This window comes from Microcoleus sp. B13-B6, assembly GCF_036705405.1.
In the GTDB taxonomy this organism is placed as follows: domain Bacteria; phylum Cyanobacteriota; class Cyanobacteriia; order Cyanobacteriales; family Microcoleaceae; genus Microcoleus.
Genome location: NZ_JAUBUJ010000022.1, coordinates 36906 through 94253, shown reverse-complemented (window position 1 = coordinate 94253; position 57348 = coordinate 36906). Strand labels below are relative to the sequence as shown.

The following is a 57348-nucleotide window of genomic DNA, read 5'->3' as shown; positions in this document are numbered from 1 at the left end:
CTACAAGCACTTATATTCTTGCCTTCAGCTTGGTTATCGCTTACAGCCCCACGCCAATCTGATTATTTGCTTTGATAGTGTAGAGGCAACTTATTTATATAGCGGTTGCGTACTACCAAGGTTTTTCACCTAAATCAGAGTGGCTAAATTCATTCTAAGCTGTCGCGCATTTAAATTGTATATTCAGGGCGGGCGTCCCGCCCAACCCCTACTCCCCACAAGACTTTAATTTTTTTTGACAGACAACTTAAATGCCGCAACAGCTTATATGATATAAATATCTCTGGCAAATGTAAGTGATTGTTAGCAAATGTCAGAAAAAGTCTTACTGTTAATCTACCTCATTTTAGAAATCTTGGGGTAACAAAGAACTTAAACGCTCCAACAAAGGATCGGAATCCCGAGGAGGAGCAACTTCAGCATCAGACACTACATTATCATCCGCCACAGATTCAGATTCAATCGGGCCAGGCTCTACTACTTTTGAAACTGGGGCAAAAGAAACTTGAGCAAACTTACTGTTAACACTCCCCTGCAATTGATCCAACTGCGCGCTGAGTTGATTCAGGTGATGTTCCAGTCCCTCCAAACGGCTTAATTCCTCTGCCGAAACATTGTGCTCAAACTCAGCAAATTTTACCACAAGTTCAGCAATACGCTGTTCCAACCGCTGAAAGCTCTGTGTAGAGCTAGCAGACTCAGATACAGACAAAAACTGCCACAAAGCTTGCTTGCAGAGATTGCTGAAAGTCTGATACTTCGTGAAAGCCAACTCTTTTTCAATAGCGGCCAGCAAAGTTTGATCCGCAGCATCTTCCGTAAACGCCACCGAGAAATTCGCCTTATTTTTTGCCCACAGTGCCATAGGGTTCAAGCCTTAATGCGTTACTTTATCGTGGCTAGCTGAGCCTCAGCATAAATAAACTGTCCCAAAGCATTAGCTTTCCGGGAAGGCTGAGCCAAGTGAGCCTTAAGATTGGCGTCTTTAAGCAAAGGTTGCAAAACCTCCCAGAAAAACTCGCCGCCACCGCCAGTCAGAACCACATCCGTCACACGTTCGGGCAGCCACTGCACCAAACGTTCGGACAGTTCGTTAGCGAAAGCCTCCCGCAAGTCCTTAATAATCGGATCCAAATTAGTCGGCTTAGTCGCTCCTCTGGGACGGTAAAAACGCTGGCCCTCGGGTTTATTCACCGCTTCCAGTAAAGACAGAGATTGAGGGTCAGCTCCCGGAATCTTTGAGGCAACTTGTTCGTAGAACTTGTTCATTGCGAAGGAATCGCTCTTTGAAGCCGCCCGGGCGAACCGGAAACGATCGACCATTAACAAATCGGTAGTTTGGTGTCCGATATCAACAACAGCCACCGACAGTTCGGGCAACTCCGGCGTAAACTCCTTGTTATCTTGAGCCTCGCACCAAATCAGGCTGCCGAACCCTTCCGGCATCACCCAAACGTGACTGATGTTAATATCCACACGCTCGCCCCGGTACACCACAACGTGGGGAGAGCGCAGTTGGCTGATAATCTCTTCCTTTTCCTTCTCAAACTGATCCTGCGAATAAAACGGCAAACCCAGCACAACTGCTATTTCGCCTTTCATCTGGAAATATCCAGCACAGGAAAAGACCTTAACCAAAGCATCTACTACTTTCGACTGGTCAGCGCCACCGAGATTAGCGCCAAAATCTGCCGCCAATTGACCGATCGCGTAGCCCTTGCCCTGGTACTCCAGCCACATATCCAACAGAGGGTCTGTTGCTTTGGACTCAAAGCTGCCACCCCGCACCTTTTCCACGGGCATAGTAGCCACGTTGGCAGGGATGAAAACAACGCTACTAGGGTTGCGACTCACGCAAGCTTTAGTTGCCGTCCGACCCAAATCAGCACTAATAATCGATTTGTTGTTAGAAGCGACTTTAGTCTGCTGGGTCAGCATAGCCGAATTAGGAACAAGCTGTCTAGTTGTCATTGAAATGTGTTACCTCACTGAGCCTCACCATTATCATGCCTTATCCCTTGACACTGCCACGCTTAAAGACAGTGGGTTTTGCGGCGATTCTTCTAACTCTACCTAGATCGGTATCGAAATCAGCACCAAACATTATATTCGGGACGATCGCCCTTAATAGATTTTAGATTTTAGATTTTAGATTTTAGATTTTAGATTTTAGAGGCGACAACAGGGGCCGCGGTCCGGGGGCTTGTACCCTGGATGGTTTCGGTCGAGGAGTATTCTCGATCGATCGCGGCAATACGGCCTGTTGCCTGAGAGTGCATTGTTAAGTTAAATTTAGTTAAGATTCTGAGTGTAAACTTTTGTCGCACTTCTCCGACACCGCGATCTTACCCGATCTGTCCCCAATTCAAGGCATCCGCATTTATGAAAATTTCTTGGCGAACTATACTACTTTGGACTTTACCCGCCTTAGTCATCGGCTTTTTCTTGTGGCAGGGGGCCTTTGCCCCATCTCCGGCAGAAATGAGCAAGAACACCGCCAGCACCCGCCTAAGCTACGGTCGATTCTTAGATTACTTAAACGCCGGTCGAGTGACCAGCGTTGACCTTTACGACGGAGGTCGGACGGCTATTGTCCTAGCAGTCGATCCCGAACTGGACAATCACGAGCAGCGGTGGCGGGTAGACTTGCCCTCAAATGCCCCGGAACTGGTTTCTAGGCTCAGAGACTCCAAAATCAGCTTCGACACTCACCCACTACGCAACGACGGCGCTGTCTGGGGACTTTTAGGCAATCTAGTATTTCCCCTCTTGTTAGTAGGAGGCCTGTTTTTCCTCTTCCGCCGCGGTGGCAACGTGCCAGGGGGCCCTGGCCAAGCCATGAACTTTGGCAAATCCAAAGCTCGCTTTCAAATGGAAGCTAAAACAGGCGTACTGTTCGACGACGTAGCAGGCGTTGAGGAAGCCAAAGAAGAACTACAAGAAGTAGTGACATTCCTCAAAAAACCCGAACGCTTCACCGCAGTCGGGGCAAAGATTCCCAAAGGCGTGCTGCTAGTGGGCCCTCCCGGAACCGGTAAAACCTTGCTGGCAAAAGCGATCGCAGGCGAAGCCGGCGTGCCTTTCTTCAGCATCTCCGGTTCGGAATTTGTGGAAATGTTCGTCGGTGTCGGCGCTTCCCGCGTTCGGGACTTGTTCAAGAAAGCTAAAGAAAATGCTCCTTGCATCATCTTTATTGATGAAATCGATGCAGTGGGTCGCCAGCGCGGCGCCGGTATCGGCGGCGGTAACGACGAACGCGAACAAACCCTGAACCAGTTGCTGACCGAAATGGACGGTTTTGAGGGCAATACTGGCATTATCATCATTGCTGCCACGAACCGCCCCGACGTGCTCGACTCAGCGCTGCTGCGTCCGGGACGTTTTGACCGCCAAGTTAGCGTAGATACGCCGGATATCAAAGGCCGCTTGGAAATTTTGGAAGTTCACGCGCGCAACAAGAAGCTGTCTGCGGAAATTTCTTTGGACGCCATCGCCCGCCGTACTCCTGGTTTTACCGGCGCTGATTTGGCTAACTTGCTCAACGAAGCTGCGATTTTAACCGCCCGCCGCCGCAAAGAAGCGATTACGATGCTCGAAGTTGACGATGCAGTCGATCGCGTGGTAGCAGGTATGGAAGGCACTCCCTTGGTGGACAGCAAGAGCAAGCGCTTGATTGCTTACCACGAAATCGGCCACGCGATCGTCGGTACAATCATTCAAGCCCACGATCCAGTTCAAAAAGTTACCTTAGTTCCTCGCGGACAGGCCCGCGGCTTGACTTGGTTCATGCCCAGCGAAGACCAAGGTTTGATTTCTCGATCGCAAATTTTAGCCCGCATTAGCGGTGCTTTGGGTGGCCGCGCAGCCGAAGAAGTAGTTTTCGGCGATGCCGAAGTAACCACCGGTGCCGGCAACGATTTGCAGCAAGTAAGCGGCATGGCGCGGCAAATGGTGACTCGCTATGGGATGTCTACCTTGGGCCCGATCGCCCTGGAAGCCCAGCAAAGCGAAATTTTCCTTGGCCGCGACTACACAGCGCGATCGGAATATTCCGAAGAAATAGCCTCTCGGATTGACGGACAAGTTCGATCGATTGTCGATCACTGCTACGACGACGCCCGCCGAATTATTCGCGAAAATCGCACCGTGATCGATCGCTTAGTCGATTTGTTGATCGAAAAAGAAACCATCGACGGCGAAGAGTTGCGCCTAATTGTCTCTGAATACACTTTTGTTCCTGAAAAAGAACAATACGTTCCTCAGCTTTAAAAAGAAGAGTGAATATTGAGGGCGAATAGAATTCGCTGCTACACAAACAAAGTCCGCCTGCGCGGACTGAAGAAATTCAACCCGCGCAGGCGGGTTTTGTCTGTGTAGCAGCGGTTTCAACCGCCCAGTCAAAAGAAACTTCTTCCTCCTGCTATATGATTAAGAGTTCATCGATTTGTTTGATAGTAATTTCAACATTAATTTTTGGCATTAATTTGAGCGCCCGCGCCGAAAAATTAAGATGTTTTGTAGATATTTGCATCGACTCCAGCAGCGTTGAATTAAGCAAATCCGATATTCCCGGTGCTCCCTCTTATCCAGTCAGAACTATTTTAGTAACTCAACAGTTTAGTAACGAGAAATTGTTGGCGCAAATGGAAGTTGACTGCAAGCAACGACAGTTGAGAACTGTCAGAGTTAGCCAAGATGGCGAAAATTGGTCGAATTTCGATCGGAGATGGACTTTAGTAGATCGCAACTCATCTTTGTCTGGGCTGGTTGACTATACTTGTCAATTGGCGATCGCAGAACCAGAGAATAAATAAGTATAGCCTTTCTCAGTAATATGAGGTGTACGCTTGATAAGCGGGCATAGGGCATAGGGCATAGGGCATAGGGCATACCTCACCAAGATTGAGAACTGCTGTAGACCCAGAAAAAAAACAGAGCACCTATATCTTCAACCCTTGCCTTGCGGGTGCAAGTCTGACAAGCAGCGCTTGAAACCGCTGAGTGTTAATATTACACTCAATCTAAAATCTAAAATCTAAAATCTAAAATCTAAAATCGGATGACCAACCCCACCGAATATCGGCAAAGACGCGAACAGTTAATGGCAAAAATTGGCAGCGGGACGGCGATATTTCGCAGCGCACCCGCAGCCGTCATGCACAACGATGTAGAATACGCCTACCGACAAGATAGCGATTTTTTCTACTTAACAGGTTTCAACGAAGCTGCGGCGGTAGCAGTGCTCGCGCCGCACCACGAAGAACACAAATTTGTCTTGTTTGTGCAGCCAAAAGACTTGGAAAAAGAAACTTGGCACGGTTATCGCGCCGGAGTAGAAGGCGCTAAAGAACTTTACGGCGCGGATGAAGCTTTTCCCATCGCCGAACTTGCGGAAAAACTGCCGAAATATTTAGAAAAGGCCGATCGCATATACTATCACTTCGGGCGCGATCGTACTTTCGACCAAACAGTCCTCAATCACTGGCAGCGCTTGATGGCAACCTACCCAAAACGCGGCACAGGCCCGACAGCGATCGAAGATTCCAACATCATTTTACACCCGATGCGGCTGGTGAAAAGCGAAACTGAATTAGCATTAATGCGAAAAGCCGCTAATATCTCAGTTGCAGCGCACAACCGCGCCCAAGAATTCGCTAAGCCGGGCAGATACGAATATGAAATTCAAGCTGAAATAGAACATACTTTTGGCTTAAATGGCTGCACTCCCGCTTACCCTTCAATTGTTGCATCCGGTTACAATTCCTGCGTCCTCCACTACATCGAAAACAACCGCCAAATGCAGGAAAACGATTTGTTGCTAATAGATGCTGGTTGTGCTTGCGGTTACTACAACGCCGATATTACTCGCACCTTTCCTGTTAGCGGCAAATTTACAACTGAACAACAGATAATTTATGACTTAGTTTTGCAAGCACAATTGCAGGCAATTAGTCAAGTATATCCGGGAAATCCTTACAGCAAAATTCACGAAACAGCAGTGCGCGTTTTGGTGGAAGGTTTAATGGATTTAAAACTTTTGGTGGGGGACATTGAAGAGATAATTAAAGAAGAGAAATACAAGCCATTTTATATGCACCGCACTGGTCATTGGCTGGGATTGGATGTGCACGATGTCGGCGTTTATCAGTACGGCGAAAATCCGCAAGTTTTGCAGGCAGGACAAGTGCTGACGGTGGAACCGGGGATTTATATTTCTCCTTATATTAAACCGGTTGAAGGACAGCCGGAGGTTCCTGAAAAATGGCGCGGTATTGGTGTGAGAATTGAAGATGATGTTTTGGTAACATTGGAAAGTCATGAAGTCTTGACGGCGGGAGTTCCTAAATAATTGTTGACTGTTGACTGTTGACTGTTGACTGTTTGAACAATACCGATGCAACCGGAAACGATTTATGTAGGGTGCGGATCTGTTCTATGGTTCAATGGAATTTGCTCCTTGACGGGTGGCGACGCACCTTAGTTACAACTTGATTGTGTGTACCGCATATAAATTGAATCTGCTGTAAGTTGGCAGTGCAGGCTTGAGCTTTGTTAGTATTAACTTGAAAAAGCTCAAGCCTTTACTGCTAAACCTAGAGCAATTATGTGTATTGATCCTACCAAGATCGATCGACCTCTGGAAACCTGCGAAGCATTGGTAGCAGAGCAAAAAGCAAAAATTCGGCAACTAGAAGAGGATTTGCAGCAGCAGAGAGAATTGTGCCAGAAATTAGAAGCACAACTCAAAGCAGTCGAGAATCCTGGCATTTCGGGCTCCGTAACTGAATCGGATATCACCGAGGACGATCGTATTCGGTTAATCACATCTCTGGAAAAAAGCCAGGAAATGTACCGAACTCTCATCAAACATTATCCGAATGGGTCGGTGTTTTTGTTCGATCGCGATTTGCGCTATACTCTGGTTGACGGCCAAGGTTTGGCAGTAGTTGGTTTGTCCAAAGAACAGTTGGAAGGCAAAACATTGTGGGAAGTATCCCCACCTGAAGATTGGCAACTTTTTGAGACTACATATCGCGCTGCTTTGGCAGGAAAAGAGAATACTTTTGAATATAAATACGGCGATCGCATTTATTCAACAACAATTGTTCCCGTCAAAAACGACCGGGAAGAAATTTTTGCAGGAATGGTCGTTACTCAAGATATTACCGAAAAAAAACAGGCAGAAATAGCGCTGGAAGAAATCAAAAATCAGCTACAAATTAAATATCAAAAGCGCACTGAGGACTTGAAAACAGCCAACGATCAATTGCAGGAAGAAGTTCTCTCTCGCTGGCGCGCCGAAAAAGCTCTGCGGAAAAGCCAGGAACAGCTAGAATTGTTTTTCTCTCAATCTTTAGATGGTTTTTTCTTTATGATGCTGGACGAACCCGTCCACTGGGACGATACAGTTGACAAAGAAAAAGTTTTGGATTACATATTTGCTAACGGGCGGGTAACGAAGGCAAATGATGCTTTGATAGCTCAATACGGAGGTACTAGGGAAGAGTTTATTGGCCGGACGCTTTACTCTTTCTTGTCGCACGACTTGACTGGTAGCAGAGAGATAATCAAGCAATTTTTTGATGCTGGCAGAATTCACATCGAAAATGAGAATCGCACGTTTGACGGAGTTCCAGTTTGGATAGAAGGCGACTATATTTGCATTTACGATTCCCACGGCAGAATCATCGGGTATTTTGGCGTACAGCGCGATATTAGCGATCGCAAAAAAGCAGAAGCAACCCTCAGAGATAGCGAAGAACGCTTTCGGGCAACCGTCGAACAAGCGGCAGTCGGTATTACCCACCCTGACGCAACAGGCCGCTATTTGCGAGTCAATCAAAAATTCTGCGATATAGTGGGATATACTGCGAGCGAACTGCTGTCGCGAACTTGGATGGACGTTACTTACCCAGAAGATATAGATGCAGATTTAGAACAAAACAAGCAATTATTTGCCGGCCAAATTGACAGTTTTAAAATGGAAAAACGCTTACTGCACAAAGACGGCACTGTAGTTTGGGTAAATATTACAGTATCGCTCATCCAAGAACCGCTGAGCGGGGCAGTTTACAATCTAGTAGTGACAGAAGATATTAGCGATCGCAAAAAAACCGAAGCAGCGCTGAAAGAAAGCGAAGAAAGGTTCCGAGAGCTAGCAGAAAACATTGAAAGCGTGTTTTGGATGGTAAACGTTCAACCCCAGGAAATTATTTATATCAGTCCGGCTTACGAAAAGATTTGGGGCCGAAGCTGCGCTGATTTGTATGCTAACAGGCGCTTTTTTGCAGATTCCCTCCATCCAGAAGATCGCGAGCGCGTTATTGCTAATTTAACTAGACAAATTGAGTCTGAAGACGAGATAGAATATCGAATTGTCAGGCTGGACGGCAAAATACGCTGGATTCGCGATCGGGCTTTTCCCATTAGAAATCAATCTGGTAAAGTTTACCGCATCGTGGGCATTGCGGTAGATATTACCGCAGGCAAACAGGCAGAAAAAACCATCCGCGAAAGTGAAGAACGCTTCCGCCAGTTAGCAGAAAATATCCAAGATTCCTTCTGGCTAATGTCTGCGGACTTCACCGATTTATTGTATCTGAGTCCAACTTACGAACAAATCTGGGGGCGCAGTCGCGAAGAATTGTATGCTGATCCATTAAAAATGATGGAGTGGGTGCATCCAGAAGATAAACTCCTGTTGGAAGAGGCAATGGGGCGAGTTTTGCAGGGCGAGTCCACCAATACCGAATATCGGATTTTTCTGCCAGACGGCACAATTCGCTGGGTGTGCGATCGAGCTTTTCCCATTTACGACGAATCGGGCAAAATTTACCGCATCGCGGGTATTGCCGAAGATATCAGCGATCGCAAATGTACCGAGGCCCGCATCCAAGCAGCACTCCGCGAAAAAGAAGTATTGCTCAAAGAAATTCACCACAGAGTCAAAAATAATATGCAGGTAATTTCCAGCTTGCTGCAACTTCAAGCTCAATATATTGAAGACGAACCGACGCTAGCTTTATTTGAAGAAAGCCAGACCCGTATCCATTCAATGGCTCTGATTCACGAGCAACTTTATCAATCCGAACATCTCGATCGCATCGCCCTTCCCCCCTACGTCGAAAACTTGGTTGCTAATTTGTATCAATCTTTTGGTTGCGGCAACACTGCCATCCAATTCAATCTCAACCTTGACCCAATTTATTTAAACATAGAAACAGCCATTCCTTGCGGTTTAATTATAAACGAAGTAGTTTCTAATTCCCTAAAATATGCTTTTAGCAAAAGTGCGAAAGGTGAAATTAACATAGAATTTAAGGAATTAAGTTTTCAGGAACTCCAATTAATTATTCAAGATAATGGTAGCGGATTCCCGGCGGGTTTCGACGTAGAAAATCCTGAAACATTAGGATTGCGATTAGTGAGAATGTTGTCTTGCCAATTAGATGCGAGTATTGCCATTGACAGTCAGTGTGGAACCTGCTACACTTTAATTTTTAAAGAGTTAAATTATCGGCGACGCATTTAAGGAAAAATGAACCCTATAAAAATTTTGGTTGTCGAAGACGAAGTTATTGTAGCGCAAGACATAGCAGGCCGATTAAAAAAACTGGGATATGCAGTAACCGCTACAGTTTCTTCAGGAGAAGAAGCAATTCAAAAAGCTCTAGAAACCCCGCCCGATTTAGTGTTGATGGACATCGTGCTTAAAGGTGAGATAGACGGGGTAACAGCAGCCGAAAAAATCAGAACTAATATGAATGTACCGACAGTATTTTTAACAGCTTATGCCGACGATAAAACGCTGCAAAGAGCGAAACTTACAGATCCATTCGGTTACATTATAAAACCATTTCAACAAAATGATTTACGGGTGGCGATCGAGATTGCCCTGCACAGACACGAAATCGAAACCAAGATGCGAGAATCTCTCAAAGCCGCGGAAGCAGCCACAGAGTCGGTGGAAGAAAAATCGCACCGCCAAAACCAGTATATTTCAATGGCCGCTCACGAATTGCGGAACCCGCTCAACGCGATTTTAATCTCTGCGGAACTTCTAGAGCTCGATCGAACTCGCAGCCGTGACGAATCCCAAGTTAGAACCCTGCGCCTGGTGCACTCAGCTACCCAAAAGATGAACCAGCTAATCGATGATATGCTGTTTATGGGGAGAGCAGAAGCAGGTCAACTCAAATGCAATCCATTACCGATAAATTTAGTCGAATTTTGTCAAGACTTGCTCGATCAATTGCAGTTAGGAAATGAAGCCAAGCACAAACTAACATTAATCCCATCAGATGTTACCAGTGCAATATTAGATCAACAATTGCTGCACGGCATTATTTCTAACTTAATCGTCAACGCCATGAAATATTCTCCAAACGGCGGGCAAGTCACCTTGGAATTGGAATACCGTCAAGCAGGCGAGGGAGACAAAGAAGCTATTTTCTGCTTATCTCCTCAGTGTTTGTTTGGCAATTCCCTATTTACAAATATTAACTCTCCCTTACTAATTATGCGTATCCGAGACGAAGGTATCGGCATCCCAGAAACCGAAGTAGGGAAAATATTTGAAATGTTCTACCGCTGCAAGAATACGGGAAAGATTAAAGGTAACGGTTTGGGATTAACCATTGTTAAAAAAGCTGTCGAATTGCAAGGAGGCGCGATCGCCTGCGAAAGCAAAATGGGCGTGGGTACAACCTTCACAGTCGCGCTTCCTTACGTAGCACTTTCCTGTTCGACTCAACGGCAAAAAACTTAAATGCCCCTACAAAAACTAATCAAAGTGTTGCAAAATCCAGTCCACCGCCACCGCTAAATTTGCTGCAATAAAATCCGGTTTAGTATGGTGCTGATACTCCCCACTCAACACGCTTTCCCCGTAACCAGTCTGCACCAAAATACCAGTACAGCCGGCATTGTGAGCCATATCAACATCAGTCGCTTTATCCCCCACCATAAAACTATTTCGCAAATCCAAATCGTATTCCCAAGCCGCCGCTACTAACATTCCTGTATTTGGTTTTCGCCAAGTCGAATACCGCGTAAATTCTGGGTTTTTTCCGCCTTCGGCTGCGCTTAAATAAGGACAGTAATAAAGAGCATCTAACTTTGCTCCGGCTTCATTTTCTAATAAGTGACACAGGCGTTTGTGCAAAGCTTCTATGTGGCTAATCGGATTATAATCCCTCGCTGGGCCCGATTGATTGGAAACCAAACAGCAAAATATTTGTTGGTCATTTAAGCGGCGTACAGCTTGGGCTATTCCGGGGATTAAATTCAAATCTTCTACTTTGTGGATGTAGCCGACTTCGATATTGAGAACGCCATCGCGATCGAGAAATACTGCTCGTTTCATTGTTGTATTGTTTTTGATATAATATAAAACTCGGTGGCATCGGAATTGATATTACTTAAACTTTTCCTCCGCTAGTCCTCCCGCCTACCCGCTAGTCCGCCAGGGAATGAATTCCCTGTCTAATAGCTAAAGTCCTCTAAAAGAGGACTGAATCATTCATTAGTCCTCTGAAGCGAGGACTTTCGCTTTGAGGCCGGGGTTTCAACCCCTGTCGGACTATCGGTTTAACGTGTTTGTTGACTCCAATGGACACGGCGCCGTGTCCTCATCATGATTCTAAAATAGATTGTTTGCCTAGCCATTCGCGGAAACTATTATGATACAAACTATAGCAAATTTCTCCTTCGATTTCTTGTTTATTTAAGAACTCTATCCAATTGTCTAATGTTTTTTCAACATCGTATTCATCCTGATCAATTATATTGGCGATCGCACTTACAGACAAACCTGTTGGGGATTTTACCAAAACATTCAGCACAGACAAGTCGATCGCCGATAAGCCCTCACCTCCCATCCGCAGCCAGTGGTTTTGATAATAGGCTGCTAAACCGGGAGGAAGTTCAGAGAGAAGTGAGGACTCTCCCAGATTAGCATCGGGGCGTGAATTCTCGGCGATCGCCCTTAACATTTGACTCAGATACATGAAATTGTTTTCGCTGACAGTGGCGAGTTGTTGGCAGAATTCGGGTTGAGTTAAATCCGGTGCGGTTGATAGGTATTGCTGAATGTAGTTAAGGACATCTTCCCGATTTTGGGCGGGATAATCTCTTAAATCGAGAGTTTGAGAGGGGGTTTCAATTAACAAACCGGATTTCTCTCTCAAAAACGGGCGGCGGGCGAGGATAAAATAAGTACGATCGCCCAAATATCTCGGCAGATAAAACAGATTTGTGCTGGGAGGCTGACTCGTGCGGGCGATCGCGTCTACAGAATCAATTACAATTATCAACCGTTGGCGATGACGTGCCGTCTCGCAAGCTACGTTTAATTTATCGCTAATTTGCTGAAGCAACAAAGACAGAAACCAACTCCCATCATGGGATTCGAGATTTTGAAGTTGAGATTTTAGCTTGAGGATTTCGGATGTTTCCCCATTGGCGGCAAGGTATTTGTCAATCAGTTGAGTGCAGACTGAAGCGAGAAAATCTTCAGCTCGATTTTTGCCCTCAACTGCAGCGTTGTAATAGATACTGCGAGGATGGGCGGTGACATATTGAGCGAGGATGGAACTTTTGCCGCAGCCGGGAGTGCCGACAATTGTGAAATAACCGTGGCTGTGGGAGTCCAGAAAGTCGGAAATGGCAGAAAAAACAAACTTGCGCCCTGTAAAATTCTCGGTTTTTTCTCGCAGGAGTTGCTGAAATTCTTTTGGGTAAGCGGCGGTAGAGATCGGAGTTGGCAGAGGTGAGGAATTCATGTTAGTTCCTCCATCCCTTCTAGCCGCAGGAAATATACTCGGCCGGATTGGTCGCCTGCCACAATTGTTACTCCATCGGGTGCAATGGCGCAACAGGCGATCGGATTTTCAAGCGTGAAACTAGCAATGAGATTTCCAGTCGATAAATCCCATAGTTTGATGGTGTTGTCATCTGAACCAGAAATCGCTCGCTTGCCATCAGTAGTGACGGCTACTACATTTACCGATTTGCTGTGATCGGTAAGAGTAAACAGTTCCTTTCGAGTCGTTAAATCCCAGATTTTAAGGGTGTTGTCTCTCGAAGCAGAAATTGCGTGCTTGCCATCAGCAGTGACAGCTACTGCATTTACACGGTCACTGTGACCAGCAAGAATAAACAGTTTCTCTCCTGCTTTTAAATCCCAGACTTTGATGTGGTACGAACCAGAAATCGCCAACTTTCCATCAGCAGTGACAGCTACTGATGTTACCAAGGAACCCTCATCAGCAAGAATCAACAGGTTATCTCCAGTTTTTAAATCCCAGACTCTGATACCCTTGAAACAATGAGAAAGCACCCGCTTGCCATCAGCAGTGAATGCTAGTACATTATCCAAGAATCCGCTATCTTTGCGAGTAAACAGTTCCTTTCTAGTTGTTAAATCCCATACTTTAATGGTGCTGTTTATATCAGAAATATCCAGCTTTTCACCAACAAAGAGGTTGCCCAACGAACCAGAAATCGCCCGCTTGCCATCAGCAGTGACGGCTACTGCTGTTACCGGGTATCTGTGACCCGTAAGAGTAAACTGTTCCTTTCCAGTGGTTAAATCCCACACTTTGAGGGTGTTGTCTCTCGAACCAGAAACCGCCCGCTTGCCATCAGCAGTAACGGCTACTGCTGTTACCGAGTAGGTGTGATCCGTAAGAGTAAATTGTTCCTCTCCTGTTGTTAAATCCCATACCTTGAGGGTTTTGTCATCAGAACCAGAAATCGCCCGCTTGCCATCAGTAGTGACGGCTATTGATTTTACCGATTGCCTGTGACCAGTAAGAGTAAACAGTTCCTTTCGAGTTGTTAAATCCCAGACTTTGAGGGTGTTGTCTCTCGAACCAGAAATCGCCCACTTGCCATCAGCAGTAACGGCTACTGCTGTTACCGATTTGCTGTGACCAGTAAGAGTAAACAGTTCCTTTCCAGTGGTTAAATCCCAGACGTTGAGGGTTTTGTCTCTCGAAGCAGAAATCGCCCACTTACCATCAGCAGTGACTGCTACTGCATTTATCCAGTCACTGTGACCAGTAAGAGAAAGCAGTTCCTCTCCAGTTGTTAAATCCCAAACTTTGAGGGTTTTGTCTCTCGAACCAGAAACCACCTGCTTACCATCCGCAGTAACGGCTATTGCATTTATCAATTTGCTGTGACCAGTAAGAGTAAAAAATCCTTCTCCTGTTTGTAAATCCCAGACTTTGAGAGTTTTATCATCTGAACCAGAAATCGCTCGCTTGCCATCAGCAGTGACGGCTACTGCATTTACCGATTTGCTGTGCCCAGTAAGAGTAAACTGTTCCTTTCCAGTTGTTAAATCCCAGACTTTAATAGTGTTGTCTCTCGAACCAGAAATCGCCCGCTTAGCATCAGTAATGACGGCTACTGCATTTACCAATTTTCTGTGACCAGTAAGAGTAACCAGTTCCTCTCCAGTTGTTAAATCCCAGATTTTAATGGTGTTGTCTCTGGAACCAGAAATCGCCTGCTTGCCATCACCAGTGACGGCTACTGCATTTACCCAGTGTCTGTGACCTTTGAGGGTGCGGATTACTTCCCTGCTAGGGGGAGTTAAACAAGGTGTCAAAGGACGCAACCACGGTGCTATTTTCTGTTGCTTTACTTTCTCCAGTATTGTATAAACTTGTGGTATTTTTAAGTGTACCAATCGCCCCCACAATTGCTCTGCTAGTTGCGTTTTGTCTCGCTCTAAAATATCCGATGATCTCCACAATACCGAGCGAATCAAGTTCAGAGCTTTTGCTTTTTCTGGGTTGTACTCTGGGTTACTTAATGCTTCTGAATCGTCAACTAAATGGAAATCATCAATCAGTGCCTGCACTCCAAACTCAGGATGTTGAATCTTTGCCATCAGGAAGTTAAAATCGGTTAGTGTTTGATAATACTTTTCTAAATTCCCTGAATTGACATAAATTAGCAGTAAGCTGCCCAGATAAGCACGTTGATAGAAAAGTGGTTTGGCCTCGAACTTGTTAGCAAATTCTCCCATCTCACGCCATCCCTTTTTCTAAATTCTCAGCAATCCGTTGATATACTTCCTGAAAAATTTTACGCTTTGAATCCATCTCTCGTTGGGCTTTCAGAAAGTCAAGGAAACTCGCATGATAGATGCTGTAGCAGATTTTTCCGTCTACATTCTGCTTTTTCAAATACTCAACCCACTCATCTTCTAAAACCTGTGCCACATCGCATTCATCCACCTCGGCAATTCCAGCCATCATCTCGCAGGGAATCGGCGTGGCAATCTCAAGTAAAATATACAAGACAATCTCCATCAATTGCCCTGGCTTAGCTTCCATCCCCATCCGTACCCAATGGTTTTGATAATACTCTTGCAGCCCGTCAGGCAATTGCTTTAAGCTCAAGTCATTATAATCGCCCTTAGCAATTGCGGGCAAAACATACCGCAAATACATAAAATTGTTTTCGCTTTTGTCTGCCACTTGCTCGACAAAAGTTGTCTCGGTAATGCTACGAATTTGAATCCACTTTCTCAGTTCATCTTTATACTGAGAATCGGTAGAGAGCAGATACCGAATATACTCTTTGATATCATCATGATTGAAATTAACATACTCGCTGTCTCTTAAATCTAACTCTTTTACCGGAACTCCCGGAGATACAGAAAGCCTCTTTTGACCGAGGTTATGCGGTCGCCTCGTCAGCAAGAAATAAACCCCATCTGGCAGAGTAGTCGGTAAATGTAAAAGATTTTCTCCCGCTTCTTGTGCGACTTCATCCAGTGCATCAATCGCAATTACCAAACGTTCGCCCAAAGTGAGTTTTCCCGCCACCTTTGCCAGTAAAGTGGGTAAATCGGCATTTTCTGAATTTGGCAATTGATAGCGGTCAATTAATTGCTGGCGAATGCTCTTCAAAAACAATTCTGGTCTGTTGCGGCCTTCGACGAGAATATTGAAATAGCAGGGAGATTGATGTTCCGAGACGTATTTGGCAACAATGGAACTTTTGCCCATTCCCGCATCCCCGATGATTGTAAAATAACCGTGAGGATTTGCGGTGATAAATTGCTGAAAATTATCAAAAACAAATCGGCGGCCGCAAAAGGTTTTAATTTTTTCTGTTATAAGTGATTCAAACTCTGGCGGCAGCGAATTGTCGGCATTCCAATCTTTTGGGTCAACTATGTCTGTTGGTTCTAGGCCTAATTTTTCAGCTATCTTGGTAACTTGCCATCTTTCTACGCCATTGGGGCAGTCTTTTGTACCGAGTAAGCGCTTAATCGTGTCGGTGGAAACTTTGGCGAGTTGGGCAAGTTTTTCTTGAGTAAAACCTTTTTCTTTAATTTGTTCTCGGAGATACTCTTTTCCCTTTGCACTCGATTGAACTTTATCGGAGTCGCGCATAGTAATTTGTTAGCTATTGTTATTGGTTTTTCAGTTAATTCGATAATCCTACAGTCCGACAGGGAATGAATTCCCTGTCTCATAGCTAAAGTCCTCTTAAGAGGACTGGAAATTAGTATTTTAGTCGGTTTTAACCGACTTCTGCTATTAGCCAGGGAATTCATTCCCTGGCGGGTTTCGGGAGAGTCCGACAGTCCGACAGGGAATGAATTCCCTGTCTCATAGCGAAAGTCCTCTTAAGAGGACTGAAAATTAGTATTTTAGTCGGTTTTAACCGACTTCTGCTATTAGCCAGGGAATTCATTTCCTGGCGGGTTTCAGGGGAATGAAACAGCATGGGGGCTAGCGGGAGCGAGATTTCATGATTATTCATCCGTAACTCCGATCGCACTCACATTCTATATTTAAATACTTCTGTCTGTCTAGGGCAAATAGGTTGTAATCTCCTGCCCTATCTGCCCCAAAAATGAGGGCAGATCACAAATTAAAACTCGCCCTACCTGCCCTAGACTCTCGCTGTTTGCTTCGGTAGAGTAATTGTAGAAACAAGAACTTATCAGTATTTAGGAGAGGAAACAGTTATGAATTTTAACTTATTCGGAAACTCGCAACCCGATGAAGATTATAGCGAAATTAAGAAAGAAATGCTGCGAGAATCATTGCGGCAAGTTCGCCAAAGCTACAATCTTGCCCTTTTTGTCACCGCCGCATCGGCAATGGTTACTTTCGGAGGGATCGGACTTCTATTTTGTGAGAAAATCTCAGAGGCTACTCTCACTGCTTCGGGCGGATTGTTGACAAGTTTGGGCAGCATTGAGTTTGCCAAGCAAAAGAAGAAGGAATTGCAGCAGATGATGGATGATTTGGAAGACTAACATCGAGTTTTAGCTTCCCGACTTCTTTCCTCGTCCCCCGGCCGGGCCTGGAAAGCAGCTAAATTGTAGGGGACACGGCACTGCCGTGTCCTGACTTAGATATCCTAGTTTTTAGCCGCCCCAAACCTTCTTCAAAACATCTTGAGGAGAGATGTCTGCCATTTTGCCAGTAGGAGATTTAATGCCCAAAAATCGATCGCTCTTTGGCAACAATTTCGCCGGTTCAGTCGGGCCGAACAAAGCTATTGTATAAGTTTGAACCGCCACAGCTAAGTGCATCGGCGCACTGTCAGTACATATCATCAAATTAGCAGCAGCAATAGTGGCAGCCAACTTGCCGACATCATCCGGCGAGATAACTTTTACATTCGGACATGACTCGACTAACTTTGTCACGAAGTCTGCATCTTCTGGACCTTTCACAACAACAACAGGCAAATTCGGCTGCCGCTGCTGACAATCTTCAATTATTTGCTTCCAGTTGTCTGTAGGGTAAATTTTGTCAATACCTTTAGACACAGCTAATTGACTCGAACCGCCGTGAATTAGAATGTAGCCGCTTTCTTTTACGCCCAACCGCTGCTGTTCGGCTTCCGCCCACTGAATGTCCTGTTTTGGTACATTAATTGCCAGTGGCGGACAAGGATTTGTAATGTTAAATCCTTGCAGCAAATCATGGTACATTGAAGCGGCGTACTGTTCAGTTTTCAGCGGTACAGCAGCAGTGAGAAATCGAGCGCCGTTGGTTCCCGAATAGCCAACTCTCTGCGGAATGCCGGTCAGCCACAGCAGCAGCCCTACAGTCCACCGCTGGCCGAGGGAAATAACTGCTTCGTATTCGCGATCGCGAATTACGCCCAGTAAATTGCCCAAATCTGCCATAGCGTTGCGGTCTTTGAAATTGTACGTCAAGACTTCTTTGACCGACTTGCAGACTCGGTAAGCACCCTTTGCCCTCGGTTCCACGATGACATCAATTTGCGCGTCGGGATAAGACTGCTTGAGGTCATCAAGAGTGGGGAAAAATAAAATTTGGTCGCCAATCCCGCCAGGGACAAGTGCTAGTATTCGCATCATAAACGATCGGGCTATTATTGATCGAGGTAGCTCTCAGAGATCGGCTCTCAACTATCAGCTTATAGTATTTCTAGACCTTAAAATCTACTGGCTGACAGCTAAACAACTGACTCAAAAGTACAGGACGCTCTTATTATATATATCTAGTTGGGTTAAAAACGGTTAGTAAATGCACTTATTAATTCCTGCAGCGGGTTCGGGGCGACGGATGGGGAGTCAGCGGAACAAACTGCTGCTGACTTTGCTCTCTAAACCTTTGCTGAGTTGGACTTTGGCTGCGGCTGAAGCTTCGCAGCACATTAGCTGGATTGGCATCATGGGCCAGCCAGACGATTTTCCTGATTTTCAAGCAATTCTGAGCGATTTATCTTTGGTTATGCCCGTGGAACTGATTCAAGGAGGCGCCACCAGGCAAGAGTCAGTTTACAACGGTTTGCAAGCTTTGCCGCCCAATGCCGATCGAGTGTTGATTCACGACGGCGCGAGGTGTTTGGCAACTGCTGAATTGTTCGATCGATCGGCAGAGGCCCTCTTGACCTGTCCGGGCTTGATTGTCGCCGTCCCGGTCAAGGATACGATTAAGGTCGTAGATGAGCGTCGGATCGTGCGAGACACCCCAGACAGAAGCAATTTGTGGGCTGCCCAGACTCCCCAAGGATTTGAAGTGAAATTGTTAAAGCAGTGTCACGAAGAAGGGCGACAAAAAGGTTGGGAAGTTACCGACGATGCGGCTTTGTTTGAAAAATGCGGTTTACCAGTGCAAATTGTGGAGGGAGAAGAGACGAATTTGAAAGTCACAACACCCGTTGACATGGCGTTAGCGGAATTTATTTTGCGGCAGAGATACGGGGAATAATTTTGAATTGTGTAAGGGGAATGCGACTCAGCTATGTTGTCGTCATTAGGAGAAAATCTGTAATACAAGTGGAGGATGAAAGCAATGGAATATAGCGGTACATGGCGGATCACAGAGATGGCAATGTGGGATAGTGATTATTTGGACATGGAAGTTGAAGCCTATATCGAGATTGATGAAGCAGGTTCAGGAGAATTTCAATTCGGTTTAGTATCAGGTGAAATTGACGGCGAAGTCGTAAAAGATGGAAAGGATCAGCGATTTGAGTTTACATGGGACGGTAATGACGAGAACGATGCTGCATCTGGTAGCGGTTGGCTCAAATTAAAGGATAAAAACTCGGTAGATGGTCGAATCAAATTCCACCAAGGCGACAGTTCTAGTCTTGTTGCAAAGCGCATGAAATAGGCAATCAGCGATCGTACTATTTTAGGCCATTTTTTTTACCGCAGATGAACTCAGATAAAATCCCATCTGTGTTCATCTGCTGATATCTGCGGTCACAAAATCCCAATCTGACCAATAACCAATAACAACTGACTTAAGTTTATCATGAAGGATTAATCGGAAACTCACCCTCACTATCAACGTCTGCGGCACTTTTAACTAAATCCAAAAACGCAAACACGGCCGGAATCAACAACCCATCCCTCAAAACAGCCACCCCAATTACCCTCTCAAAATCCGCAGGTAAACTGCAAACTTTCACCGAAAGAGGTATCGGTTCCGCAGCCAAACGCGGCAGAATTGCTGCACCCAAACCTTGCATCACCATACTGACAATAGTTGAATCTTCGCTGAGTTCGTAAGCGATATTTAAGGGAAACCCCGAAGTTGTCAAATATTTTCGCAGCGGTACAGAACAAGCATTTTCCACCGGCTGCAAAATCAACGGATAAGCCGCTAATTCTTTCCAGGTAATCTTAGCACTTGACAATTTGGCAGTTGGTGGCAGCAACACAACATATTTATCCCGCAAAATTTCTCTAGTTTCAAATTCATCCGAGATGGGAAGAGAGACAAAACCGATGTCTGCTTTGCCCGATCGCAAAGCCTCTTCCACAGCTTGGGTATAATAAACTTCGGCAATGCTGACCGTAATTTTGGGAAAGCAACTGCGAAATTTAGCAATAATACCCGGTAGGATATGAGTTGCGACACTCCGAAAAGTAACTATCCGTACCTGGCCTCCCTGCAAACCTTTTTCTAAATCCGCTTCTTTGACCATCATTTCTAAGGCGCAGGCTATTTGACGCCCGTGACTCACTACCCTTTCCCCCACCGGCGTCAGTTGAGCACCGTGTCGCCCCCGGTGGAACAGTTGCACTCCTAATTCTGTTTCTAAAGAGGCGATGGCGTGGCTGACGGCGGATTGGGACAGTTCCAATTGCAAAGCCGCCTCGCTAAAGTTTTCACAGTCTGCTACAGCTATCAAAGCTTGAATCTGAGAGAGTTTCATCCGCCGCGTATTGATTTCGTTCATAGCGTTTGTGCCAGTAGTACCCAAATTGTCACAAGGGCTTCGATATATCGATTTTATTCATACAACCTATGCAAGCAATGCTTTGATTGTCAATTGCCCTAGAGTTAAGGTTAATTTATCAGGTAACAGATAGACTTTTACAGGACTTGCACGATAACCATATTGTGCTGTAATTGCGATGACGTTATTGCAGCTAAAAGCTATTTTTTGTAATTTTTTTGGTGCAATCTTTGTAGGAGTTATCACTTTAAGGTGTTGGCTATGTCTACTTACAACAGTCGGATAAACCCCCGAATAATGATGTTTTTTTTGATAGCCGATCGAGCTAAACCATCCGAAAAACATAAAGGGCTATCTCTCTTTTCAGCTATAAAAAAAATTGGGCAGTTTTTGCTCTACCTCATTTCTAGTGAGGACGAACTGAGAATTTGGCAGACGTGCGATCGCTATGGTAACACTTGGTGGCACGGTTGCGATCGGGCAACTGGTCGTTCTACCTGCGTGGCGACGGATGATGAAATGCGCGCTTGGCTCGATCGGCGTTATTGCCAATAGTAGTGTGTGGGTTGCGTGGAAATGAAGTGAAATACAGTCCTCGATTAGCAATTACCAATTAGCAATTACCAATTAGCAATTACCAATTACCAAGTAGGAGATGCTATGCTTCAAATATCTTCCGAATGTGCAGCGCCAGATCGCATTATTCTGATGGAAAACGAGGTATACAGATTGCCTCAAACTCATCGAGAAATTCAAGTTTTGTCAGGAATTGCTTGGATCACGGTTGACCAACAGGACATCATCTTGCAAAGCCCTGAAAAAGCATCGCTTCCACCCAGCAAAAACTTTGCTGTCATATCCGCTCTCAACAATATGCCGCTGATTATGGCAGTCTGGCAAGACAAAAACCCAGTCATGGGATTTTAGATTTTAGATTTTAGATTTTGGATTGAAGAATTGGGAATGACTGATTGTGTATGGGTTTGAAGCACGGGTCTACAGTTGCCTTCTTTTTTGAAACAGGCATCTGAACCTAGAGATTGAGAAAAAATTTGGCAGGAACACCCCAAAAAGCTCTATCTTAATAGTTATCACTTAGCTATTGGAGGACTCGATCGGTGCACTGCCGCTCTTATCACTTCAGCTATCTCGCAGCTATAAGTATGGTGTTATCGCCCGCACTCAGCTTGCTGGCAATTTCAGACGCCCGGGCTTATGCCCCAATTATAACTGCGAGGCTCGCCCAAGCGATCGATCTCGCTCAGGCAACTGACCCCAAAACGCAAGCAGACGAACTCTTTGAAACAGGAGTAAAACAGCACCGCGAGGGTTTGTTTCGAGAAGCAATTCAGAGTTTTGAGCAAGTTTTGGCAATTCGCAAGCAACTAGGCGACCAAGCGGGAATCGGAGAAACCCTCAACAATATGGGGGAAGTTTATGGCGAAATGGGTTTGAGGCCCAAAGCTTTGGAAGTTCTGCAGCAAGCTTTAGTCATTCACCGAGAAATCAGCGGAGGGCGTCGTACCGCGCGCACTCTCAATCTCATAGGTTTCGTCAACCGGATTGGGGACAATTTTTCCGAAGCGATGAAACTGCACCAACAAGCTTTGGAACTTGCCAAAACTACCGACGACCAAATTGAAATTGGAGAATCCCTCCACAACATCGCGGCCGTGTACGCAGAACAGGTCAATTACGCCAAGGCGATCGAATTTTACCAGCAAGCGCGGACGATTCGCACGGCCGCCGGCGATCGGCGCGATTTAGGCCGTACCCTCAATAACATGGGCGGCGTCTACTACAACATCGGCGACTTTAATAGAGCGATGGAATTTTATCACCAAGCTTTAGCAATTCGCCGGGAAATCGGAGACCGGGCTGGCGTCGGCCGCCTCCTCAACAACATGGCACTTACCTCCCGCAAACTAGGCAAAGATACTCAAGCGCTGATCTATTTTCAGCAAGCAATACCGATGTTAGAATCTATCGGTGACAAGACAAGCATCGGACGCTTGCTCAACAATATGGGCGCAATTCATGAAAGTCTTGGTCAATATCCTAAAGCTCTCGAATCCTACGAGGGAGCTTTAAAAATTGCCCGCGAGGGCGGCGACAAAGCCGGAGAAACTACAGCGATGGAGGGCATTAAGCGATTGTCTTCCGGTCAGCTTGTACCGCAATAAGAGTAGTTAGTAAGTCGGGTCGAAGGAAGTAAAACCAGATATTTAAGGAATTGAAAATGATAGATTTTTGAACAATAACTTGCTATGATTGCCTGGATGTAACATTAATCAGCCAGTGCCTCGCAACGATATTGACCGTATCAGAGAGAAAATTCGCCTCCGCCAGTACGATATGTCAGCCCACGCAATGGAAGAAATGGCTGAGGACTTGCTGACTATCCTGGATGTAGAAGAGGCGGTTCTGAGCGGTCAAGCGATTTTAGATTTTAGATTTTAGATTTTAGATTAAAGAATTGAAGCATTGACCCCACGGATAAATTCGGGGGGCAAGTTTCATCGGATACAGGTTTTTTATTTCTGGGTTCTGAGTCTGCTTTCGGAATGAATCACGTGGCGGGTATCCTGGATGCTTTGGGTCAGATTATCCGGGTTGAAAAAGACGACCCCAGAGGTACAAAATATGTAGTAGTGGGGACTGCACTGGATCGACAAACACCTGTTGGAGTGGTTGGACGTTTCGCTAGTAACGGACGTTATCTAATCATCACGGTTTATGAAGTCACTCAACTTAATGGCTAATCGTATGTATAAATACAGATGTGAGTATTGCGAAGGAACCGTTCAACCCCGCACTGTCAAGCGCGAGGCATTCAAACATAAAAATGGATTTGTCATTCTTGAAGATGTGACCATCGGTGTTTGCGATAACTGCGGCAATCGATACTATTCAGCCGATATTCTTCATGCGGTTCATGCCGTTGCAACTGGAGCGAGATTGCCTGAAAGAACCGAACAAATTCCGGTTACTCATTTAGAATCAGCATAACCAGTGGAGCGCTTTAATTGCATTAAAACGCTGTGACGATAAAGGAGACTGTCCGGGGGTTAAGATTGGAAGCGATCGATCGACTTTGGCGACGATTTGGCATTTATCTGCAAGTCGTTGTATAATGGGTTGCCAAAAATATATAACTCAAAAAGAGGAAAAAGGCTTCAGGGGCGCTATAATTTGATTGAGATCGCTATCGAAAGATAGAAACAATTTCTGTAGTAATTTGTCCGCCAGAGCGGCCGCACAACCATTAATCTAAGCTATGGATATCCGTACCGAAAAGCCAGAAGAGGTAGAAGCTGTTCGCAACATTAATATTGCGGCATTCGGGCGAGAAAATGAGGCTAACTTAGTCGCTCGATTGCGGGGAATTGCATCTACATTTTCCTTCGTTGCGGTAGAATCCGATCGCATTGTCGGACACATTTTCTTCAGTCCGGTTGTCGTCGAAGGAAAATGTTCTAGGAATGTGTTGATTCAGGGGTTAGCGCCAGTCGCAGTTCTACCCAACTATCAGCGGCAAGGTATCGGAACGCTGCTGATTCGGGAAGGTTTAAAAGAGTGCGGACGATCGGGATTTCAAGCAGTAGTTGTGCTTGGTCATCCAGATTTTTATCCGCGTTTTGGGTTCATTCCTGCTAGTAGAAAGACCTTAAAATGTGAATATGATGTGCCCGATGAAGCGTTTATGGTATTGGAGTTAGAAAGTGGAGCTTTGCAGGATTGCAGCGGAACGGTGAAGTATCGATCGGAGTTTAGTCTCTGCGAGTGATAAGCTGCTACGCATTTAAATTGAATCCCGATACGGGCAGGATGCCCGTTCCACAATAATTGTAGAAAAATTGACTATCAAATTAGATGCACAACAGCTTATTAATTCCGCCCCTCATCGGAATTATTCATCTCTCTCTGATCTCCCTCTGCGTTCTCTGCGTTCTCTGCGGTTAAATCATTCCGATGCAACCGGAACTGATCTGACGAACTGGCGGTTTTTATTGTGAAGTATCGTAAAAAATTATAAAAATAACATTTAGTAGTCACAGTGGAAAATGGTTGTGCTGTACTTGCCTTTGTGAACCATAAAACCTGTACAACTATTGCCCAGCAAAGTTATTTAAACGCCCCCTTTTCCCTTCTCCCCTTTTGCACCTTGCAAAGCAAAAATCGGAGTTTGAGCAGATTTCCCCTTCAGAGAAACAGCTCCCAAAGCCTCGCAAATGAAGTTTAGCTCGATCGACTCAAACACCCTTTCAGCAATCAAAATTTGGTTTTCCCCCGCCTTGCTCATCAACCGAGCCGCCGTATTCACCGTATCGCCGAGGATATTAAACTCCCTGCGCCCTCGCGGTTCCCCAACCTCAGCAGCAAATACCGGCCCCAGGGATAGCCCAATTTGACAGCTTACTCCCACCTCTTCACCGCCGATAATTACTGGTGGCAAACCTGAAATGATATCTCGGATGGCAATCGCCGCACTAGCCGCGCGGCTGGCGTCATCCGTGTGAGCGTCGGGCACGCCAAAATAAATCAGCATATCCGAACCATCTAAGTGCGCCGTTACTTTTTGCAACACGCCTCCTTTAGCTGAGACTACAGCATCGATCGACGCAAACACCCGAGAAAAACTCACTACCAGATTGACTTCTTCCTCCGGCGAAGCTTTCTCCACAGACTCCGGTAAACCTATCAAGTTGACAAACATCACCGTCGGTTCAGGAAAATCCGGCGGAATTTTGCGCCTGTCTGCATTTTCCACCAGCAGTCTCAGGATAGTTTTGGGAATATAACTAGCAAGGGGTTCAAGCCGATTCACAGCTTGCCCGATTTCTTTTACCAAGCCCGCAACGCTGCGATCGAGCAATACCGAACTCGGCATCCGCCGCCGAGTCAAAGTGATATCATACTCTCCGAGTCGATCGTCCGTGAAATCGTCCGCCACCAAAAAATAACCCGGTTTGCCCGGTTCAAAACGAAATTGCTCTCCCACAGACTCTCTAGCAGTTTCAGTCACACACACCCGCCCCACAGTCCCACAACCCTCAGCTTGCTTGGCTTGCTGGACAGAATGCCCCAGCAGTACGTGAGCCATCCGCAGCGGCGTACCGATGTCAGCACTAATATAGCGGCCGCAGTGGATGCCCACCCGCATCCTCAAAGACAAAACACCCCGCGCCGTTTCAATATTGGCAAATTCAGCCATCGCCCGCTGCATCCGCAAACCAGCCCGCACCGCCCTGGCTGTATCCTCTTGGTAAACCCCTGACGGAAACTGCACCAGCATCGCATCTCCGGTAAACTCCAGCAAATCCCCGCCCGATTTGCTGACAATTTCAATCATCGAGGCAAAATAGTCGTTAATCACGCCCAGCAGGCTTTCAGCTCCCTTGCGCCCCTGGGTCGCGTTCGCTTCCAACAGCGAGGTAAACCCTGCCAAATCCGTGAACAGCAAAGTGCCTGTTTGCCACTGGTAGCGCACCTCGCCTGGGTTGGGCGGAGATTCGGACACGGGCCTGGGCACGTAGTCGTGGAGGATGTAGCGCAGAGTTCGCAGGTGATCGAAAACCCCCATTAGCGTTGCGGGGGACGGATCTACCCACGCAGCAGCGTACAGTTGAGCGGAAAGGAGCGATCGCAGCCGCAGTTCGATCGCAGCCAAGGGAGGATTGTAGGTTAATCTATTAATAATTTCCACCTAAGTTTATTCTTAAAAAATAGGGTAAGTTCTATCAATGTAGAGGCAACACCAATAGCTCGACTTTATACCATTATGATAAGTTTCCAGTGACTCCATACCAGCCAAACCCAGAACCCACGATAGAAACTTCCGAAAGTCACCGGTTGCTAGCTCCCGATTTGATCCGAGCTGCTCGATCGGCCTATGGTATGTATCTGAAAGTGCATTCCGAGCAGATGCAGCGTCCGGCGGGTGTAGTTGTCAGTCAAGGAAGCGATCGAGGTCAGTTAATTTTTGCTTCGCAGCCGATTTTATTGCCCGGTGAACGTTTTGTTACTTTTGACGAAATTGAATCTCAAATGTATTAATTAGTAATTGGGCATTGGGCATGGGGCATGGGGCATGGGGCATTGGGCATGGGGCATGGGGCATTGACAACTAATATTTATGTTGGCTCGATCGAGTGTCAAAAAATAGGTTTGTAGTGAGAACTTTAGTCCTAAGAATTTGACTTTTGACTAAAGTCCTTACTACAAACCTTATGGGTAATTGACCGAACACAATCTAACAATTAATAAATAACCACAGTCAATCGATTTTAGATTTTAGATTTTAGATTTTAGATTAAAGAATTGAAGATTGACCCCACGGATAAATTCGGGGGCTCCTTTATCGGATACAGGTTTTTTATTTCTGGACGGACGAATCCGGGGGCTTGTATCCTGGATGCTTTCGGTCAACAGTGAACAGTCAACAGTGAACAGTCAACAGTCAACAGTGAACAGTCAACTTAATGGAAATAATCTTTAATTCCCTTGTCATGGCGATCGTCTTTATTTTCGGAGCGGCTATTGGCAGCTTTCTAAATGTGGTAGTCTATCGGTTGCCTGCGGGTTTGTCGGTGATCCACCCTCCTTCTCGCTGTCCCAAATGTTTAAATCAACTCAGAAATTACGAAAATATACCCGTTTTCGGTTGGCTGTGGCTGCGGGGACGCTGCAATCACTGCCACAGTCGGATTTCGGCCCGCTATCCACTGGTGGAAGCAGCTACGGGTTTGCTGTTTTTGCTAATCTTCTGGCGGTTTGGCGTAACAGTCCAAACTCTTGGTTTTTGGGCTTTGTTTAGCTGGCTGTTGGCTTTGTCTTTGATTGATTGCGATACAATGACTTTGCCTAATTCTTTAACTCGATCGGGTTTGGTGCTCGGATTGGTTTTCCAAATGGCGAAAGGTTTGTGGCCGACATTTAGTTTGATCGACTCGGTAAACTATCTGGTACTCGATGGGATCGCCGGATCAGTTGTCGGGTTGTGGCTGTTTGACGCGATCGGACTTGCCGGGACGATCGGGCTGGGGCAGAATGCTATGGGCGCCGGAGATACCAAATTAGCCGCCTTGATGGGAGCTTGGCTGGGCTGGAAATACTTGCTGCTAGCGGGATTTATTGCTTGTGTCGCCGGGGCTTTTGTTGGTGGTGGGGCGATCGCTATCGGGTTGCTCGATCGGCGTCAACCCATGCCTTTCGGCCCGTTTCTGGCTCTAGGTACAGCAATTACTGCTCTGTGGGGCGAAGCGATCTTATCTAGTTACTGGCAGTTGTTTTTCCCGAATTTTAGTTTCTGATGTGCCCGTAGTCAGGCGCGATCGAACATAATATTGTCTCAAAAATTGGTAAAATTGTTCCGTGTCTTGGATTACACTTACAACTACTAGCTTTCGTTGGGAAGCGGAATTAATGCAGCAGCTCCTAGCTGCTCATGAAATCCCGGCCCGGATTGTAGACTTGGGCATAGCATCTTATTTCGGGGCTGGGAGTGCTACAGCCCTGCAAGTTCTTCCACAACACCAGCGAACAGCATGGCTCCTCATCAGTCCAGTTGAAGAGGACAATAGTCAGTAGTCAAGTCTGTTGTTATGGGTTATTGGTTATTAGTTATTAGTTATTAGTTATTGGTAGCAGCTAACAACTCACAAATAACAACAGCCAACAGTCAACAGTCAACAGTCAACAGTCAACAGTCAACAGTCAACAGTCAACAGTCAACAGTCAACAGTTAACAAATACCAAGTTTTAATGTCTCTATTTGATTGGTTTGCAAATCGACGAAAATCAGTACCGAACTCCCAAGAACGGCCGGAACGAGAAATTGCGGACGGACTTTGGAATAAATGCGAAGCTTGCGATGCCCTGAGTTATACCAAAGACCTGCGAGCAAATCAAATGGTTTGCTTGGAATGCGGGCATCATATCAGAGTTTACAGTGACGATCGCATCGAGCAATTGATCGATCCCAATACCTGGATGCCCCTTAACGAAGGACTGCACGCCACCGATCCCCTGAAATTTCGCGATCGAAAAAAATATAGCGATCGACTCCGAGAATTTCAAGAAAAAACAGGCCACCTAGACGCCGTAGAAACAGGCATCGGCAAACTAGAAAATTTGCCAGTCGCCCTCGGAGTCATGGAATTTCAGTTCATCGGCGGCAGCATGGGCTCAGTAGTCGGAGAAAAGCTAACTCGCCTCATCGAACACGCCACGCGGGAACGCTTGTCCGCGATCATTGTCTGCGCTTCCGGTGGTGCAAGAATGCAAGAAGGAATGCTCAGCTTGATGCAAATGGCTAAAATTTCCGGGGCTCTGGAACGCCACCGGGAAGCGAGACTGCTTTACATCCCGATTTTGACCCACCCGACCACCGGTGGCGTCACCGCCAGTTTTGCCATGCTGGGAGACATTATAATTGCAGAGCCAAAAGCTACTGTGGCCTTTACGGGCGGCCGGGTAATCGAACAAACTCTGCGGGAAAAGCTGCCGGAAAATTATCAAACTTCCGAATACTCCTTCGCCCACGGTTTTGTAGACTTGATTGTACCCCGGACTCAATTAAAGAAAACTCTCGGTCAGCTCATCAGCCTCCACCAGCAACAGCCTTTCTTGGCAGACTCGGAATTTCCCGCCCTCAATGGCAGCGATAGCCACGCTGTGTCCCCGCAGACTCACGCTTTCAAACTTTCTCCCTAAGCTGCTGCGCCGGAGGATTGTCTGTTGGTGAGTCCGGGGGAGAGACGAAAAATTTCTGAGGAATGGCTCAAAACCCGGTTTCGAGGAAAAATATTGAGTTTGGTAGCCAGATATTGACCCAGACACCGGGTTTTGAGTCCCGCCCGCGCAACTCCTATTGGTAATAACGACCCAGCAGTGGGATGATATTGATCGGAAGTTGATTGGCCCTGAAGTTAGGCTGGGCAAAAATGCCTAGTCGCAGTTAGCGGTTAGTTAGCTTGCGATCGAACAAACTAACAGAACAAACTAACAGAACAAGCTAACAGCGCTTTCTAAAATTGTCCGGTTTTCAGTTAATAGCCGTCAACTCAATTTTGACCTGTCAGCGACCTAAAAATTATGGGTTTTGCAGACCTGTCCATCGCAGAAATAGCAGAGGACTTCAACGTCCCTGTTGAAGAAGTGATCCGCTTGTGCGACGAGTTGGAAATTGCCTACAAGCACCCTCAAACCCGTTTGGCTTTGGAGGATGTTAAGGCAATTATGTCCACTCTCGAAAAAAGGCGCGACTCAAAACTTCTTGCAGATTAGATCGCAAAATTCCTCTACCTTTAAAGGTATGGCTGCACAAACTTTCGCCAGTTGTTGCAGACTCAGGGAATTTTGAACACAAATCTGTTTGCCAGGTATGATCTCTTAGCGTTCAATAATTTGCCGGATTTTTTTAAGGAGAACCATGCTTAAAAGATATTTCATTGCTCTGACCGCTGTATTCTTGAGCTTTCAGTTATTTGTCAGCAGTGCGATGGCTATCGAACTGAGTCCTGAACTTCGCACTCTGCCTTTGAATGACAAGGGTACTCCAGTGGTGCTGAGCCTCAAACAAGTTGAGCAAGGCAAACGCCTGTTCAATTCGGCTTGCGCTCAATGTCACGCTGCGGGCATGACCAAAACTGACCCGAACGTGAATTTGAGCCCGGAAACTCTGGCTTTGGCCAACCCGCCCCGGAATAATATTGAGTCGCTGGTGGACTTTATGAAAAATCCCACCACTTATGACGGGTTTGAGGAAATTTCGGAACTGCATCCGAGCATGAAGAGTGCGGATATTTTCGCTGAGATGAGAAATCTCTCGGATGACGATTTGTACGCGATTGCCGGTCACATTCTGTTGCAGCCAAAAATTGTCTCCAAGCAGTGGGCTGGTGGCAAAGGCGCTCGCTAATCGATTTTAGATTTTAGATTTTAGATTTTGGATTTTGGATTGGGAGAGGGCTGAAGTTCGGCAAGGATTGCTGGCTGGTCGTTTTTCGCTCTAAAATCTGAAATCTAAAATTTACCTCCTGCTCATTGATTATCGCAAAAGGTTGTAGTCCCTCATGCTGCGTCGTGGTGCTTTTGTCTGCTTTCTGTTGGGGATGTTAATTATTTTGCCACTCGTGCTGTTGGCTCCTCAACCTGTTTTGGCTGCTGCCGATTCTTATGTGAATAGGTATTTACAAGCCAGCGAACCTGTGGCTCTGGAGTTGGACTCTGAGGGACATACTCGCTTGTTTTCGGCGTTTGATTTGTCTGCGGGCAAGGTATTGTTCGAGCAAAATTGCCTGAATTGTCACGTCGGAGGAGCTAATTTGCCCGATCCGACGATATCTCTGTCTTTGGCTGACCTCAAGGGGGCAACCCCTCCCCGCAACAATATCAATAGTCTGGTGGCGTATCTGAGAGAACCGATGACTTATGACGGTACTGAGGAGACTTTTTGGTGCCGCCAAGTGCCGGAAAGCTGGATGCCACAGGCTGAGATTGAAAATTTAGCGGCTTTTGTGATCCGGGCTGCTCAGAAAGCTCCGGGCTGGGGCGTGGAGAATTTTGAGAGTTGAACTGCTACTGCCAAAAAGTGGTAAATTACTCGAAAGAAGGCGATACGACTGCGCGATCGCGCCTGTTTTAACTAATTTGGCGTAAGTCCCACGCTGTAATTGTACTCAATTGGGCGTCGGGATATAAGCAAAGCAACGTCTATGAAAAAGAGCGACAATTTACTGTTTCTCTAGCAAAAAAATGTGTAAGATATAAGTGGTTGCGACCCACCCACTCGACTGCAAACAACAGGCTACAGTAGCAGTAATATGCTTGGCCAAGGACAACTGCGAGAGAAAGGGGGAAAGAACAGACCGCTGGTTGGTAAGGCACGTCCCACCATAAAATACAATCCAAGTTTGTTGTACGAAAATAGTTTTTGCCTTGGGAAACAGGGCTTCTGCGTGGGTTCCCTACGAAGGGATAAAGGGTGTAAAAGCCCAGAAATGCTGTGTAAGACTCGGATCGTCTTCAGTGACGAATCTCTGTAATGAGATACCCAACAGAGCAACGGCAAACGAGACACGAAGCCTACACTGTAAAAAAGGTCAGTGCTAGGTATTTCACCAGGTAAAATATCTAAAGAATCACCCCTTGCGTGTCCATTAGAGGAGAACTGCGTTGAAAAGACTCTTATCGATCGCCCTATTAGCGTTCGCAATTTTTACCGTCGGCTTTGGTCGCCCTGCTTTGGCAGGTGATGCGGTTAAAGGAGCTAAAATCTTTAGCTCGAACTGTGCTGCTTGTCACATCGGTGGCGGCAACGTGGTTATGGCCATGAAAACCTTGAAAAAGACTGCTCTTGAGAAGTACGGTATGAATTCTCTCGAAGCTATTACCACTCAGGTAACTAAGGGCAAAAATGCTATGCCTGCTTTCGCCGGCCGCTTGAAGCCCGAACAAATCGAGGATGTAGCAACCTACGTGCTCGAGCAATCTGAGAAAGACTGGAAAGGCTAAACTGCCTCTTTGAAGTCGGGCAGCCTGGGCGGGTTTGATTTAATTTAAAACTTGTCCTCCCGATCGCACCCTCTCTCACCCTTTGGCGAATAAACATCGGTTTGCAGCGATCTTAACCTATTTGGGAAAGCGCGCCAGAAATCCGATTTTTATTAGCTCAAGGGCGAGGGAGGGTAATTCGATTTTAGATTTTAGATTGAAGATTGAAGATTGAAGATTGAAGATTGGAGATTGGAGATTGGAGATTGAAGATTGAAGATTGAAGATTGGAGATTGAAGATTGAAGATTGAAGATTGGAGATTGAAGATTGGAGATTGAAGATTGGAGATTGAAGATTCCTAAATGCTGATTTTGTAGAAATGGTCAAGCACTTTATATTAAGATTTATTGTGGCTGCGCTTCCTAAATTAAAAGTGTGTGCTAGGATATAACCCCTTATTAGCAAAGCTTTGAAATCAAAATTAAAATCAATCAGGAAAGTGGAGTCTACACCTGCCATGAACGTAAAAACATCAGCAAAAGTTAAAACTCCAGTTAAAACACTCGGAGACGCTGCATCTGGGGCGATTGAGAAATATTTCCGCAAAAGTGTAGCGCACGAGGCTGAAGTTATCAAAGACAAAGACGCGGAAGAACTTCATCAAATGCGCGTGGGATTGAGACGTTTGCGATCGGCTGTGACTGGTTTTGCTCCGGTTATAGATTGGCCAAAAGAGGCTTCTGAACGTAAAATTGGTAAGGTGGGGCGGATTCTGGGAACGCTCAGGGATTTGGATGTGATGCTCGAAAGTCTCCAAAACCGCTATTACCCGAATTTGCCGGCCCAGGAACAGGAAGTTTTGGATAAGGCTTTGTCGAATTTGCTCAAACAGCGCCACCGGGCTTTGAAAGGGGTGAGGGAGATTTTAGAGCACAAAAGCTACGAATCGCTGAAGCAGTCGATCGAGGATTGGCTGGAAAAACCGAAGTTTCGGGCGATCGAACATTTGCCAATTGCTGAGGTTTTGCCCGATTTACTGTTACCTCAAGTCAGCGAGTTTTTCCTACATCCGGCTTGGTTGCTGGGTACAAAATATGAAGATGGCAAAGTTAAAGTTGCTGATGATTTAAATGCTGAGGCTGTCGAAGAGAAGTTAGCAGCGGAGGGAACTATTCTGCACGATTTGCGGAAGCAAGCTAAGCGGGTTCGCTATTTGATGAATCTGTTTGGGAATTTTTACAGCGAGACTTACGAAGTTTATGTCGAAGATGTGAAAGCTATTCAGGAATGTTTGGGCGATATTCAAGACAGTGAAGTTTTAGGCGAGTTTTTGACAGATTTTGTCGATCGCGATCTGAAAAAAGAGTTGCCGAAGTTGGCTGGTTTGTTGGCCGAAAATCGCTACGCAGCTTGGCAAAAATGGCAGGTTTTGCAGCGCAGGTATTTGAGTTCGGAAATTCGGCAAGGTTTCCGATCTGCTTTAATTCATCCTGTGGTTGAAGATGCGACTAAGGGAAAGTTGCCCCAGGAAAGTTAGGTTTTTCGCGAGGAGAGAATGCGATAGACTGGCGGGAGGGACTCAAAGAGGGATATTTGTAGGGACATGGCATTGCAGTGTCCTTGATTGTATAACTCAATAAAGGGCGATCGCTCTTGGGGAGAGGTTCAAGAAAAAACCTTAACAATTATTCTTTCCAGTAACGAGTTAAAATCCGAATTACTTCACCAGTGTCAAGTAAAAGAAAGGGCGATCGCGTTTTTTACCATAGAAAATCACGACTGTAACCACTTCATAAACTTATTCGTCGCAGTACCAATCGACTCTCCCACCTGTTTCTTCAAACGCCACCGCTGAAATGCTTGTTCGTAATCTTCCCCTTCAGTTTGATAAACATTCCAAGCATTCAGCGACAATCCCAATCCCCAGGTTAGTAAAATGAAAAGTGACCAAGAAAGCTCGTGCGAACCTGCTAGATTAAACAAAACTAAAAAAGTATTGATAATACCGTACTTGGTCACATTTTTCTGCAAGTTGCGACGACGGTAAGAGTTAAAAACCAGCTTTTCTTGAACTTCTCCTCTAGTTGCTAACCATTGCTGTTCCGCAGCTACAATATCCTGTTCGGAAATGCCCAATTCCGCTGCAATCTCGAAAAGCTGCACTCTCGATAATTCCCCTTCATCCTGTCGCCGCGCGATCGCAAGCTGTAAAATACCCTGAGCATCCTCTGAACCGTAAACTTGACTTATTTGACTTTCATTTGTCGGCATAACAAGTTTCCTATAATTCCTGACATCCTTTTTATGATAGATATAGACGGCGTTAAACGACAGGTAGTGACATTGGCGGATTTCAACACCCGGACATTTGAGTAAGACTCCTGACTATGGGAGGGGAAATCGAAGAACCGATATATTACCTCAAATTGCAACTAATTAATTTCCCGAACTTTGACTAAGTTGGCTATCTCGTTTCAACATAAATTGATAAAATATCCCAAACAAAATCACTGCAATCATTCCCACGACTAAAGAACCTTCACCCTCATGCCAATATTTAAACAAATCTAGGCGATTAGATGCAACTAACAATGCCATTCCCGCCACTCGAAAAACATTAATAATAAAACCAAAAAGGACAGCGACACCTATTACCAAAGCCTTATTTTGTTTAGTAGGAAACATCACCAAACAAACTACAGCTAAACCTAATAAGTAATTCATTGCCTCTATACCCGAACAACCCCCATTTACCAACACCCTTCCTGTCGGTAAAGCAACATAATTACCCTCACGTGTTGCATTAAAACCGACATACCACAAAGAATAATAAGCAAATTTAGCAGTAAGCGAGGTAACAAAATCCACTAAAGGTAACGTAATGACACTGGGGGTGCCATGAAAAAATAGTATTACCAATTCACGCCAATATAGTTTTAAGTTCTGAAAGCCTACCGCAATTAAGCTCAAACCTAAACCAGACAAAAAAGGTGCCAGTCTTAAAAAAGGATCGAATTTACTGGAAACCAGAGCACTTTTAAATAAAATAAAAGCTATTAATATTGTCCCAGCGACAATCGATAATACGTCATTTTTTCCCTCACTCTGTTTGAGAATATCCTGCTTGTCCCACAGTAGGGAACCCACAGCGGACCAAAAAACTATACTCATCCAAAAATGAGCAACATCGTCCATTTTCCACAGGAGTGTCATATTCAGAGTTACTAAAGCTGTGGCGATAATGATGAGCCAAAAAAGTTTTCTCTTGAACATTTTAGATATTAGTTATTAGTTGATTGATTAGAGCCATACTGCGGACTGTTTTTGATTGTCAACCGTAGAATAAGGGTGGCAAGGCGATTTGGCCATCAAAGTACCCACGGAAAATCGAGGGTTTCAGACTACGAACTAAAAACAGTCCAGACTAATTTTTAGATCATATCATAAAAATAGTACGGGATTTAGACAACTTAGTAGCTTGAATCCCTCCTACGGAAAGGACTTGGGGGATTTTAAGGGCTGTAAATCTTTGAGATGAGGTTAGTAGACACTCTGGAATTTGATGAATGATGAGACTTAGAGGCAACGCATAGCTCAGGATTAGGACACCTGGTGAAAAGACTGGTACTCGAAATGATTGGTTGGATGCCTAGCGCTTGCTTACTTAGCCCCTGTAAGCAAAGACTAAAAAGGGAGTTAATCAACAAAAATTAAAAATAAGTAGCCTGAATGAGGTTTGGATTTCTTGAGAGTAGGCGCAATTGGCTCCGTGCATGGTGTGACACTGAGGTTCGAGTAAATACGGCTGAGCGAGTTAGAGTTCGAGCCATGCTCAATGGTGATTATTTGCTTTTCAAGAATCGAGGGTGTCTTTATAGCAATCCTAAATCATTTGTGAATTTCTTCCTCAGAGCGGCTTCGGGGCAGGGCTGTTTCATTTTCTTGTAGGGGCCAACCCTCGTGAAGAGCCCCGATGCCTGAAATGCCCATGAAATCATCTGTGGGTGGGGGCGGGCACTCTTGGCACCGCCCCTACAAAACCCTGGTTTTCCGTAGGGGCAATCCGACCCCTACTCCCCGTGGTTGCCCCGAAACAGCCCTGGGGTTTGGGGAGGGTTTGGGTGGGGTAAAAAATTTACGACTCCTGCAAGGATTGCTATATATCGGAAATGCTTCAGAAACAGCCTTACGGTAGTTCTTAAATGCGCTGTCTAGGGGCGATTTGACGGCAGCCTCTCAATGAAAGCAGCCAACCTAGCAATTTGAGGCAGCAGCCAGGAGGAAAGAGGAAGAAGGAAGGAGCCAGAAGAAGTGTTTTTACAAATATAAGATGCTCTGATTTCGGCTTCAAAGTCTGGGGTTGTCACGGTGGCGCGCTATCAGATACTAAGAAACCTGGTTTCACCAAGAAACCAGGTTTTTAGCCCGAACATAAAATAATCAGTTTGGCATCAAGCCAGAATCGAAAACCAGTTCAAACGATCGCCTATTCACCTTTTTGAGCTTGAGCGCGTTGCTTTTTGAACATAGCACCAAAGCCAACAGCGGCTCCAGCAGCAAGCATTGTTAAAGGTTCAGGAGTAGCTTCAGTGTTGCTAGTGCTGCTGATGTAAGAATCGCTTGCACCACCTGGTAAGGCTTGAACGTGCAAACCTAATTTTAAGGAACCGTTAGTCAACGCGGAAACTACGTTAGCATAATTTCCAGTAAAGCTCAATCCCAACATTTCGCCACCTTGGATACCCCATCTATTACCAGCACCAGTGTTACGTGAGAAGGCATAGTCTGTGGTGAAGCCATTACCACCTTGAGGCAACTGATCGTTACTAGCACCCCCAGTAAAAGCTACGTTACTATTGTTATAAATGTTAGCCACACCCGACAGAAAGTTATTATCATCAAAGAAAACTTTACTGATAAACATCTCAGAGGCTGCGGCATTTCCAGAGTTGAAGATATTAAAAAGAACTGATGAACCCTGGTCAATTACGTCAAATGAAAAGCTATTTGCATAGGCATCTCCTGGCGTATCCCCACCCACGATATTAGCAAAGCTGAAGGCAGAGGCAGGTGCCAAGCCGATGGCGGAAGCCGGTGCTGCAGAGACTGCACTAACAGCGGCGATACCGGCAACAGCTAAAATAGATTTGACTAAGTTTAATTGGGATTTCATGGTTAACACCTTTATTTTTAAGTTGACTGCAAGTAGGTTTTTTCCCTTCACATATTCAATCTAAAGCAAAGCACAAGTTAATGCAAGTAGTTTTGATAAAGATTCGATGAAGATTGAGAATAAGCTGATTTGATTTAGGCAAAATGCCTAAATTGATGGCTTCTAGCTCGCTATTTCCTATGGCGTGCATCAAATAATAGGGGTGCTGCTACCCGGATTTGAGTCCTGAATGTTCTGTCTTTCAAAAAGCTATAACTCAGATTCCTAAACTGGGGTGTAACACAGCATAATTACTGATAAAACTATTTTCAAGCTGTAAATTATGCCCTTAAAAAGTTTTTTATCCGTGAATGTACGGTAGAGAAGTTTAAGTGAGAGCTTGATTGGTGGGTAAAAATAGGTAAAAAGCGATGGTGACAGTGGAAGCTGCGGAATGTGGGCTATAACTCAGGACAAAATCTTGGATCATATTCGGTGCGTCGATTCTCGCTTTCGGATTCAGCAACCAGCGCCTTTTAGACTTATATGTTGCACCATTACCAAGAACCGGCTCTGGGGCCCGTTCCACAAAGAATGAGTTTTCTTGTGGGGAGTGGGGGTTGGGCAGGAGATTCCGCCCAAAACAGGCTTATCGATCATGGTGCAACATCTCAATTTAGAGACCAATGGTTTCGGTGCTCGTTATTATCTGTGACGCCGGAACTTTGGCCGACTAAAGGGACGACTCGACTTTCAGGGACATAGTTTTCGGAACGCCTCTACCGTCAGGGCTGTTTCGGGGCAACCACGGGGAGTAGGGGTCGGATTGCCCCTAGGGAAAACCAGCTTTTTGTACGGGTTGTGCCAAGAATGCCTACCCCACCCATCCAGGATTTGTTAGGCATTTGGTGGGATTGGGGCAGCCACGGGATTGGGGCAACCACAGGATTGGGGCAGCCACGGGATTGGGGCAGTCACGGGATTGGGGCAACCACGGGGGGATTGCCCCTACAAGAGAATGAAACGGCCCTGCCCCCTACCGTCTCACTCTTTTAAGATACAAGGGGCGGGTTTTTGAGGTTGTCAATTATTGGCAGGTATGGTTTGTGAACCCGCCCCTACGGTATTAGGGGTAATCGATCGGACATAATATGACAAGCTTAGCCAGCAAAAGCGAAAACACGCCGAAAATTCGATCGACTGGTGGGCCTGGTGCGACGAAGCCTGAGAGAGGGCCCGGAGGGAAAATAAACCGATTTTTTTTCAATTCGCTACTCTAGCTGCCGCTGGTGTAGGGTGAGGGAAGGGGAAACATTTTGCGATCGGGCGATCGTCCAATACATGAATTCGCACTTTATACCGATAAAAAGCGCTTTTCACTGTCTCACCTGTTTCTTGAACCGCCGCCCAAACGCTTGTTCGTAGTCTTCTCCTTCAGTTCGATCGACATTCTCAGCATTCAGCGACAATCCCAAGCCCACCGCGGATTTCAACACCCTTTTAGGAACAGGCAAGATGCCTGTTCCACAAAAGAGTCTACTTATTGTGGAACAGGCATCTTGCCTGTTCCCGATAGAGGTACAAAATACCAATAACTAACCCAAAGTATACATCCAGCCATCTCTCGCGCAAATCCTCACAATTCCGTCCCAAACTACAGGTGTCGCCTCAAATGACAAACCCGGCTTAAATCTCCCCGATTCTATTACTTTCAAACGGTAAAACTCCCCTTTGGCATTTTTCAAAGCATTTTGATCCCCCGACTTCGCTCGTTCCCAATTCAAATTGAACAAATAAACACCGTTGTATCCCGCACTGATCAGTTTATTGCCATCGGTAAAAATCGGAGTCGAAATTGAAGAACCAATCGCTTTTTTAAATACTATTACCGGAGTATCGTAAGACTGGTTTCGCCAAGGCACAAAAATTTTTTTACCTGTCATCATATCTTGGGAACCGATGTACAAATTGCCGTCGATCGCATTTGTGGCAAACAGCGCCGGAAACTCCCCTGAATTGTACTCGTCATTCAACGCCACCGAGCCAATTATCCCGCCTTCCCAGCTAGAAAGTCGGCGATTCCCAGTAGGCAAAAACCATTCGACGCTGGCATTCGGTTCCTTGTTTGGATTCAGCTTCAGCACTCCGCCGTTGCCCTGAATGTATTGTTTTTCAATGGCACAAAACAGTTTCCCTGATTTAGAAATTACAGCACTTCCGTCCAAATCTGAACCAGTATAGAAATCCCAAACTATCTTTTTCGTTTCAATGCTAATACCGTAAATATGACCGGAACCAGCAGCTATAAATATTCTATCTTTGAGCCTCGATGGCGATGATTCGGCTACCAAGTTGCCGCGGTGCTTGCTGATATCTGCTGCTGCATAAAGCTGTACTTCCGACAAGATATTTGGCTGCTTGATGCCTTGTTTGATTTTTGCATTGCTTGTGGAACTATCGAGAAAATAGCCGATCGCATTTTCCCCCGCATTGAACAAAACGCCACCGCCGATGTCCAAAGCGCTGCTGTCATTATCCCGGCTGTAGCTGGGCGTTCTCCTGATGTCCAATTTCCAAAGTTCCTTGCCAGTTCTAAAAGATATTGCCCTAAAACTCGGCACTACTTTTTGGCCACCACCGCCACTGCGGCTGCCTTGCAAAATTACAATTCTGTTTTCAGCGCTAGCTTTTTCATCGATATAAATCGTTGATGAACCTTTGATTATATCATCAAATTTATAGCGCCAAACTTCTTTATTGGTAGCAATATCTATTTTTCGCAAATTGTGGTCATAAGCACCTATAATTAAATAAGTTTTTCCCCCGTCTCTGGTAATTGTCGGCTGTCCTGTCCAACCGGCACCGCTCCAAACTACAGACCGCCTTCCCAGAAAAGTCCGGCCGCTGCCGAGTGGAAATTTGTCGATTAACTTCAAGCTTTTCGGAACACCTCTGCCGTAGAACCGACGCTTGTCGTTACCTAAAAAGGTCGGGACTAATAATTCTATTTCTGGGTCTGCTTGAGCCAGCAAATTGTTAAGATTAGTTTCTAATAAAGCTGGCTCCGAGGATTCAGTTTGGCTCAGTTTGAGAACAGCAGGAGGAACAGCAGCGCTCAGCAAAAATTGTCCTAGCTGTTGATTGAAGGTTCTCCGAGATGATAAGCTCATATTAGATCGAGATAATCAGTCTTAATATTAAAACATAATTATCAGCCACAACTCAACTAAAACATCTCGCGCTAAACTGCTAGAGGACTGACAAGCTTACCCAGCACGAGTAAAAGTATATTTGATTATGGTCAACCGTCTTGCTCAATCCCAAAGCCTTTACCTGCGGAAACACGCCGAAAATCCGATCGACTGGTGGCCCTGGTGCGACGAAGCTTTGGAAGCGGCCCGAAGCGAAAATAAACCGATTTTTCTGTCAATTGGCTACTCTAGCTGCCACTGGTGCACGGTGATGGAAGGGGAAGCATTTTCCGATCGCGCGATCGCCCAATACATGAATTCGCATTTTCTACCGATAAAAGTCGATCGTGAAGAACGCCCGGATATCGACAGCATTTATATGCAAACCTTGCAAATGATGACCGGTCAAGGCGGTTGGCCGCTCAACGTTTTTCTCACTCCAGACGAGCGAGTTCCCTTCTACGGAGGCACTTATTTCCCCGTAGAACCGCGCTACGGACGGCCGGGATTTTTAGAAGTTTTGCAAGCAATTCGCCGCTTTTACGACACAGAAAAAGGCAAAGTAGAAGCCTTCAAAGCAGAGATTTTAGGCAACCTCCAACAGTCGGCTGCGCTGTCAGGAGTGACCGCCGAATTAAATCGCGAACTCTTCCAAAAAGGCTTAGAACTCAACACCGGAATTGTCGCGGGCAGCAACCCCGGCCCCAGTTTTCCGATGATACCTTATGCTGAGCTAGCACTGCGGGGAACGCGATTTAATTTTGAATCAAAATACGACAGCAAACAAGTCTGCACTCAGCGCGGATTAGACTTAGCATTGGGCGGCATTTACGACCACGTAGGAGGCGGATTTCACCGCTATACGGTTGATGCGACTTGGACTGTGCCACACTTTGAAAAAATGCTCTACGACAACGGTCAAATTGTTGAGTATTTAGCAAATTTGTGGAGCGCGGGAATACAAGAACCCGCTTTTGAAACTGCGATCGCGGGGACAGTAGAATGGTTGAAGCGAGAAATGATTGCGCCGACAGGTTATTTTTATGCTGCACAGGATGCGGACAGCTTTACCCCCCCAACCCCCCCTTACCAAGGGGGGGCAAAAAATTCAACCCCCCCTTACCAAGGGGGGGCAACGGGGGGGTCAGAACCGGAAGAAGGAGCATTTTATGTCTGGACTTATGCCGAACTGGAACAACTATTAACTGCTGAGGAATTGGCGGAAATTAAAGCACAGTTTACTGTTAGTCGCAACGGCAATTTTGAAGGCAAGAATGTATTGCAGCGCCGCCATCCGGGAAAACTAAGCCACACGGTAGAAACGGCTTTGGCTAAACTCTTTCAAGTGCGCTACGGCGGCAATCGCGATACTGTAAAAACCTTTCCGCCAGCCCGCAACAATCAAGAAGCTAAAAACGACAGTTGGCCGGGTAGAATTCCCGCAGTTACTGACACGAAAATGATTGCTGCTTGGAATAGCTTAATGATTTCGGGTTTAGCCCGTGCTGCGGCTGTTTTTGGAAATTTGGAATATCTGGAATTAGCTGTGAAAGCGGCTAATTTTATTTTAGACAATCAGTGGACGGATGGGCGGTTTCAGCGGTTGAATTATGACGGCCACTCGGCTGTAACCGCGCAGTCGGAAGATTATGCTTTGTTTGTGAAAGCTTTGTTGGATTTGCATCAAGCGAGTTTGACTTTAGGCAACGGGGAAGAGGCAAAACAGTTGCCGAATTCTCAGTTTTGGTTGGAGAAAGCTGTGCAGGTGCAAGAAGAGTTTGATGAGTTTTTGTGGAGCGTGGAATTGGGAGGATATTACAATACTGCTAAGGATGCTAGCGGAGATTTGTTGGTGCGGGAACGCAGCTATATAGACAATGCAACTCCGGCGGCGAATGGAATTGCGATCGCCTCTTTGGTTCGCCTCGCGCTGTTGGGCCCTAATTTAGAATATCTCGATCGCGCGCAGCAAGGTTTGCAAGCTTTCAGCAGTATTGTACAAGATGCTCCGCAAGCTTGTCCGAGTCTACTTTCGGCGATCGACTGGTATCAGCATTCTACCCTGATTCGCACGTCACCTGACCAGATTTCGGGGTTGATTTCGCAATATTATCCGACTGCTGTCTGTCAGATTGAAGCTGATTTGCCTGAAGGTATTATCGGGTTAGTTTGCGAGTGTTTGACTTGCAAGGAACCTGCTAAAAGTCAAGAGCGGCTGTTGGAGGAAATTTTGCAAAGTCAAACGCGAGTTTAGTACCAATACGGTCTATATTATTGAACCGCGAAGACGCCCAGAAAGAAGGAGGAAGCAGAAGGAAGAAGTAGATTATCTTCTACCGGGAAGGAATCGCATCTTCAGTCTGCCCCTCAATCTTCCAAAGAATCTCAGTGGCTTCAGCCCGCTTGAGTGTCAACAAATGCAGATACTTTCCGGCGGCACTGCCACTCGAACGCTGTCGCCGACTTGGTGTCGCTGCAAGTCATCTCTGTGCAAGTTTTGTCGGCGAAGGGCGATCGAACTTTTATCAGTCAACCGCACCGTATAGCGCGTATCAGTGCCAATATAAATAGCCTCTTCTACTATTGCGGGCCAGCTATTTTCAGCATCATAATTAGCCGGATAAATAGCAGCTTTTTCTGGCCGCAACACCAGGGTAACAACTTTCCCAGGGGGGATATCTTCGGTTGTTGCAACTAACACGGGCAACTCCTGGTCAACCAACACGATTATTTTACCGTTTTGCTTTTCTACTACTCGACCACTTAAAAAATTGCTGTCGCCAATAAAATCAGCAACAAACCGCGTTTTAGGATATTCATAAATATCAACTGGCGTGCCGACTTGTTGCAGTTTTCCTCCATCCATCACTGCAATTCTGTCCGACATCGTTAGTGCTTCTTCCTGATCGTGAGTCACATAAATAAACGTAATTCCTAATTTACGCTGCATTTTTTTTAATTCTAATTGCATCTCTTTACGCAATTTTAAATCCAGCGCTCCTAAAGGTTCATCCAACAGCAAAACAGACGGCTGTTTGACTAATGCTCTTGCTAGTGCTACTCGCTGCTGCTGTCCTCCTGACAGTTGGCGGGGATAGCGTTTTCCTACCTCGGTTAACTGTACTAATGCTAAGGCTTCAGCAACGCGATCGCGAATTGTTTTCTGAGGCAAATTCTCCATTTCTAACCCAAAAGCGGCATTTTGTGCTACTGTCATGTGCGGAAATAAAGCATAATTTTGAAATACCGTATTTACTGGGCGGTGAAACGGTGGGCGATTTTGCATCGGTTGGCCGTGAATGTAAATTTCGCCCGCTGTGGGAATTTCAAAACCCGCTATCATTCGCAAAGTTGTAGTTTTGCCGCAGCCGGAAGGGCCGAGTAAAGAAAAGAATTCTCGATCGTAAATTTGCAGGTTGATGTTATCTACAGCCAGGAAATCTTGACTGCGGACACTTTTAAATACTTTGGAAACTTCTAAAACCTCGACAGAGTGCATTGTGTTAGTATGTGTGAGTAATAAAAATCTGAGATCGAGTCCTGATATCTTGCACCATTCTCAATTAATTGTTTAGGAACGGGCAAGATGCCCGTTCCACAATAAAATTAAGTTTTGTGGAACGGGCATCTTGCCCGTTCTTGACGATGGTGCAACTCCAATGCAAACTTAAAATTTAAGTAAACCCGCCCCGGCACAAACCTGTGTTATATCTACTTTCCGGCCCCGGCTTTAACTTCCGTCCAAGCTCGATCGTACAATGCAGTTGCTTTCCCGACATCCTGTAATAATTTCATTTTGGCAAACACCTCAGCCGACGGGTAAATTTGAGGATTTTTAAAATCTTTCGGGTCGATTAAACCTTGATCAATTGCTGCTTTGTTGGGCGATCCGAAGTGGGTAAAATTGGAAATTTGGGCGCCGACTTCTGGGTGCAAAATAAAGTTAATAAATTTTTCCGCTAACTCTTTCTGGGGCGCACCTTTGGGAATTGCCATGTTGTCAGAAAAAATGATTGTTCCTTCTTTGGGAATAGCGTAACGGATATTAGGATTCTCTGTCATCACTTGGAAAATATCGCCACTCCATTCCATTGTCAAATTTACTTCTCCTTGATCTAGCATATTTTGCCCGGTGTCGGGGACAAAAGCTGCAATGATATTTTTACTTTTAATCAGCAAATCGCGGGCTTTGTTAATTTCTTCGGGATTGGTGGTATTTGGATCAAATCCTAAATACATTAAAACTCCTGCAAATGTGTATCGGGCATCGTCTTGCCACGCGACTTTTCCGGTATATTTTGGGTCGAACATCGCCGCCCAACTGTTAATTTCTCCCTGGATTATTTTCGCGTTGTAGCCAATTCCCATCGTTCCCCACTGGTAGGGCAAGGAATATTTATTACCAGGGTCAAAAGCTTGATTGATAAACTTAGGTTCTAGGTTCTTTTGGTTGGGAATATTGTTTAAATTCAGCGGCTCAATTAGATTTTCTGCGATCATGATTTTCACCATGTAATCGGCGGGAAATATTAAGTCGTAACCGGGGTTTCCCTGTTTGAGTTTGGCATAGAGTGCGTCGCTGTTCTCGAAAGTGTCGTATTGAATTTTAACATTGTTCTCTTTCTCGAATTGGGCGATCGCTTCTGGGGCTATATAACTGGCATAATTGTAAATGCTGAGCACTTGTTGGTTGCCACCTGTGGGGCTACAGCCGAAAGCCACCGTTGCGCTCATCACAAACAAAAGTAGGAAAGTCAGCAGGCGTTTCATAGGTTGTGTTAGTTGCAGACGACAATAATTATGACACAGAAAGCAATTTTTTTAACTTTTCTGAACTTTTAACGATGATACAACCAGCAACAAGGAAGCCAACAACATCAAAGTTGAAATGGCATTAATCGCTGGCGTAACTGCAAATTTTATCATGCCATAAACAAATAATGGCAGCGTCATCGAACCGACACCTGTGGTAAAAAATGTCACGACAAAATCGTCCAGGGACAGAGTAAAAGCCAGCAGTGCAGCGCTGAAAATTGCGGGCCAAATCAGAGGGAGAGTGATGCGCCAAAACGCCCGCCATTCGTTAGCGCCTAAGTCAAAAGCTGCTTGTTCTAATTGAGGATCTAGTTCCGCCAAACGCGCCCTGACAGTAATAGTCACAAAGGAAATATTAAAGACAATGTGACCGATAATTACGGTAGGTAAGCCGAGATTGAGGCGAATTCCCGTGAGATTTTCTACGATCCGAAATACTAGGGTAAAGAAAACTAGCAGCGAAATGCCGATCGTAATTTCGGGCATAATAATAGGCAAAAACAGTAAAGCTTCTACTGCTTTGCGCCCTGGGAAATGAAAGCGTTCCAGTGCTAGCGCGAGCATTGTACCAAAAATTGTCGCTAACACAGTCGAAATAGCTGCAATTAGCAAGCTGTTGTTGAGTGCAGTCAAGATTCCGGCGCTGCTACTCGTAGCAATCGTCGCGCCTGCATTGCTAAACAAACTGCGGTACCAGTCAAGGGTAAAGCCACGCCAAACGGCATTGAATCTAGAGGCGTTAAAGGAGTAAATAATTAAGATGAGAATTGGCAAGTAAAGAAAGGCAAATGCTAGTGCAGCTTGTACCCAAAGCCACTTTTTGCCGATCGCCCGCACGAGTAAATCTAGTTTTGTTTTAGTCATTAGTCATTAGTCATTAGTCATTAGCGCATCTTACCCTAAATTTAGATCTGTCAAGGTGATAAGATCGAATTAGACCTTACTCGAGGGAAGACCCATGAGCAGTCAAGAAAAAGCGGCTGGTTGGCTCCATAGCTTGGATCGCCTTGTCAGAGTTCGCAACGAGATAGCAGCTTTGTTGGAGGATCTCGCCCAAAATCTCACCCTAGCTGAATCACAAGCAGAAAATACATCGGGAAAACTAGGACTCTCTAAAGAGATTGAACGTCTCATCCAGCAAAGTGAAAATTTGCGCCAAGGAGTCTTTCGGTTTTTAGTATTAGGGGATATGAAGCGGGGAAAAAGTACATTTCTCAATGCTTTGCTAGGGCAGAATTTACTGCCCAGTGATGTCACTCCCTGTACTGCTTTGTTAACAGTGCTGAAATACGGTACAGCAGAGAAAGCGACGATTTACTATAACGATAGCAAACAACCAGAGGAAATAGATTTTCAGCAGTTTAAGCAGCGCTATACAATTGATCCAGAAGAAGCAAAAATTCTAGAGCGGGGCAAAGAGCTAGCTTTTCCAGATATCAGTCATGCGGTGGTAGAACATCCGCTACCGCTGCTAGCCAAAGGTATCGAATTTGTGGACAGCCCGGGACTGAATGATACGGAAGCGCGAAACCAGCTTACTCTCGACTATATCTACAACTGTCACGCCATACTTTTTGTGTTGAGTGCGTCTCAACCTTGCACATTGGAGGAACGTCGCTATCTCCAGAATTACCTGAAAGACCGAGGTTTAACTATCTTCTTCATAGTCAATTCTTGGGATAGAATTCGAGAGGGACTTGTCGATCCAGAAGACACTGAGGCACTGCAAGTAGCCGAGGACAAACTGCGTCGAGTTTTCCAGACTAATCTGAGTGAATATTGTCAGGATCGGGGCCGGGATATTTATCAGGATCGAGTTTTTGAGATTTCTGCTCTCAATGCCTTGCGTAGTCGTTTGAAAAACTCAGAAGCTACTTTAGAAGGCACTGGCTTTGTCGAGTTTCTGGCGGCTCTCAATCATTTTCTGACTGGGGAACGAGCTGCTGCTGAACGGGAACAAGCAAGAGCGATCGCCCTTCAAGCTTGCAATCGCTTTCAAGCAGCAATCTCCCGCCGCATTCCTTTGTTAGATGAAACTGTCGATCAATTGAAACAGAAAATTGATTCGATTCAGTCGGACTTCGCAATTTTGTCTGAAATTGGTAATAAATTCCAGCAAGAAATTAGAACTGTTCGCGAGCGAACTTCCCAAGAAATAGGCGATTCTTTCCGTACCTATATCCTGGATTTAGAGAACACCTTTGAAAAGGATTTTTTAAGCACTCAGCCCGATTTAGATTTCATGCAATTTCTCGACAAAAACAACCGGGCAATGTTCTATACCTCATTCAAACGTGCTTTCGAGCGATATATGAACGATCGCCTCGCTGCTTGGGAATTCATTGCCAAACAGAAGATAGCCTCTGCTTTCTCTGAACTCGAGGAAAAAGCAGCCGATTCTCGAATTGAATATGAACGAGTAGTAGAGGCTATGAATAAGAAGCTGTTAGGCTATCGATTCTACGCCGTCGGGCATAGCTACAAGCATGAAGAAAACTCGACTTGGGCTGAGGTGGCAATAGATATGTTTTCCTCGATTCCCGACAACCTCAACAGAGGTATCCATTCTTTCAATATGTTTTGGCAGAGTGTCTTGGCTTGTGTCATGGTGACGCTGGTGCTAAATATTATCGGTGTAGTTTTTGCCTCTTTAACTCTTTCTGTTTTGGGTGGAATTCTGGTAGTTACAGGTGTTGTAGCATTGCAAGCGGAGTATGTTCGCCAACAGTTCATTTCTGCGACTAAGACAGAGTTTGTCAAATATCTGCCACAAATTGCTGAAGAACAGTCGCAATATATTTATGAAGCAGTCAGGAAATGTTTTGAGACTTACGAAGAACAGGTGTGCGATCGCGTGAATGCTGATATCAATTCTCGCAAAGCCGAGTTAGATAGTTTGCTCGCTCAAAAACAATCGCGAGAAATTGACATCCAAGCTGAAACTAAACGTCTGAAAGACTTGGAAGCCGATATTTTGTCTCAATTGCAGCAAATTGAGTTGGTAGGTGGATTTCTTTAGCTAAAATCCAAGTAAGCTGAAGTGCATTTAAATTGTAGAGTCAAATTTAAGAAAAGTCTTGTGGGGAGTAGGGGTTGGGCGTCTCGCCCGCCCAAAAAATACAATTTAGATGCCCAACAGCTTAAGATGCCCATTTCGCACCTTACTATTGAGTTTCGTCAGACACGCGGAAGTAAATTAACACCGGAATCAATATGATTACCGTCAACAGCATAGAAAGCGCCGATCCAAAAGGCCAGTCGCGGGCTTTCATAAACTGATTTTGAATCAAATTTCCCACCATAACTGTTTTAGATCCGCCCAATATATCCGGTGTGATGAAAGCGCCGACTGCGGGAACAAAAACTAAAATCGATCCTGCAACAATACCGCGAGTTGTTAATGGTAAAAATACGCGCCAGAAAGTGCGAATATCATTTGCCCCTAAATCTTGAGCGGCTTCTACCAATGAAAAATTGAAGCGTTCTATGCTAGAATATAAAGGCAGAACCATGAAAGGTAAATAGCCGTAAATAAGACCGATCGCCACAGCGAAAGGCGTAAAAAGCAAATTTAACGGTTCGCTAATAATTTGCAAGCTTTGCAGGGCTGTGTTAACTACTCCTTCGCTACGCAGGAGTATGATCCAGGCGTAGGTTCTCACTAAAAAGTTAGTCCAAAATGGAATAATTACCAGCAAAAGCAAAGCATTTCGCCAGCGAGGAGAACGGGTGGCGATGAAGAATGCCAGGGGATAGCCAACTAACAAGCAAGCGGCAGTTGTTAGAAAAGCCAGCCAGAGCGATCGCCCAATTACTCCTAAGAAAAGTCCACTGAACAAACGCTGGTAGTTGCTAAGAGTAAATATCCAAGTAACGCCGCCGTAAGTACCGCGCTCTAAGAAACTGTACAACAGTACAATTATCACCGGCAAAATGAAGAAAACCATCAGCCATGCGGTACCGGGAAATAAGAGCAGCAACAGGTTAGTTTGCTGGCGGTTTTTGACACTCATTATTCACTCAAGCCAAATTTAGCACATAATTCAACACATTTTATATCAAATCCGCATTTTATGAATTATGTCATCATTAATAAATTATCAAGAGGTACGCAATGTCAGCAAAATCGTCAACCCCAAAAATAGCCGTCGTCGGTGCAGGATGGGCCGGTTTAGGCGCCACCTATCACCTAGCCCAGCAAGGCTATGATGTCACCCTCCTAGAAGCAGGCCCTTATCCGGGTGGCTTAGTTGCAGGGTGGAAAACTGCCGGCGGGCGTTCCGTAGAAGCAGGCATTCATGGCTTCTGGTATCCCTACAAAAACATCTTTTCCCTAGTCAAGGAATTAGGACTCGCTCCCTTCACGCCTTGGACTCGTTCTTGTCAGTATTCACCTGCAGGATTGGAAGTAGAATCGCCGATTTTTCAGGACGAACCTCGACTTCCCACACCGTTAGGAACCTTTCTTTACACCAGATTTAAAAGGCTGCCATTAGTCGATCGGCTTTCCGCCTTACCCTTACTCTACGCCGTCCTAGATTTCGACAATTCCGACGAAGCTTGGCGCAGGTACGATCGCGTCACAGCCCGCGAACTCTTCAAACAGTTTGGCGTTTCTGCAAGACTGTACCGCGATGCTTTTGAGCCTATGTTATTAGTAGGTTTATTTGCACCAGGAGAACAATGTTCTGCCGCCGCAGCTTTGGGAATGCTTTATTATTTCATATTAGCACACCAACCGGATTTTGATGTAGTTTGGTGTCGCGGAACAGTCGGAGAAAAAATATTTCGCCCGTGGGTGGAGCGCATTGAAAAACTAGGTGCAAAAGTATTGACAAAGCAGCGAGTTACTGATTTAACAGTTGACAGCAACAACCGAGCCACAGGCGTTGTTTGCGGCGAAGAAACCTTCGAGGCAGATGCAGTTATTTTTGCAGTTGGCGTCACGGGAATGCAAAAAATTATCAGCAGTAGCCCAGCTTTGCAAAGCCGCCAAGAGTTTCGGGACGCGATGAATTTGGGTGCAGTGGACGTGTTAGCTGTTCGCCTGTGGTTTGACCGAAAAATTGACATTCCGCTGCCTTCTAATGCCTGTTTTGGATTTAGTTCAACTACAGGTTGGACGTTTTTTGATTTGAATGCTTTGCACGACGAATTTCGCGACGAACCGGGAACAGTTGTCGAAGCTGACTTTTATCACGCAAATCAATTAATTCCCCTAAAAGATGAGGAAATTGTTTCCTTAGTTCAGCGGGATTTAGCGACTTGCATCCCCGCTTTTCGGGAGGCAAAAGTAATAGACAGCAGCGCGATTCGGCTGTCGCGGGCTGTGACGCATTTTGCCCCTGGCAGCTATCAGTATTTGTTGCCTGCGGTAACAAGTTATGATAATGTATTGATGAGCGGCGATTGGGTTGTGACCCGCCACGGTTCTTGGTCGCAGGAAAAGGCTTATGTTACGGGTTTGGAGGCGGCAAATTTGGTAATTTCGCGTTTCGGAATCGGAAACAAAGCGGCAATTATTCCCGTGGAAGCTGACGAACCGCACATTCAAATCGGGAGAAAGATTAATCAGTTGACTCGCACTTTGACTAAAACTTTCATTCCCGATTTTTGGCTACCATAAAAAGAAGGAAATTCGCCAACGCATTTAACAGATATCTTGCACCATTCTCAATTAGCCGTAGGGGCGGGTTCGCCAACAGCCTTAAAGCTTGCAAATAGGTTCTATAAACCCGCCCGACCCCACGAAAAATCCTCTTATTGATATTGCTGCAAGATGTCAGATTTAACTGAGATGTTGCACCATTCTCAATAAGCTTTTTATGAACAGGCAAGATGCCTGTTCCACAAAGAGTGAATTTTCTTGTGGAACAGGCATCTTGCCTGTTCTTGAGAATGGTGCAAGATGTGAGATTTAACAGATGTCAGGAAGAAGGGGGATTCCCGTCTGGTTAGCTAAGAGGCCGATCGCACTAAAATGACTGTACAGTCGCACCCGCGCGCCACAGCTTCCGGGATATTCCCGTGAATCACCTGCTTCAGCAGCCCTTCGCGGCTTGCTCCCAGGACGATCGCATCGCACTGATCGTTCTGAGCCAAATCAATTAAAGCATCAGAAACCGATTTAGCGCAAACCGAAGTCGCTATTATCGAACAGCTAACCCGGCGCTTGATAAACTCCGCCGCTTGCTTTAATTCTCCGCGATCGGGTTCTGCAACAGAAGGCTGGTGAACCTGACACAATTTAATCTCCGGTACAGCACTCGCAGCCACCAAAGCAGGTAGCAGCCGCAAAGCCGCAGCTTGCTTGTAACTGCCGCGAATAGGCACCAACCAGCGGTGCAAACCCATCAGCGTGTGCAGTCCCAATTCTGGCCCTGGAATGTCTGAATTCGGCGGGGAAAGTTCAGTCTCTGGAGTTGCTGATGAATCTGAGGATCTCGCCAATGCGGGATTATCTGCGCCGTCAACTTTTTCGGGATTTAACTCCCATTCTATAGACGTATATTTCCGCCCGCTGAAAGTGGGGGAAAACTCATTTTTCTTGCGTGTTGCTAATAGTTTTTCGCTCCACTTCACCAAAATCACCTCGCAGCCTGCTTGCCGAATTACGGTATCCACAACATCGCCAAAAATGCGTCCTTTTGTGGAAAATTCGCCTTGCCAGCCCATCAAAATTGAATCGATATGTCGCTCCTTTATTGTCTCCAAAATCGCGTTAGGCACGTCGTGAGCTACCCGTATTTGGGTGTGTACCGGCAAGTTCCAATTGCGAATTATTCGCTCGGCTTGTTGTAGCAGGCGGCGGCTTTTGGTTGTCCGCACTGCGCTTTCTGAGGGGGAACTGTTGCGCGGTACTATGATGATTTGCAGGCATTCTAATTCGTAATTGCGATCGCGCGCGATCGCCGCCGCCAGCCTCAGCAAAGCGGGTGCTGTTTGGGGGTTGGAAAGCGGCACTAATAAGCGGCCGTTTCCGACTTGCGGAGCCCTGGTTTGATAGACAACATAGGAAGGTTCTGGATGCGGGCCCTGGGTTGTTTCTCCGCTGAGACGATCGGATTCAACTCGGATAATGTCGCTGCGGGTAATAATTCCCACCAAACGCCGACCTTCTACGACTGGCAAACGGCTGATATTGTAGTTGTTGAGCCTGTACAATACCTCGCTTAAAGTATCCCTTGCTTTGACTGCGATCGGCTGTACAGTCATAAATTCTTTAAGCAGCGAGTTGCCGGACAAATTGCGCTCGCTGGCATTTGCCAAATCGGTTTGACTGACAATTCCGACTAATTTGCCATCTTCAACTACTGGAAATCCTCGGTGGTGCGATCGCGAAAAAGCCTGCATCACTTCATCAAAAGTCAGCAGACTCGAAAGAGTTTCAACTCGGCGCTGCATCACGTCATCTGCGTGCAAGTCGCTCAAAGTATTGCTCGCAGCTTTTGCCTTTGTCAGTTGAATGCCGTTAAACTCCAAAAGGCGAGTGTACAGCGAGCCACTTTCTACCTTTTCCGCGACTAAATAAGCAACTACAGAACAGATCATCAAAGGCAGCACTAATTTGAAATCCGCCGTAATTTCAAACACAATTACTACCGCAGTAATCGGCGCTCTAGTAACCGCGCAAAAAAACGCTCCCATTCCCGCCAAAGCGTAAGTTACTGGCGAACCGATACCCAGGACATCTGCCTGCACAATGCCCACCATGTGACCGAGTGCAGAACCCATAACTAGGGAAGGCGAAAACAATCCTCCCGGAGCCCCAGAAGCAGCGGATATAATTGTTAGAAAAAAGTGTGCTATAAAAGCAATTAAACTCGTTATGCCACTTGCTTCACCCGTCAGCAGAAACTCCCGCAAACCCGTATTGTTGCGAAAAGTTTCTGGGAGAAAAGCTATTACTGAACCGCAAATAATACCAGCTAGAGCCACTCGCACGGGCAAAGCTAATTTGAGCGATCGCCTGTTAAATTGCAAGCTAGCAATAATCCCTTTAGTGAACAAAGCTCCCAGCAATCCCGCTAAAATTCCTAGCACTATGTAGAAGGGAATTTCCTGAGCCTCAAAACTGCTTTGGTACTCGCGAAGGTTCAAATTTAAACTATCACCGCCCAAAAGCTGCGATACAACTGCACCGATAAATGAAGCGATAATAGCAGTCCCTAAAGTCAATCCCGAAACATCGTGCAGGAGTTCTTCAACTACAAACAAAACTCCTGCAATTGGAGCATTGAAACCAGCAGCCAATCCTGCCGCAGCACCGCAAGCAATCAATTGTCGGCGGTAGTCTGGGGAAGTAGGCATCAAGTGACCTATCCAGCCGGCCAAAGATGCTCCTATTTGCACAGTGGGGCCTTGCCTCCCTAAAGTTAAACCGGAACCAACTGCTAAAATAGTCGTCAGAAGTTTGGCGACAGCTACTCGCAAATCTAAGGAAAGATTGACGCCGCCGAGAGCAGCTTTGACGTGAGGAATGCCGCTGCCGGCAGTTTCGGGAGCAAAACGCTCAACCAAGAAACCTGTCAGCAACCCGCCGAATAAACCGACGGCGGGCAGTAATATCCAAGCTGGGATTAATGTCGAGGTAGCAACTCGCCAACTGCCCAGCCATCCGACTCCTGACTTTAGCAAAACCCCCGCGAGTCCTGAAATTAAACCGATCAGACAAGCTTCAAAAATGGCTAGGCGTTTTGGTCGTAAAAAAAGTTGAGATTTGATGACCCTGGAAGGTTCCCTAAATTGTTTAGGGATAGTTATGTACGGCATAAATAGCGTAGATGACCTGAGAATTGTCTGCTCGATCGCACTTTAGCGAAAAATCCTTCGACTTGGCAAAATATAACTAATTTTTAACCGGAGGTTCACGCAGATTAACGCAGATTAATTCTATAGGTTTATATAGCTAACCTAAATCATTTGTGTAATTCTTGTAGGGGCAATCCCCCCGTGGTTGCCCCAAGGTAGGGGTAGGCACGGGGAGTAGGGGTAGCACTACCCCTACATATTGTTACAAATGATTTAGACGCACTATAGAACCCATTTGATATCTTGCGATCGCTCCTAGCAGTCGAATATCTCACAGCAGTCCATTTACCATAACAAGTACGGAAGAACTACTTCCCTGATTTGTTGAGACTCACTTTGCTGAGGATTCTTTCGCCCTTTTGCCCTATTCAATTCCTGTTACACAACACCCCTCAAAAGTCAACCCTCAACCGCTCTCATCGCCAAAGATCCGACTTTTCCGACTTATCCGACTGGAAGATCCGACTTTTCCGACTTCTACAAACAGCCGCCGACAGAGATAATAGAGAGAGATAGCGAAACTCAACCCGCGATCGCTTGGGTTCTATATGCAGTTGGATATTTGTGAACTGTAACAGGAAAATTTTATTTCCTGGGAATTAATTTAGCTATCGCCACAGATATAGGATAAAATCTATCTTATGGGGGATGCGGGGACAAGGCGATCTCATCTAATTGCAAATGCGATCGCCTTCTCCTCAGACCCGATCGCTTTCAGAAGCAGTTAAGAAAATTATCAAGAGAGCCTTGTTATGACTGATACATCCGAATTGCTGAAAGACTTAAAAAAAGAGCCCCTATTTCAAGATCAGTGGTGGCTGCTCAACACCGGACAGAAAGTAAATAATATTGCCGCCGCAGGCACTCCCGGTATTGACCTGAATGTACTGCCTTTGTGGCCGTTCTATACTGGCAAAGGCATCAAAGTAGGTGTCGTCGATGATGGTGTCGATCTTCAGCACGAAGACCTGCCACCAGCCACAGGTTTGAACGCGACAGATAATAATAATCATGGCACCCCTGTAGCTGGCATTATTGCAGCAAAAAGAAATAAAGTCGGCACCGTCGGCGTTGCTTACGGAGTAGCGAGCATCAAGAGTTTCCAGAAGAACACTGATACCGCTAGCCTGCAAAGCCAAGTAGATTTCGACGTTTCCAACAATAGCTGGGGTGGTGACACCCACTTTCAATTGATTGACGGCAATTTCCAAGAGAACCCCGCTCCCGGCAAAGCGATCGAAAACGCAGTCACTAACGGCCGCGGGGGGTTGGGCACAGTATTTGCCTGGTCCGGGGGAAACGAGCGTGAACACGTTAACCCAGACGACACTCTGCAAGGAGCAGGAAAGCGGGGGAGAAATCTCAACTCAGGCAATTACGAGAACAGCCGCTATGTAATTGGTGTAGCAGCGATCGACAATAAAGGAGTTGTTGCCCCATACAGCAATCCGGGTGCACCACTCTTAGTCTCAGCCTTCGGCGACCGACCCGCCAGTATCGCTACCGTCGATCGTATGGGCGAGAAGGGCGAAAACCCAGAGGAAGAGCCGAATTTTCAAAATATTAACTACACCCACCAGTTTAACGGCACGTCAGCAGCGGCGCCAATGGTTTCCGGCGTTGCAGCCTTAATCCTGCAAGCCAATCCCAAACTCGGCTACCGCGATGTTCAGGAAATTCTCGCTTACTCCGCCCGCAAAAATGACCCGAATAACGACAAGGCTGACCAAATCATCGGTAAAGACACGTGGAAATTTAACGGCGCTAAAAACTGGAACGGCGGCGGGCTCCACGTCAATCACGACTACGGCTTCGGATTAGTCGATGCCACAGCAGCAGTGCGTTTGGCTGAAACTTGGCAATTTCGATCTGGACCTGCCAAAGATAAAGCAGCAACTGCGGAAACTGAGGAATCTCAACTTGCCAATTTGACCCTGCCAGAAAATCAGAAAACACCGTTAAACATTCCCAACAATGATTCCAAAGGTATTACTGGAATATTCAAGTTCGGTTCAGGCATCAACATCGACAAAATCGAACTAGATTTGGATATCGAGCACGGTCAATTTCAAGACTTAGTAGTCAAGCTGACATCTCCCGATAAGACCGAGAGTATAATTCTCGATCGTGTCCCTTACTACACCAAGGCCCCTAAAATAGAAGACAACGGTTTCAAAGGCACAACCGTTAACTACACCTTCAGCAGCGCCCGCCACTGGGGAGAAACCGGCCTTGGCGATTGGACGCTGAACATTTCCGATAATAGCGATAAAAACGACCCCCAAAATACCGGTCAAAATGACACCAGCGGCAAAAATACCGGCGTACTCAAAGGCGCAACTTTACGGCTGTACGGCGACGAGTTAATTGACGACAACACCTACATCTATACCAACGAGTTCGCGAGTACCATTAAAGAACCAAATCAGAGCAATCGCGCAACTCTCACCGACCCCGAAAACAAAGGCAACGACATCATCAACGTTGCCGCCATCACTGACAACGTTATTATCGACCTAGCGCCCAAAGGAGAAAGTAGGCTACCAGGCCGCACAGTTACAGGCGACAAACTCGTTGCTCAAACCCTCACCATCGCCGACGGCAGCATCATCGAAAATGCCTTTGCTGGCGCAGGAGATGACTCAATAGTCGGCAACGAAGTAGCCAACACCCTCTGGGGCGGCCGCGGCAACGACACCCTCGTCGCCTCCGGTAGCGGCGACACCCTCATCGGCTTCAGCTTTGATGGCGACGACACCCTCATCCCCGGTAGCGACTCCCTAGTGGGAAGCACGGGAGACACTACTTACATCCTCGATGCCAGGACAGCCAGAGGCAGCAAAATTAAAAATATTGGTGGTGTCGCCAATAATTTAATCCTCAACAACGCCACCCTGACAAACACCCTCCCCGCAGACGGGCAGAACGGGATGGACAGAATAGGTAACAATTTGCTGATCGACCTCAACGCCGACGGCAAGCTAGAATCAAGACTTGATTTGACCATTGAAGACTTTTACTTGCCTGAGAGCGGCGACTTCCAAAACGTCGGCAACCTGCCTCGTAGTGTCATTCCCTCGGTTTTCACTCCGACAACTCCGACAACTCCGACAACTCCGACAACTCCGACAACTCCGACAACTCCGACAACTCCGACAACTCCGACAACTCC

At 46.0% G+C, this 57348-nt stretch carries 50 protein-coding genes; 29 read left to right on the top strand and 21 right to left on the bottom strand.

Going from position 1 to position 57348, the window contains the following annotated elements; translation table 11 throughout:
* Window positions 1–346: 346 nt before the first annotated feature.
* Window positions 347–865 carry a hypothetical protein gene (locus tag QUB35_RS12610; RefSeq protein ID WP_333102109.1) on the bottom strand — a complete coding sequence of 173 codons (519 nt, stop codon included), beginning with the start codon at window positions 863–865 and terminating at the stop codon, window positions 347–349.
* A gap of 20 nt (window positions 866–885) precedes the next feature.
* The gene (locus QUB35_RS12605) at window positions 886–1971 is read right to left on the bottom strand and encodes a ParM/StbA family protein (RefSeq protein WP_333142223.1); all 1086 of its coding nucleotides are present in this window, start codon (window positions 1969–1971) and stop codon (window positions 886–888) included.
* A gap of 411 nt (window positions 1972–2382) precedes the next feature.
* On the opposite strand from QUB35_RS12605, the gene ftsH2 reads away from it, so the two are divergent.
* The 5 genes from ftsH2 (at window position 2383) to QUB35_RS12580 (ending at window position 10768) form a co-directional block, all read left to right on the top strand.
* On the top strand, window positions 2383–4269 hold the full coding sequence (gene ftsH2 / locus QUB35_RS12600) for an ATP-dependent zinc metalloprotease FtsH2 (protein ID WP_006633417.1): 1887 nt from the start codon (window positions 2383–2385) through the stop codon (window positions 4267–4269).
* Window positions 4270–4448: 179 nt separating this feature from the next.
* Window positions 4449–4814 (top strand): hypothetical protein, encoded by a 366-nt coding sequence (locus QUB35_RS12595; RefSeq protein ID WP_333142222.1) that lies wholly within the window; start codon window positions 4449–4451, stop codon window positions 4812–4814.
* Window positions 4815–5059: 245 nt separating this feature from the next.
* Window positions 5060–6349 carry an aminopeptidase P N-terminal domain-containing protein gene (locus QUB35_RS12590; RefSeq protein ID WP_333142221.1) on the top strand — a complete coding sequence of 430 codons (1290 nt, stop codon included), beginning with the start codon at window positions 5060–5062 and terminating at the stop codon, window positions 6347–6349.
* A 255-nt stretch (window positions 6350–6604) separates the two neighbouring features.
* On the top strand, window positions 6605–9532 hold the full coding sequence (locus QUB35_RS12585) for a PAS domain S-box protein (RefSeq protein ID WP_333142220.1): 2928 nt from the start codon (window positions 6605–6607) through the stop codon (window positions 9530–9532).
* A 6-nt stretch (window positions 9533–9538) separates the two neighbouring features.
* Window positions 9539–10768 carry an ATP-binding protein gene (locus tag QUB35_RS12580; RefSeq protein WP_333142219.1) on the top strand — a complete coding sequence of 410 codons (1230 nt, stop codon included), beginning with the start codon at window positions 9539–9541 and terminating at the stop codon, window positions 10766–10768.
* Window positions 10769–10783: 15 nt separating this feature from the next.
* On the opposite strand, the gene QUB35_RS12575 is transcribed toward QUB35_RS12580, so the two are convergent.
* The 4 genes from QUB35_RS12575 to QUB35_RS12560 all read right to left on the bottom strand — a co-directional run bounded on the left by QUB35_RS12575 (window position 10784) and on the right by QUB35_RS12560 (window position 16418).
* On the bottom strand, window positions 10784–11365 hold the full coding sequence (locus QUB35_RS12575) for an HAD family hydrolase (protein WP_333142218.1): 582 nt from the start codon (window positions 11363–11365) through the stop codon (window positions 10784–10786).
* Window positions 11366–11633: 268 nt separating this feature from the next.
* A complete protein-coding gene (locus QUB35_RS12570) occupies window positions 11634–12782 on the bottom strand; it encodes an ATP-binding protein (RefSeq protein WP_333142217.1) in 1149 nt (382 codons plus the stop codon).
* On the bottom strand, window positions 12779–15040 hold the full coding sequence (locus tag QUB35_RS12565; RefSeq protein WP_333142216.1) for a WD40 repeat domain-containing protein: 2262 nt from the start codon (window positions 15038–15040) through the stop codon (window positions 12779–12781). Before QUB35_RS12565 ends, QUB35_RS12570 begins: the two co-directional genes overlap by 4 nt.
* A gap of 1 nt (window position 15041) precedes the next feature.
* Window positions 15042–16418, bottom strand: a complete 1377-nt coding sequence (locus QUB35_RS12560) for an AAA family ATPase (RefSeq protein WP_333142215.1) — start codon at window positions 16416–16418, stop codon at window positions 15042–15044.
* Window positions 16419–16999: 581 nt separating this feature from the next.
* On the opposite strand from QUB35_RS12560, the gene QUB35_RS12555 reads away from it, so the two are divergent.
* Entirely contained in the window at window positions 17000–17293 is a 294-nt protein-coding gene (locus QUB35_RS12555) for a TRADD-N-associated membrane domain-containing protein (protein WP_333142214.1), read from the top strand.
* A gap of 111 nt (window positions 17294–17404) precedes the next feature.
* Here the strand turns inward: QUB35_RS12555 and QUB35_RS12550 are convergent, their stop codons facing one another.
* Window positions 17405–18367, bottom strand: a complete 963-nt coding sequence (locus QUB35_RS12550; protein WP_333142227.1) for a glycosyltransferase family 9 protein — start codon at window positions 18365–18367, stop codon at window positions 17405–17407.
* Between the two features lie 172 nt (window positions 18368–18539).
* On the opposite strand from QUB35_RS12550, the gene ispD reads away from it, so the two are divergent.
* Together ispD and QUB35_RS12540 are read left to right on the top strand one after the other, a co-directional pair.
* Window positions 18540–19226, top strand: a complete 687-nt coding sequence (ispD, locus tag QUB35_RS12545; RefSeq protein ID WP_333142213.1) for a 2-C-methyl-D-erythritol 4-phosphate cytidylyltransferase — start codon at window positions 18540–18542, stop codon at window positions 19224–19226.
* 84 nt (window positions 19227–19310) lie between these two features.
* The gene (locus QUB35_RS12540; RefSeq protein WP_333142212.1) at window positions 19311–19634 is read left to right on the top strand and encodes a hypothetical protein; all 324 of its coding nucleotides are present in this window, start codon (window positions 19311–19313) and stop codon (window positions 19632–19634) included.
* Between the two features lie 142 nt (window positions 19635–19776).
* Here QUB35_RS12540 and QUB35_RS12535 read toward each other — a convergent pair whose 3' ends face one another.
* Both QUB35_RS12535 and QUB35_RS12530 read right to left on the bottom strand, forming a co-directional pair.
* Entirely contained in the window at window positions 19777–20709 is a 933-nt protein-coding gene (locus QUB35_RS12535) for a LysR family transcriptional regulator (RefSeq protein WP_333142211.1), read from the bottom strand.
* 66 nt (window positions 20710–20775) lie between these two features.
* On the bottom strand, window positions 20776–20955 hold the full coding sequence (locus QUB35_RS12530) for a hypothetical protein (protein ID WP_333142210.1): 180 nt from the start codon (window positions 20953–20955) through the stop codon (window positions 20776–20778).
* Between the two features lie 15 nt (window positions 20956–20970).
* On the opposite strand from QUB35_RS12530, the gene QUB35_RS12525 reads away from it, so the two are divergent.
* The 7 genes from QUB35_RS12525 (at window position 20971) to QUB35_RS12495 (ending at window position 24496) form a co-directional block, all read left to right on the top strand.
* A complete protein-coding gene (locus tag QUB35_RS12525; RefSeq protein ID WP_333142209.1) occupies window positions 20971–21264 on the top strand; it encodes a hypothetical protein in 294 nt (97 codons plus the stop codon).
* Window positions 21265–21369: 105 nt separating this feature from the next.
* Complete coding sequence (locus tag QUB35_RS12520) at window positions 21370–21636, top strand: hypothetical protein (protein ID WP_333102082.1); 267 nt, start codon at window positions 21370–21372, stop codon at window positions 21634–21636.
* 191 nt (window positions 21637–21827) lie between these two features.
* On the top strand, window positions 21828–22892 hold the full coding sequence (locus tag QUB35_RS12515) for a tetratricopeptide repeat protein (protein WP_333142208.1): 1065 nt from the start codon (window positions 21828–21830) through the stop codon (window positions 22890–22892).
* Between the two features lie 115 nt (window positions 22893–23007).
* Window positions 23008–23169: a hypothetical protein gene (locus tag QUB35_RS12510; RefSeq protein ID WP_333142207.1), complete on the top strand. Its 162-nt coding sequence runs from the start codon at window positions 23008–23010 to the stop codon at window positions 23167–23169.
* A 104-nt stretch (window positions 23170–23273) separates the two neighbouring features.
* Window positions 23274–23471 (top strand): hypothetical protein, encoded by a 198-nt coding sequence (locus QUB35_RS12505; RefSeq protein ID WP_333142206.1) that lies wholly within the window; start codon window positions 23274–23276, stop codon window positions 23469–23471.
* 4 nt (window positions 23472–23475) lie between these two features.
* Window positions 23476–23718: a YgiT-type zinc finger protein gene (locus QUB35_RS12500; protein ID WP_333056915.1), complete on the top strand. Its 243-nt coding sequence runs from the start codon at window positions 23476–23478 to the stop codon at window positions 23716–23718.
* A 268-nt stretch (window positions 23719–23986) separates the two neighbouring features.
* Window positions 23987–24496, top strand: a complete 510-nt coding sequence (locus QUB35_RS12495) for an N-acetyltransferase (protein ID WP_333142205.1) — start codon at window positions 23987–23989, stop codon at window positions 24494–24496.
* Between the two features lie 342 nt (window positions 24497–24838).
* On the opposite strand, the gene QUB35_RS12490 is transcribed toward QUB35_RS12495, so the two are convergent.
* Window positions 24839–26416: an adenylate/guanylate cyclase domain-containing protein gene (locus tag QUB35_RS12490; protein ID WP_333142204.1), complete on the bottom strand. Its 1578-nt coding sequence runs from the start codon at window positions 26414–26416 to the stop codon at window positions 24839–24841.
* A gap of 89 nt (window positions 26417–26505) precedes the next feature.
* Between QUB35_RS12490 and QUB35_RS12485 the strand changes: the two genes are divergently transcribed.
* The 9 genes from QUB35_RS12485 to QUB35_RS12445 all read left to right on the top strand — a co-directional run bounded on the left by QUB35_RS12485 (window position 26506) and on the right by QUB35_RS12445 (window position 33744).
* Window positions 26506–26766, top strand: coding sequence for a hypothetical protein (locus QUB35_RS12485; protein WP_333142203.1), 261 nt, complete (start codon window positions 26506–26508; stop codon window positions 26764–26766).
* A gap of 425 nt (window positions 26767–27191) precedes the next feature.
* Window positions 27192–28022, top strand: a complete 831-nt coding sequence (locus QUB35_RS12480; protein ID WP_333142202.1) for a prepilin peptidase — start codon at window positions 27192–27194, stop codon at window positions 28020–28022.
* Between the two features lie 61 nt (window positions 28023–28083).
* Window positions 28084–28299 (top strand): hypothetical protein, encoded by a 216-nt coding sequence (locus tag QUB35_RS12475; RefSeq protein ID WP_333102041.1) that lies wholly within the window; start codon window positions 28084–28086, stop codon window positions 28297–28299.
* A gap of 174 nt (window positions 28300–28473) precedes the next feature.
* Window positions 28474–29424, top strand: coding sequence for an acetyl-CoA carboxylase, carboxyltransferase subunit beta (gene accD / locus QUB35_RS12470; RefSeq protein ID WP_333142201.1), 951 nt, complete (start codon window positions 28474–28476; stop codon window positions 29422–29424).
* Between the two features lie 381 nt (window positions 29425–29805).
* Window positions 29806–29997: a translation initiation factor IF-2 gene (locus QUB35_RS12465; RefSeq protein ID WP_333058460.1), complete on the top strand. Its 192-nt coding sequence runs from the start codon at window positions 29806–29808 to the stop codon at window positions 29995–29997.
* 145 nt (window positions 29998–30142) lie between these two features.
* On the top strand, window positions 30143–30631 hold the full coding sequence (psbV, locus tag QUB35_RS12460; protein WP_333058459.1) for a photosystem II cytochrome c-550: 489 nt from the start codon (window positions 30143–30145) through the stop codon (window positions 30629–30631).
* Window positions 30632–30785: 154 nt separating this feature from the next.
* Complete coding sequence (gene psbV2 / locus QUB35_RS12455; RefSeq protein ID WP_333058458.1) at window positions 30786–31286, top strand: photosystem II cytochrome PsbV2; 501 nt, start codon at window positions 30786–30788, stop codon at window positions 31284–31286.
* A gap of 601 nt (window positions 31287–31887) precedes the next feature.
* Window positions 31888–32226, top strand: a complete 339-nt coding sequence (gene petJ / locus QUB35_RS12450) for a cytochrome c6 PetJ (RefSeq protein WP_333142200.1) — start codon at window positions 31888–31890, stop codon at window positions 32224–32226.
* Window positions 32227–32724: 498 nt separating this feature from the next.
* Window positions 32725–33744, top strand: a complete 1020-nt coding sequence (locus QUB35_RS12445) for a CHAD domain-containing protein (RefSeq protein ID WP_333142199.1) — start codon at window positions 32725–32727, stop codon at window positions 33742–33744.
* A gap of 236 nt (window positions 33745–33980) precedes the next feature.
* Here QUB35_RS12445 and QUB35_RS12440 read toward each other — a convergent pair whose 3' ends face one another.
* From QUB35_RS12440 to QUB35_RS12430, 3 genes are all read right to left on the bottom strand, one after another.
* Complete coding sequence (locus QUB35_RS12440) at window positions 33981–34478, bottom strand: 2TM domain-containing protein (protein WP_333142198.1); 498 nt, start codon at window positions 34476–34478, stop codon at window positions 33981–33983.
* A 165-nt stretch (window positions 34479–34643) separates the two neighbouring features.
* Window positions 34644–35480, bottom strand: coding sequence for a cyanoexosortase A (crtA, locus tag QUB35_RS12435; RefSeq protein WP_333142197.1), 837 nt, complete (start codon window positions 35478–35480; stop codon window positions 34644–34646).
* Window positions 35481–36693: 1213 nt separating this feature from the next.
* Complete coding sequence (locus QUB35_RS12430) at window positions 36694–37380, bottom strand: PEP-CTERM sorting domain-containing protein (protein WP_333142196.1); 687 nt, start codon at window positions 37378–37380, stop codon at window positions 36694–36696.
* Between the two features lie 1275 nt (window positions 37381–38655).
* On the opposite strand from QUB35_RS12430, the gene QUB35_RS39125 reads away from it, so the two are divergent.
* Complete coding sequence (locus tag QUB35_RS39125; protein ID WP_445252114.1) at window positions 38656–38784, top strand: hypothetical protein; 129 nt, start codon at window positions 38656–38658, stop codon at window positions 38782–38784.
* Here QUB35_RS39125 and QUB35_RS12425 read toward each other — a convergent pair.
* Together QUB35_RS12425 and QUB35_RS12420 are read right to left on the bottom strand one after the other, a co-directional pair.
* Window positions 38736–38873, bottom strand: coding sequence for a hypothetical protein (locus tag QUB35_RS12425; protein WP_333142195.1), 138 nt, complete (start codon window positions 38871–38873; stop codon window positions 38736–38738). The genes QUB35_RS39125 and QUB35_RS12425 overlap by 49 nt on opposite strands.
* 81 nt (window positions 38874–38954) lie before the next feature.
* Window positions 38955–40529, bottom strand: coding sequence for an outer membrane protein assembly factor BamB family protein (locus QUB35_RS12420; protein WP_333142194.1), 1575 nt, complete (start codon window positions 40527–40529; stop codon window positions 38955–38957).
* A gap of 127 nt (window positions 40530–40656) precedes the next feature.
* Here QUB35_RS12420 and QUB35_RS12415 point away from each other — a divergent pair, with 127 nt between their 5' ends.
* Window positions 40657–42804 carry a thioredoxin domain-containing protein gene (locus tag QUB35_RS12415; RefSeq protein ID WP_333142193.1) on the top strand — a complete coding sequence of 716 codons (2148 nt, stop codon included), beginning with the start codon at window positions 40657–40659 and terminating at the stop codon, window positions 42802–42804.
* Window positions 42805–42960: 156 nt separating this feature from the next.
* Here the strand turns inward: QUB35_RS12415 and QUB35_RS12410 are convergent, their stop codons facing one another.
* The 3 genes from QUB35_RS12410 to QUB35_RS12400 form a co-directional block, all read right to left on the bottom strand.
* Entirely contained in the window at window positions 42961–44049 is a 1089-nt protein-coding gene (locus tag QUB35_RS12410; RefSeq protein WP_333142192.1) for an ABC transporter ATP-binding protein, read from the bottom strand.
* Between the two features lie 212 nt (window positions 44050–44261).
* Window positions 44262–45320 carry a spermidine/putrescine ABC transporter substrate-binding protein gene (locus QUB35_RS12405; RefSeq protein ID WP_333142191.1) on the bottom strand — a complete coding sequence of 353 codons (1059 nt, stop codon included), beginning with the start codon at window positions 45318–45320 and terminating at the stop codon, window positions 44262–44264.
* A gap of 51 nt (window positions 45321–45371) precedes the next feature.
* A complete protein-coding gene (locus QUB35_RS12400; protein WP_333107567.1) occupies window positions 45372–46229 on the bottom strand; it encodes an ABC transporter permease in 858 nt (285 codons plus the stop codon).
* 94 nt (window positions 46230–46323) lie between these two features.
* On the opposite strand from QUB35_RS12400, the gene QUB35_RS12395 reads away from it, so the two are divergent.
* On the top strand, window positions 46324–48384 hold the full coding sequence (locus QUB35_RS12395; protein ID WP_333142190.1) for a dynamin family protein: 2061 nt from the start codon (window positions 46324–46326) through the stop codon (window positions 48382–48384).
* Between the two features lie 145 nt (window positions 48385–48529).
* Here the strand turns inward: QUB35_RS12395 and QUB35_RS12390 are convergent, their stop codons facing one another.
* Entirely contained in the window at window positions 48530–49378 is an 849-nt protein-coding gene (locus QUB35_RS12390) for an ABC transporter permease (RefSeq protein ID WP_333142189.1), read from the bottom strand.
* A gap of 101 nt (window positions 49379–49479) precedes the next feature.
* Between QUB35_RS12390 and QUB35_RS12385 the strand changes: the two genes are divergently transcribed.
* Window positions 49480–50991 (top strand): FAD-dependent oxidoreductase, encoded by a 1512-nt coding sequence (locus tag QUB35_RS12385; protein ID WP_333142188.1) that lies wholly within the window; start codon window positions 49480–49482, stop codon window positions 50989–50991.
* On the opposite strand, the gene QUB35_RS12380 is transcribed toward QUB35_RS12385, so the two are convergent.
* Window positions 50966–51202: a hypothetical protein gene (locus tag QUB35_RS12380; protein ID WP_333142187.1), complete on the bottom strand. Its 237-nt coding sequence runs from the start codon at window positions 51200–51202 to the stop codon at window positions 50966–50968. The two genes, QUB35_RS12385 and QUB35_RS12380, sit on opposite strands and share 26 nt — an antisense overlap.
* A 121-nt stretch (window positions 51203–51323) precedes the next feature.
* Window positions 51324–54137, bottom strand: coding sequence for a chloride channel protein (locus tag QUB35_RS12375; RefSeq protein WP_333142186.1), 2814 nt, complete (start codon window positions 54135–54137; stop codon window positions 51324–51326).
* Between the two features lie 791 nt (window positions 54138–54928).
* Here QUB35_RS12375 and QUB35_RS12370 point away from each other — a divergent pair.
* Window positions 54929–57348, top strand: a 2420-nt coding sequence (locus QUB35_RS12370) for a S8 family serine peptidase (protein ID WP_333142185.1), incomplete at its 3' end; no start/stop codon positions are given.

Excerpts from the sequence above, each read along its gene's own strand:
- QUB35_RS12610 (WP_333102109.1), bottom strand. The coding sequence starts at position 865 with ATGGCACTGTGGGCAAAAAATAAGGCGAATTTCTCGGTGGCGTTTACG.
- QUB35_RS12605 (WP_333142223.1), bottom strand. The coding sequence starts at position 1,971 with ATGACAACTAGACAGCTTGTTCCTAATTCGGCTATGCTGACCCAGCAG.
- ftsH2 (WP_006633417.1), top strand. The coding sequence starts at position 2,383 with ATGAAAATTTCTTGGCGAACTATACTACTTTGGACTTTACCCGCCTTA.
- QUB35_RS12590 (WP_333142221.1), top strand. The coding sequence starts at position 5,060 with ATGACCAACCCCACCGAATATCGGCAAAGACGCGAACAGTTAATGGCA.
- QUB35_RS12585 (WP_333142220.1), top strand. The coding sequence starts at position 6,605 with ATGTGTATTGATCCTACCAAGATCGATCGACCTCTGGAAACCTGCGAA.
- QUB35_RS12580 (WP_333142219.1), top strand. The coding sequence starts at position 9,539 with ATGAACCCTATAAAAATTTTGGTTGTCGAAGACGAAGTTATTGTAGCG.
- QUB35_RS12575 (WP_333142218.1), bottom strand. The coding sequence starts at position 11,365 with ATGAAACGAGCAGTATTTCTCGATCGCGATGGCGTTCTCAATATCGAA.
- QUB35_RS12570 (WP_333142217.1), bottom strand. The coding sequence starts at position 12,782 with ATGAATTCCTCACCTCTGCCAACTCCGATCTCTACCGCCGCTTACCCA.
- QUB35_RS12565 (WP_333142216.1), bottom strand. The coding sequence starts at position 15,040 with ATGGGAGAATTTGCTAACAAGTTCGAGGCCAAACCACTTTTCTATCAA.
- QUB35_RS12560 (WP_333142215.1), bottom strand. The coding sequence starts at position 16,418 with ATGCGCGACTCCGATAAAGTTCAATCGAGTGCAAAGGGAAAAGAGTAT.
- QUB35_RS12555 (WP_333142214.1), top strand. The coding sequence starts at position 17,000 with ATGAATTTTAACTTATTCGGAAACTCGCAACCCGATGAAGATTATAGC.
- QUB35_RS12550 (WP_333142227.1), bottom strand. The coding sequence starts at position 18,367 with ATGCGAATACTAGCACTTGTCCCTGGCGGGATTGGCGACCAAATTTTA.
- ispD (WP_333142213.1), top strand. The coding sequence starts at position 18,540 with ATGCACTTATTAATTCCTGCAGCGGGTTCGGGGCGACGGATGGGGAGT.
- QUB35_RS12540 (WP_333142212.1), top strand. The coding sequence starts at position 19,311 with ATGGAATATAGCGGTACATGGCGGATCACAGAGATGGCAATGTGGGAT.
- QUB35_RS12535 (WP_333142211.1), bottom strand. The coding sequence starts at position 20,709 with ATGAACGAAATCAATACGCGGCGGATGAAACTCTCTCAGATTCAAGCT.
- QUB35_RS12525 (WP_333142209.1), top strand. The coding sequence starts at position 20,971 with ATGTCTACTTACAACAGTCGGATAAACCCCCGAATAATGATGTTTTTT.
- QUB35_RS12520 (WP_333102082.1), top strand. The coding sequence starts at position 21,370 with ATGCTTCAAATATCTTCCGAATGTGCAGCGCCAGATCGCATTATTCTG.
- QUB35_RS12505 (WP_333142206.1), top strand. The coding sequence starts at position 23,274 with ATGAATCACGTGGCGGGTATCCTGGATGCTTTGGGTCAGATTATCCGG.
- QUB35_RS12500 (WP_333056915.1), top strand. The coding sequence starts at position 23,476 with ATGTATAAATACAGATGTGAGTATTGCGAAGGAACCGTTCAACCCCGC.
- QUB35_RS12495 (WP_333142205.1), top strand. The coding sequence starts at position 23,987 with ATGGATATCCGTACCGAAAAGCCAGAAGAGGTAGAAGCTGTTCGCAAC.
- QUB35_RS12480 (WP_333142202.1), top strand. The coding sequence starts at position 27,192 with ATGGAAATAATCTTTAATTCCCTTGTCATGGCGATCGTCTTTATTTTC.
- accD (WP_333142201.1), top strand. The coding sequence starts at position 28,474 with ATGTCTCTATTTGATTGGTTTGCAAATCGACGAAAATCAGTACCGAAC.
- QUB35_RS12465 (WP_333058460.1), top strand. The coding sequence starts at position 29,806 with ATGGGTTTTGCAGACCTGTCCATCGCAGAAATAGCAGAGGACTTCAAC.
- psbV (WP_333058459.1), top strand. The coding sequence starts at position 30,143 with ATGCTTAAAAGATATTTCATTGCTCTGACCGCTGTATTCTTGAGCTTT.
- psbV2 (WP_333058458.1), top strand. The coding sequence starts at position 30,786 with ATGCTGCGTCGTGGTGCTTTTGTCTGCTTTCTGTTGGGGATGTTAATT.
- QUB35_RS12445 (WP_333142199.1), top strand. The coding sequence starts at position 32,725 with ATGAACGTAAAAACATCAGCAAAAGTTAAAACTCCAGTTAAAACACTC.
- QUB35_RS12440 (WP_333142198.1), bottom strand. The coding sequence starts at position 34,478 with ATGCCGACAAATGAAAGTCAAATAAGTCAAGTTTACGGTTCAGAGGAT.
- crtA (WP_333142197.1), bottom strand. The coding sequence starts at position 35,480 with ATGTTCAAGAGAAAACTTTTTTGGCTCATCATTATCGCCACAGCTTTA.
- QUB35_RS12430 (WP_333142196.1), bottom strand. The coding sequence starts at position 37,380 with ATGAAATCCCAATTAAACTTAGTCAAATCTATTTTAGCTGTTGCCGGT.
- QUB35_RS12420 (WP_333142194.1), bottom strand. The coding sequence starts at position 40,529 with ATGAGCTTATCATCTCGGAGAACCTTCAATCAACAGCTAGGACAATTT.
- QUB35_RS12415 (WP_333142193.1), top strand. The coding sequence starts at position 40,657 with ATGGTCAACCGTCTTGCTCAATCCCAAAGCCTTTACCTGCGGAAACAC.
- QUB35_RS12410 (WP_333142192.1), bottom strand. The coding sequence starts at position 44,049 with ATGCACTCTGTCGAGGTTTTAGAAGTTTCCAAAGTATTTAAAAGTGTC.
- QUB35_RS12405 (WP_333142191.1), bottom strand. The coding sequence starts at position 45,320 with ATGAAACGCCTGCTGACTTTCCTACTTTTGTTTGTGATGAGCGCAACG.
- QUB35_RS12400 (WP_333107567.1), bottom strand. The coding sequence starts at position 46,229 with ATGACTAAAACAAAACTAGATTTACTCGTGCGGGCGATCGGCAAAAAG.
- QUB35_RS12395 (WP_333142190.1), top strand. The coding sequence starts at position 46,324 with ATGAGCAGTCAAGAAAAAGCGGCTGGTTGGCTCCATAGCTTGGATCGC.
- QUB35_RS12390 (WP_333142189.1), bottom strand. The coding sequence starts at position 49,378 with ATGAGTGTCAAAAACCGCCAGCAAACTAACCTGTTGCTGCTCTTATTT.
- QUB35_RS12385 (WP_333142188.1), top strand. The coding sequence starts at position 49,480 with ATGTCAGCAAAATCGTCAACCCCAAAAATAGCCGTCGTCGGTGCAGGA.
- QUB35_RS12375 (WP_333142186.1), bottom strand. The coding sequence starts at position 54,137 with ATGCCGTACATAACTATCCCTAAACAATTTAGGGAACCTTCCAGGGTC.